Origin of the sequence: Enterobacter sp. 241F3 (genome assembly GCF_034106785.1) — a bacterium.
GTDB classification, from domain to species: Bacteria; Pseudomonadota; Gammaproteobacteria; order Enterobacterales; family Enterobacteriaceae; genus Enterobacter; species Enterobacter vonholyi.
Map to the genome: position 1 here is coordinate 1 of NZ_JAWNDD010000014.1, position 41,290 is coordinate 41,290.

General features: G+C 55.4%; 39 protein-coding genes and 3 tRNA genes. 33 read left to right on the forward strand and 9 right to left on the reverse strand.

Annotated elements, in window-relative coordinates:
• Positions 1–140: 140 nt before the first annotated feature.
• Positions 141–217 (forward strand) — tRNA-Asp (locus tag UR504_RS20845).
• Between the two features lie 160 nt (positions 218–377).
• Positions 378–1,181 carry a 2,5-didehydrogluconate reductase DkgB gene (dkgB, locus tag UR504_RS20850; RefSeq protein ID WP_115874283.1) on the forward strand — a complete coding sequence of 268 codons (804 nt, stop codon included), beginning with the start codon at positions 378–380 and terminating at the stop codon, positions 1,179–1,181.
• Between the two features lie 29 nt (positions 1,182–1,210).
• On the opposite strand, the gene yafC is transcribed toward dkgB, so the two are convergent.
• Positions 1,211–2,116 (reverse strand): DNA-binding transcriptional regulator YafC, encoded by a 906-nt coding sequence (gene yafC / locus UR504_RS20855; RefSeq protein WP_045909864.1) that lies wholly within the window; start codon positions 2,114–2,116, stop codon positions 1,211–1,213.
• Between the two features lie 104 nt (positions 2,117–2,220).
• On the opposite strand from yafC, the gene UR504_RS20860 reads away from it, so the two are divergent.
• The 3 genes from UR504_RS20860 to UR504_RS20870 all read left to right on the forward strand — a co-directional run bounded on the left by UR504_RS20860 (position 2,221) and on the right by UR504_RS20870 (position 5,182).
• Positions 2,221–3,396: an MFS transporter gene (locus UR504_RS20860; protein WP_271366804.1), complete on the forward strand. Its 1,176-nt coding sequence runs from the start codon at positions 2,221–2,223 to the stop codon at positions 3,394–3,396.
• Between the two features lie 136 nt (positions 3,397–3,532).
• Positions 3,533–4,333 (forward strand): endonuclease/exonuclease/phosphatase family protein, encoded by an 801-nt coding sequence (locus UR504_RS20865; RefSeq protein ID WP_024909448.1) that lies wholly within the window; start codon positions 3,533–3,535, stop codon positions 4,331–4,333.
• Between the two features lie 75 nt (positions 4,334–4,408).
• A complete protein-coding gene (locus UR504_RS20870; protein WP_274242139.1) occupies positions 4,409–5,182 on the forward strand; it encodes a class I SAM-dependent methyltransferase in 774 nt (257 codons plus the stop codon).
• 52 nt (positions 5,183–5,234) lie between these two features.
• Here the strand turns inward: UR504_RS20870 and mltD are convergent, their stop codons facing one another.
• Both mltD and gloB read right to left on the reverse strand, forming a co-directional pair.
• Positions 5,235–6,599: a murein transglycosylase D gene (gene mltD, locus UR504_RS20875; RefSeq protein WP_115874287.1), complete on the reverse strand. Its 1,365-nt coding sequence runs from the start codon at positions 6,597–6,599 to the stop codon at positions 5,235–5,237.
• 68 nt (positions 6,600–6,667) lie between these two features.
• On the reverse strand, positions 6,668–7,426 hold the full coding sequence (gene gloB, locus UR504_RS20880; protein ID WP_115874288.1) for a hydroxyacylglutathione hydrolase: 759 nt from the start codon (positions 7,424–7,426) through the stop codon (positions 6,668–6,670).
• A gap of 32 nt (positions 7,427–7,458) precedes the next feature.
• Between gloB and UR504_RS20885 the strand changes: the two genes are divergently transcribed.
• The gene (locus UR504_RS20885; RefSeq protein WP_115874289.1) at positions 7,459–8,175 is read left to right on the forward strand and encodes a class I SAM-dependent methyltransferase; all 717 of its coding nucleotides are present in this window, start codon (positions 7,459–7,461) and stop codon (positions 8,173–8,175) included.
• Here UR504_RS20885 and rnhA read toward each other — a convergent pair whose 3' ends face one another.
• Positions 8,176–8,643, reverse strand: coding sequence for a ribonuclease HI (gene rnhA, locus UR504_RS20890; protein ID WP_008500276.1), 468 nt, complete (start codon positions 8,641–8,643; stop codon positions 8,176–8,178).
• Between the two features lie 64 nt (positions 8,644–8,707).
• Between rnhA and dnaQ the strand changes: the two genes are divergently transcribed.
• The 9 genes from dnaQ (at position 8,708) to UR504_RS20935 (ending at position 17,800) form a co-directional block, all read left to right on the forward strand.
• Positions 8,708–9,439 (forward strand): DNA polymerase III subunit epsilon, encoded by a 732-nt coding sequence (dnaQ, locus tag UR504_RS20895; RefSeq protein WP_025912581.1) that lies wholly within the window; start codon positions 8,708–8,710, stop codon positions 9,437–9,439.
• 132 nt (positions 9,440–9,571) lie between these two features.
• Positions 9,572–9,648, forward strand: a tRNA-Asp gene (locus UR504_RS20900).
• Between the two features lie 377 nt (positions 9,649–10,025).
• Positions 10,026–10,745 (forward strand): FadR/GntR family transcriptional regulator, encoded by a 720-nt coding sequence (locus tag UR504_RS20905; RefSeq protein WP_023334601.1) that lies wholly within the window; start codon positions 10,026–10,028, stop codon positions 10,743–10,745.
• The gene (locus UR504_RS20910; protein WP_302234115.1) at positions 10,742–11,755 is read left to right on the forward strand and encodes an ABC transporter ATP-binding protein; all 1,014 of its coding nucleotides are present in this window, start codon (positions 10,742–10,744) and stop codon (positions 11,753–11,755) included. The genes UR504_RS20905 and UR504_RS20910 overlap by 4 nt, the downstream gene beginning before the upstream one ends.
• Positions 11,752–12,834, forward strand: coding sequence for an ABC transporter ATP-binding protein (locus UR504_RS20915; RefSeq protein WP_302234118.1), 1,083 nt, complete (start codon positions 11,752–11,754; stop codon positions 12,832–12,834). Before UR504_RS20910 ends, UR504_RS20915 begins: the two co-directional genes overlap by 4 nt.
• A gap of 2 nt (positions 12,835–12,836) precedes the next feature.
• Positions 12,837–14,351, forward strand: a complete 1,515-nt coding sequence (locus UR504_RS20920; RefSeq protein ID WP_302234120.1) for an ABC transporter substrate-binding protein — start codon at positions 12,837–12,839, stop codon at positions 14,349–14,351.
• A gap of 18 nt (positions 14,352–14,369) precedes the next feature.
• Complete coding sequence (locus UR504_RS20925) at positions 14,370–15,311, forward strand: ABC transporter permease (RefSeq protein WP_302234121.1); 942 nt, start codon at positions 14,370–14,372, stop codon at positions 15,309–15,311.
• Between the two features lie 2 nt (positions 15,312–15,313).
• Positions 15,314–16,189 carry an ABC transporter permease gene (locus UR504_RS20930; RefSeq protein ID WP_028012069.1) on the forward strand — a complete coding sequence of 292 codons (876 nt, stop codon included), beginning with the start codon at positions 15,314–15,316 and terminating at the stop codon, positions 16,187–16,189.
• Positions 16,190–16,198: 9 nt separating this feature from the next.
• On the forward strand, positions 16,199–17,800 hold the full coding sequence (locus UR504_RS20935; protein ID WP_320740109.1) for a gamma-glutamyltransferase family protein: 1,602 nt from the start codon (positions 16,199–16,201) through the stop codon (positions 17,798–17,800).
• A 51-nt stretch (positions 17,801–17,851) separates the two neighbouring features.
• Here UR504_RS20935 and UR504_RS20940 read toward each other — a convergent pair whose 3' ends face one another.
• Positions 17,852–18,622 carry an amidohydrolase gene (locus UR504_RS20940; protein ID WP_302234123.1) on the reverse strand — a complete coding sequence of 257 codons (771 nt, stop codon included), beginning with the start codon at positions 18,620–18,622 and terminating at the stop codon, positions 17,852–17,854.
• A gap of 108 nt (positions 18,623–18,730) precedes the next feature.
• Positions 18,731–21,175 carry an acyl-CoA dehydrogenase FadE gene (gene fadE, locus UR504_RS20945; RefSeq protein ID WP_302234124.1) on the reverse strand — a complete coding sequence of 815 codons (2,445 nt, stop codon included), beginning with the start codon at positions 21,173–21,175 and terminating at the stop codon, positions 18,731–18,733.
• A gap of 239 nt (positions 21,176–21,414) precedes the next feature.
• Here fadE and lpcA point away from each other — a divergent pair, with 239 nt between their 5' ends.
• Together lpcA and UR504_RS20955 are read left to right on the forward strand one after the other, a co-directional pair.
• A complete protein-coding gene (lpcA, locus tag UR504_RS20950) occupies positions 21,415–21,993 on the forward strand; it encodes a D-sedoheptulose 7-phosphate isomerase (protein WP_021242877.1) in 579 nt (192 codons plus the stop codon).
• 46 nt (positions 21,994–22,039) lie between these two features.
• The gene (locus tag UR504_RS20955; protein ID WP_008500262.1) at positions 22,040–22,807 is read left to right on the forward strand and encodes a class II glutamine amidotransferase; all 768 of its coding nucleotides are present in this window, start codon (positions 22,040–22,042) and stop codon (positions 22,805–22,807) included.
• Here the strand turns inward: UR504_RS20955 and dpaA are convergent.
• Entirely contained in the window at positions 22,778–23,518 is a 741-nt protein-coding gene (gene dpaA / locus UR504_RS20960; RefSeq protein WP_111965861.1) for a peptidoglycan meso-diaminopimelic acid protein amidase, read from the reverse strand. The two genes, UR504_RS20955 and dpaA, sit on opposite strands and share 30 nt — an antisense overlap.
• Before the next feature lie 298 nt (positions 23,519–23,816).
• Here dpaA and UR504_RS20965 point away from each other — a divergent pair, with 298 nt between their 5' ends.
• The 8 genes from UR504_RS20965 to dinB all read left to right on the forward strand — a co-directional run bounded on the left by UR504_RS20965 (position 23,817) and on the right by dinB (position 31,023).
• Entirely contained in the window at positions 23,817–25,160 is a 1,344-nt protein-coding gene (locus UR504_RS20965) for a Na(+)-translocating NADH-quinone reductase subunit A (RefSeq protein WP_302234125.1), read from the forward strand.
• A gap of 3 nt (positions 25,161–25,163) precedes the next feature.
• On the forward strand, positions 25,164–26,399 hold the full coding sequence (locus tag UR504_RS20970; RefSeq protein WP_302234126.1) for an NADH:ubiquinone reductase (Na(+)-transporting) subunit B: 1,236 nt from the start codon (positions 25,164–25,166) through the stop codon (positions 26,397–26,399).
• The gene (locus UR504_RS20975) at positions 26,392–27,186 is read left to right on the forward strand and encodes a Na(+)-translocating NADH-quinone reductase subunit C (RefSeq protein ID WP_115874296.1); all 795 of its coding nucleotides are present in this window, start codon (positions 26,392–26,394) and stop codon (positions 27,184–27,186) included. The genes UR504_RS20970 and UR504_RS20975 overlap by 8 nt, the downstream gene beginning before the upstream one ends.
• Positions 27,179–27,817, forward strand: coding sequence for an NADH:ubiquinone reductase (Na(+)-transporting) subunit D (locus UR504_RS20980; protein WP_008500256.1), 639 nt, complete (start codon positions 27,179–27,181; stop codon positions 27,815–27,817). The genes UR504_RS20975 and UR504_RS20980 overlap by 8 nt, the downstream gene beginning before the upstream one ends.
• Before the next feature lie 6 nt (positions 27,818–27,823).
• Complete coding sequence (gene nqrE / locus UR504_RS20985) at positions 27,824–28,420, forward strand: NADH:ubiquinone reductase (Na(+)-transporting) subunit E (protein ID WP_023334613.1); 597 nt, start codon at positions 27,824–27,826, stop codon at positions 28,418–28,420.
• A 10-nt stretch (positions 28,421–28,430) separates the two neighbouring features.
• The gene (gene nqrF / locus UR504_RS20990) at positions 28,431–29,654 is read left to right on the forward strand and encodes an NADH:ubiquinone reductase (Na(+)-transporting) subunit F (RefSeq protein WP_302234129.1); all 1,224 of its coding nucleotides are present in this window, start codon (positions 28,431–28,433) and stop codon (positions 29,652–29,654) included.
• Positions 29,654–29,857 (forward strand): (Na+)-NQR maturation NqrM, encoded by a 204-nt coding sequence (gene nqrM, locus UR504_RS20995; protein ID WP_023615899.1) that lies wholly within the window; start codon positions 29,654–29,656, stop codon positions 29,855–29,857. Before nqrF ends, nqrM begins: the two co-directional genes overlap by 1 nt.
• A gap of 107 nt (positions 29,858–29,964) precedes the next feature.
• Positions 29,965–31,023 (forward strand): DNA polymerase IV, encoded by a 1,059-nt coding sequence (dinB, locus tag UR504_RS21000; RefSeq protein WP_111965857.1) that lies wholly within the window; start codon positions 29,965–29,967, stop codon positions 31,021–31,023.
• A gap of 77 nt (positions 31,024–31,100) precedes the next feature.
• Here dinB and pepD read toward each other — a convergent pair whose 3' ends face one another.
• On the reverse strand, positions 31,101–32,558 hold the full coding sequence (pepD, locus tag UR504_RS21005; protein WP_115874299.1) for a cytosol nonspecific dipeptidase: 1,458 nt from the start codon (positions 32,556–32,558) through the stop codon (positions 31,101–31,103).
• 260 nt (positions 32,559–32,818) lie between these two features.
• On the opposite strand from pepD, the gene gpt reads away from it, so the two are divergent.
• The 3 genes from gpt to crl all read left to right on the forward strand — a co-directional run bounded on the left by gpt (position 32,819) and on the right by crl (position 35,085).
• Positions 32,819–33,277: a xanthine phosphoribosyltransferase gene (gene gpt, locus UR504_RS21010; RefSeq protein ID WP_010427903.1), complete on the forward strand. Its 459-nt coding sequence runs from the start codon at positions 32,819–32,821 to the stop codon at positions 33,275–33,277.
• Positions 33,278–33,381: 104 nt separating this feature from the next.
• A complete protein-coding gene (frsA, locus tag UR504_RS21015) occupies positions 33,382–34,626 on the forward strand; it encodes an esterase FrsA (protein WP_149366156.1) in 1,245 nt (414 codons plus the stop codon).
• Positions 34,627–34,683: 57 nt separating this feature from the next.
• Positions 34,684–35,085, forward strand: a complete 402-nt coding sequence (gene crl, locus UR504_RS21020; RefSeq protein ID WP_008500249.1) for a sigma factor-binding protein Crl — start codon at positions 34,684–34,686, stop codon at positions 35,083–35,085.
• Between the two features lie 135 nt (positions 35,086–35,220).
• Here crl and phoE read toward each other — a convergent pair whose 3' ends face one another.
• Positions 35,221–36,273, reverse strand: a complete 1,053-nt coding sequence (gene phoE, locus UR504_RS21025) for a phosphoporin PhoE (protein ID WP_302234135.1) — start codon at positions 36,271–36,273, stop codon at positions 35,221–35,223.
• Between the two features lie 304 nt (positions 36,274–36,577).
• On the opposite strand from phoE, the gene proB reads away from it, so the two are divergent.
• The 5 genes from proB (at position 36,578) to UR504_RS21050 (ending at position 41,050) form a co-directional block, all read left to right on the forward strand.
• Positions 36,578–37,681: a glutamate 5-kinase gene (proB, locus tag UR504_RS21030; protein ID WP_021242883.1), complete on the forward strand. Its 1,104-nt coding sequence runs from the start codon at positions 36,578–36,580 to the stop codon at positions 37,679–37,681.
• 11 nt (positions 37,682–37,692) lie between these two features.
• Complete coding sequence (proA, locus tag UR504_RS21035; protein ID WP_032646979.1) at positions 37,693–38,946, forward strand: glutamate-5-semialdehyde dehydrogenase; 1,254 nt, start codon at positions 37,693–37,695, stop codon at positions 38,944–38,946.
• 111 nt (positions 38,947–39,057) lie between these two features.
• Positions 39,058–39,133 (forward strand) — tRNA-Thr (locus UR504_RS21040).
• Between the two features lie 175 nt (positions 39,134–39,308).
• Positions 39,309–40,523: a tyrosine-type recombinase/integrase gene (locus UR504_RS21045; protein WP_320740106.1), complete on the forward strand. Its 1,215-nt coding sequence runs from the start codon at positions 39,309–39,311 to the stop codon at positions 40,521–40,523.
• 326 nt (positions 40,524–40,849) lie between these two features.
• Complete coding sequence (locus UR504_RS21050) at positions 40,850–41,050, forward strand: helix-turn-helix transcriptional regulator (protein ID WP_049594956.1); 201 nt, start codon at positions 40,850–40,852, stop codon at positions 41,048–41,050.
• The last annotated feature ends 240 nt before the right edge of the window (positions 41,051–41,290 follow it).

Genomic DNA, 41,290 nt, shown 5'->3' on the forward strand with positions numbered 1-41,290 from the left:
CCCCATGCCGAACTCAGAAGTGAAACGCCGTAGCGCCGATGGTAGTGTGGGGTCTCCCCATGTGAGAGTAGGGAACTGCCAGGCATCAAATTAAGTAGTAAGCCGGTGCATTAATCCGGTGGTTACAAGCAGTCTTCGGTGGAGCGGTAGTTCAGTCGGTTAGAATACCTGCCTGTCACGCAGGGGGTCGCGGGTTCGAGTCCCGTCCGTTCCGCCACTTATTAAAAGCCCTGAGCGTTAGCTCAGGGCTTTTTTCTTATCTGACGCTTAATTATTGCGAAATCAGCAAAAATCCTCTGCGTTTTGCGATCTTTTTCTCTATAACAACGCCAGCGATAATCGTCCTCAGTTTACGAACATAACGATTGAGGAATAGTATGACTCTCCCTGCATTTGGTCTGGGCACTTTCCGCCTTAAAGACGACGTTGTTATTGCATCAGTTAAAACCGCACTCGAACTGGGCTATCGCGCGGTTGATACGGCGCAGATCTATGAAAACGAAGCTGCCGTAGGACAAGCTCTCGAAGAGAGTGGTGTACCGCGTAATGAGCTGTTCATCACCACGAAAATCTGGATTGAGAATCTCAGCAAAGACAAGCTGATCCCAAGCCTGAAAGAAAGCCTGAAAAAACTGCGTACAGACTATGTAGATTTGACGCTGATCCACTGGCCATCACCGAACGATGCCGTCTCCGTGGAAGAATTCATGCAGGCATTGCTGGAAGCGAAAAAGCAGGGATTAACCCGCGAAATTGGGATCTCCAACTTCACGATCCCGCTGATGGAAAAAGCTATTGCTGCTGTTGGCGCAGAAAATATTGCGACCAACCAGATTGAGCTGTCTCCGTACCTGCAAAATCGTAAAGTCGTGGACTGGGCAAAACAGCACGGGATCCACATCACCTCATACATGACGCTGGCCTATGGTAAGGCGCTGAAAGATGAAGTGATTACGCGTATCGCTGAGAAACATAGCGCGACTGCCGCGCAGGTCATTCTGGCATGGGCAATGGGTGAAGGTTATGCCGTGATCCCATCTTCAACTAAACGTGAAAACCTGGCGAGCAACCTATTAGCAACGGATCTTCATCTGGATGCTGACGATAAAAAAGCGATCGCAGCCCTGGAATGCAACGATCGCCTGGTCAGCCCGGAAGGTTTAGCTCCTGACTGGGATTAAGTTTGACCCGCCCTCTGTAACCTGAACCCTCACACAGCTCCTCCGGGAGCTGTTTTTATATGTTCACTCAGAAAATCAATAAAGGCACGAATGCGCGTACTCACCGCTCTGTCACTGTAATACACCGCGCTAAAAGGCATTTCGACCGGCAGGCGTTTATCGGCCATCAATTCCACCAGCTCACCCCGGGCAATCTCCTTATCAATCATATAGTCTGACAAGCAGGCGATACCATTTCCTTCAAGGCACAGCTGCTTCAGCGTTTCCCCGCTGTTAGATGACAATCCGCTCGTAATTTCATGAAGTTGACCATCATGACAGGCGACAGGCCAGGTGTTCAGCGATACCGGCTCCGTAAAGCCCAGGCACAGATGCTGCTTCAGTTCTTCAACCGTCTCCGGTTTACCATGTTCAGCAATATACTGTGGCGACGCGATAATTTTACGGTAGCTGGCAAACAGAGGGCGGGCACGCAAGCTTGAATCGGTCAGCGTTCCCGCCCGAATAGCCACATCCACTTTACGCTCGATGAGGTTAATAAACGTCTCTGAGGAGACGAGAGAAAGCGTCATCTCCGGATAGCGTTCGCGGAAAGGTTTAATCAGCGGCATCAGAAAGTGAAGCACAACCGGCGTGGCTGCATCAATGCGCAGTAATCCGCGCGGCGTGCTGCGGGTCTCCATTATCTCGGTCTCCGCTGCGGCCATCTCCTGCAGTACCGACTGCACGCGGCGAAAATAACGCTCTCCTTCTTCCGTCAGGCTCAGCTGTCGCGTCGTTCGGTTGAGCAGACTCACTCCAAGCTTCATCTCCAGTTTTTTTACCGAACGGCTGATGGCTGAGTTAGCCTGTCCCAGCTGTTCGGCCGCGCGGCTAAAGCTGCCGCTTTCAACGACGGCGACAAAGATTGTCAGCTCTTCCGATGTAGCTTTCATTGTTGCACCACCTGCAAAATTCTATTGAGATTTTGACCATTTTTGTTATTTAAGCACTGGCGCATACTGCCTGTCATCTTAATCCTGATGATACGGAGTATTTTATGCCACTGGCGCTACTTGCCCTGACGATCAGTGCCTTTGCAATTGGCACGACTGAATTTGTTATCGTGGGGCTGGTTCCCACTATTGCTAACCAGCTTGCGATCTCGTTACCCTCTGCCGGGCTGTTGGTGTCTATCTACGCCCTGGGCGTCGCCGTCGGGGCGCCAGTGCTGACGGCACTGACCGGGCGTTTTCCGCGTAAGCAGCTGTTAGTCGCGCTGATGGTGCTATTCACCGCCGGCAACATTCTGGCCTGGCAGGCACCGGACTACACCACGCTGGTGATTGCCCGTCTGTTGACCGGCCTTGCGCACGGGGTGTTCTTTTCGATTGGTTCCACTATTGCAACCAGCCTGGTACCCAAAGAGAAAGCGGCCTCCGCTATTGCGATCATGTTTGGTGGACTGACCGTTGCACTCGTTACGGGCGTACCGCTGGGAACGTTCATCGGACAACACTTCGGCTGGCGTGAAACGTTCCTGGCCGTCTCCTTACTGGGCGTCATTGCCCTGGTGACCAGCCTGCTGCTGGTGCCGTCGAATATTCCAGGCCGGGCGAGCGCCAGCCTGCGCGATCAGCTGAAGGTGCTTACGCATCCGCGTTTGCTGATCATCTACGCGGTAACTGCATTGGGTTATGGCGGCGTATTCACCGCTTTCACCTTCCTGGCGCCGATGATGCAGGATCTGGCTGGCTTCTCCCCCAATGCCGTAAGCTGGATTTTGCTGGGATACGGTATTTCCGTTGCCATTGGCAATATCTGGGGCGGCAAGCTTGCAGATAAGCATGGCGCGGTACCAGCGCTGAAATTTATCTTCGCCGCGCTGGTTGTTCTGCTGATGATTTTCCAGTTCACCGCTTCGATACACTACGCCGCGCTGGTCACGGTACTGGTCATGGGGATCTTCGCCTTTGGCAATGTGCCCGGGCTTCAGGTCTACGTTGTACAGAAAGCCGAGCTTTATACGCCTAATGCAGTGGATGTGGCTTCCGGCCTGAATATTGCCGCTTTTAATATCGGTATCGCGCTGGGCTCCATCGTTGGTGGGCAAACCGTCGAACACTTCGGATTAACCCAGACCCCGTGGATTGGAGCGGTGATTGTCCTGGTGGCCTTCCTGCTGATTGGCCTGAGCGGGCGCCTTGATAAACCTGCTCGGATCGCGCTGGGTTAATATAAGTAAGCGCTTGCTGACAAAACTGGAAAGCGGTTTCTCAGAAATTGCGTTGAAAGTATGACCTAAAGTCCCTATAACATTAGAACCAGTCCGTTTTCCGGGCTGGTTCATGTTACAGAGGCTGTTTCCAAAAGTGCGAAAAAATACCTATGCCATGCGTTATGTAGCCGGAATGCCCGCGGAGAGGATCTTGCCTCCGGGGTCATTTGCGAGCATAAGCCAGGCATTACCCGCCGGCACGCCGTTAAGCAGCGATGAAAAAATCCGCGTACTGGTGTGGAATATCTTTAAGCAGCAGCGTGCCGAATGGTTATCGGTACTCAAGAATTTTGGAAAAGATGCCCACCTGGTTCTGCTCCAGGAGGCGCAAACCACCCCGGAGCTGGTACGGTTTGCCACCACGAACTATCTTGCCGCCGACCAGGTGCCTGCATTTGTCCTGCCGCAACATCCCTCAGGCGTGATGACGCTTTCTGCAGCACATCCCGTCTATTGCTGTCCGCTGCGCGAACGCGAGCCTATCCTGCGTCTGGCGAAATCGGCGCTGGTGACGGTCTATCCGCTGCCGGATACCCGAATGCTGATGGTTGTGAATATCCATGCGGTAAATTTCAGCCTGGGCGTGGATGTCTACAGTAAGCAGTTACTTCCCATTGGCGATCAGATAGCGCATCACAGCGGGCCCATCATTATGGCCGGCGATTTCAATGCCTGGAGCCGTCCGCGCATGAATGCGCTCTATCGCTTCGCGCGCGAAATGTCGCTGCGTGAAGTTCGTTTTAGCGACGACCAGCGCAAAAAAGCCTTTGGTCGTCCTCTCGATTTCGTCTTCTATCGTGGTTTGAGCGTGCACGATGCCTCTGTTCTGGTGACGCGCGCCTCGGATCATAACCCTCTACTAGTCGAATTCAGTCCCGGCAAACCTGATAAATAATGGTGTGTCAGGTCTGCCGTGGGGCAGGCCTGCGCGGGTGCTGCCCTTTATTTTTCACTCACAAAGGACAGTACGATGACAACAACACACTCCCATCATGACAACGTAGAAAGACAGTTTGGTTCTCAGGCAAGTGCCTATCTGAGCAGCGCCGTGCACGCTTCCGGTCGCGATCTGGTGCGTCTCGGTGAACGTCTGTCTGCGTTCCCGCAGGCGCACGTTCTGGATTTAGGCTGCGGGGCTGGGCATGCCAGCTTTACGGCTGCGCAGCAGGTGGCGCAGGTTACCGCATATGACTTATCCAGCCAGATGCTGGACGTCGTTGCCGAGGCGGCGAAAGCGAAGGGGCTGAACAACATCAATACGCGCCAGGGCTATGCCGAATCCTTACCGTTTGATGATGCGTCGTTTGAGGTGGTTATCAGCCGTTATTCCGCGCACCACTGGCATGATGTCGGCCAGGCATTACGAGAGGTCAAACGCGTTCTGAAGCCGGGCGGCACATTCATCATTATGGATGTGATGTCACCTGGGCATCCGGTGCGCAATATCTGGCTGCAAACGGTGGAAGCGCTGCGCGACACCTCGCATGTGCAAAACTACGCCAGCGGAGAGTGGTTATCGCTTATCACGGAAGCGGGACTGATTACACGCTCGTTAATCACAGACCGTTTGCCGCTGGAGTTTAGCTCGTGGATAGCGCGTATGCGCACCCCGGAAGCATTAAGTCAGGCGATCAGGCTGTATCAGGAGAGTGCATCCGCGGAGGTAAAGGCGTACTTTGAACTGCAAAACGATGGTTCATTCACCAGCGATACCATCATGGCTGAAGCGCAAAAAGCGGGATAAACAAAAAAGGCACCGAGGGGAATCGGTGCCTTTTTATCTTTCGATCGTGCTATCAGGAGTCTGGCGTAGCACTGTTCTTCACAAACAGCGTCAGCTGGTCGCCAGGTTTCAGATTGTCAGTATCATTGTTCCAGCGCATCACATCCTTGATGTTTACGCCGTGTCGTTTTGCGATACTGGACAGTGAATCGCCCTTGCGCACGCGATAGGTAATGCTATCGCTGTTGCTGGCGAGACGCTGTGCGCTGCTACCTGCACCTACCGTCAGAGTCTGACCCACTTTCAGGCCGGAGCTGCGCAGATTATTCCACTGCTGCAGATCTTTCGCATTCACGCCAAGACGTGACGCAATGCCCGAAAGCGTATCACCTGAACGAACCTTATAGCTGCGGCTGTTGACTGATGATGCATCCGCGATCAGCGTTGACTGAACGGCGGCGATTTCACCAGAAGCTAAAGACTCACGTAACTGGTCAGCATGTTTCTGCGGAACCATTACATACTGCGGGCCACTTGCCCCCAGGGTTGAGCCTTTAACGCCAGCATTAAAGGTTTTCAATTTACTTACCGACATACCCGTCATATCAGCAACCTGTTGAATATCAACTGGATTGCTGAGGCGAACACGCGCCAGTGCACGACTTTCGTCTGGTGTTGGCAGTTGTACACCGTAACGCTTGCTGTTCTTGAGAATATCGCTCAAAGCCAGCATTTTCGGTACGTAAATCTTTGTTTCCTGTGGCAGTGAGAGCGACCAAAAATCGGTGGATTTACCCCGTGCTTTATTCGCTTTCATTGCCTTCAGTACACGACCTTCGCCACTATTATACGCTGCGACCGTTAACAGCCAGTCGCCGTCAAACATCTTGTTCAGACGTTGCATCATGTCGAGAGCGGCTGTCGTTGAAGCGACAACATCGCGACGCGCATCATAGTTGCGGGTCTGTTTCAGACCATAGTTTCGCCCTGTGCTCGGAATGATCTGCCAAATGCCTGCGGCATTGGCGCCAGACGTCGCGTGTGGGTCAAAAGCGCTCTCCACTATGGGTAGGAGTACCAGCTCCATAGGCATGTTACGTTTCTTAACTTGCCCGGCTATCCAGTACATATACGGCTCTGCCCGTAACGTTACATCGTGGAGATAGCTCTTATTTCTTAAATACTTCTGTTTCTGTTCGCGAATCCGGGTATTTTCCGGAATTCCCATCTTTAGCTCGTCGCCAATAGAGGTCCACAAGTCTTGATCCTGCGCGAAAGATGTTCCATCGTCCATCCAGCGCGCCGAACTTGCAAACTTCCCTGCTTCCCCTTGACCAGCTGCAGAAAGGCTCTGTGCGTGCTGTTGTACGTTGCTGCCATTCTGTGACTGGCAACCTACAAGCAGGACAGAGGCGAGTAATATCGCTTTTGCCTTCATGTGTGTGTCAATAGTTGCTTAAAAGACGAGCGATGATAACGGCGAAATTTTGAAAAGGCAACCCGCAATTATCTGAAGTTATCTTTCTTTGACCTTAACCATGCAAATCGCTGTTCTGGTTGTTGCAAATTTGTTTCTTGGTTAATTTTATTAATTAAATCAGTATCATCTGTTCGTAAAAATAAATTAATTTGGCGCTCGTTTTTCAGAATTACGGGGAGTGTTTTTTGGTTTTTTGCACGTAACTCCTTCACTTTGTGATAATAATCCTGAATCGCCCGATCCTCAGGCAACAGGCTGACGGCAAACTTCATATTTCCTAATGTATACTCATGAGCGCAACAAATAACGGTGTCATCGGGCAATGCGTTAATCTTCTGTAAAGACTGGTACATTTGCGCTGGCGTACCTTCAAACAGTCTTCCGCAGCCTCCGGAGAACAAGGTATCGCCGCAAAAAAGATAAGGCTTACTGTAGAAACACAGATGTCCCAAAGTGTGACCCGGTGTAGCAAATACGGAAAACTCCCACTCACGTATGAGGATATTTTCGCCTTCTTCGACTACATGCGTGATTCCCTTATCTTGTGCTTCTGCCGGTCCGTAAACCACAAGATGCGGAAAATGAGCGTGCAGTTCAGGCACGCCGCCAGTGTGATCGTTATGATGATGCGTCAACAGAATGGCTTCTGGCTGCCAGTCGTTCTCTTTTATTGCGCGTAGAACAGGGGCCGATTCTCCGGGATCGACAATGACGCATCGACGATCGTCGTCAACCAAAACCCAGATGTAATTGTCCTGAAACGCTGGAATACTGATAAGATTCATACATTACCTCTTATAGCGTGGCGGGTGTTTTGATGAAACCGGCAAGGATACCTCAGACTGTCGCAGCACCGGAACGTTGGGCGGAATTGCCCTGGGGTGAATATTATCGCGAAGCGTTAGAACAACAGCTGAAGCCCTGGCTCGCGAAAATGTATGGCTTTCACCTGCTTAAGATTGGCAATCTCAGCGCGGAAATCAATACCGAAAGCTGCGCTATCTCGCATCAGGTCAACGTCTCTCTCGGCGGATCGCCGGTTCAGGTAAAAGCAGATCCGTTGCATCTGCCGTTTGCGGAAAAATCCGTTGATGCGTGTTTACTCGCTCACACGCTGCCCTGGTGCAGCGATCCGCATCGTCTGCTTCGTGAAGCCGATCGCGTGCTTATTGATGACGGCTGGCTGGTACTTAGCGGATTCAATCCGTTAAGCCTGATGGGGCTGCGTAAGCTGGTGCCGGTGCTACGCAGGAATCCACCTTACAACAGCCGGATGTTCACCATGATGCGCCAGCTCGACTGGCTTTCACTGCTGAACTTTGAAGTGCTCTGCTACGGTGGTTTTCAGGTGCTGCCCTGGGCGCGTCAGGGTGGCGTGGTGCTGAGCACCCATCTCCCCGCCCTGGGCTGTTTGCAGTTTATCGTCGCGCGTAAGCGAACCATTCCCCTTACGCTTAACCCCATGAAGCAGAGCAAATCGAAAACGCCAATCCGCCAGACCGTTGGCGCCACGCGGCAATACAAAAAGCCGTGATCAGGATTCGGGCTGATAGCCCGCGTCCTCATGCGCAGGGTTAGCGGCCGCCGCACGCGCCAGTTCGTCGCAGCGTTCGTTTTCCGGGTGGCCTGCGTGCCCTTTAACCCACTCCCATTTAATCTGGTGCTGACCCAGCGCAGCATCAAGACGTTTCCAGAGATCGACGTTCTTGACCGGTTTCTTATCGGCGGTTTTCCAGCCGCGTTTTTTCCAGTTATGGATCCACTGGGTGATCCCCTGACGCACGTACTGACTGTCGGTACTTAACACCACGTCACAATGTTCTTTTAATGCCTCCAGCGCCACGATGGCCGCCATCAACTCCATCCGGTTGTTGGTGGTCAGAAAATAGCCTTCACTAAAGGTTTTTTCGTGCTGGCGATAGCGCATAATCGCGCCGTAGCCGCCGGGCCCTGGGTTACCGAGACAAGATCCATCGGTGAAAATTTCTACCTGTTTACGCATCTCTGGTAGACTTCCTGTATTCGAAACGTTCAGTTAAACGATAAGTCTGACATAAATGACCGCTATGAGCACTGCAATTACTCGCCAGATCGTCCTCGATACCGAAACCACCGGTATGAACCAGATCGGCGCGCACTACGAAGGGCATAAGATCATCGAGATCGGCGCCGTTGAAGTGGTGAACCGTCGTCTTACGGGGAACAACTTCCACGTTTACCTCAAGCCCGATCGGCTGGTGGACCCCGAAGCGTTCGGCGTTCACGGGATTGCCGATGAGTTCTTGCTGGATAAGCCGACGTTTGCGGATGTGGCTGACGAGTTCCTGGAATATATCAGGGGCGCCGAGCTTGTCATCCATAACGCCTCGTTCGATATCGGCTTTATGGACTATGAATTCAGCAAGCTTAATCGTGATATCCCGAAGACGAACACCTTCTGTAAGGTAACAGACAGTCTGGCGCTGGCAAGGAAGATGTTCCCCGGCAAGCGTAACAGCCTGGATGCACTCTGCTCGCGCTACGAGATAGACAATACCAAGCGAACGCTCCACGGGGCGTTGCTCGATGCCCAGATCCTGGCCGATGTCTATCTGACGATGACCGGCGGGCAGACGTCAATGAAGTTCAGTATGGAAAATGAGTCTCAGCAGACGCAGGGCGAAGCGGGCATTCAGCGTGTTGTTCGTCAGGCCAGTCGGCTACGGGTTGTTTTAGCCAGTGACGAAGAGCTGCTTAACCACGAATCCCGTCTTGATCTGGTGCAGAAGAAGGGCGGCAGCTGTCTCTGGCGTGCCTGAAAAAACGCCGGAATGCCTGTAAAATCATCGTTTGGGCGATTTTTGCAGCAAACGATTCAAAACGCGAGAAAAAGCGTTGACGAGATCGGAGGCGCACCGTAATATGCGCCTCGTTCCCCAAACGGGAACAGTGGAGCGGTAGTTCAGTCGGTTAGAATACCTGCCTGTCACGCAGGGGGTCGCGGGTTCGAGTCCCGTCCGTTCCGCCACTATTCAGAAGGCCTGAATCAGAAATGATTCAGGCCTTCGTCGTTTCAGCATTCTGTAATCTCATCCTCTCTCTTATCGTTAACAAAAAGTTAATGTCTATAGTGCAATTAATTAACAATTGCACAGGTGTAGTGCGTTATTTGCACTGTTGTTGTGCATTGCCACCGCGCCTCTCTTCAGACCTCATTCAGAATGTGTCTTTCTGTAAAAATAATTCACGCAGAATCATTTGGTTATCTCCCGCTTGCCAAAAAAATACCGAACCAATTACGTATTGGTTTGGTTATTGCTTAATCATTAGCACGATAAGCTTCATTCCATATCAATAACTTATCGTTAATAAAAATAAAGCAATGATGAAAGCGAGCGAACCAATATGGAAAAACCGTCACGGTTTCTGGCCAATTCCAGCACCGCGCTTGAGCAGTTGCGCGGGCTAATCAACCAGCATGAGTCAACACCAGGCATACCGCTGCCCACGGAACGTGAGCTGTCGGACACACTCGGCGTAGGACGACGTGAAGTGCGTCGTGCGCTCGACGTGCTGGAAGAAGAGGGGCGCATCTGGCGTAAGCAGGGCAAAGGGACCTTTATTGGCCCGGCGGCACCCGTTGAACCGCTGGCCCTTCAGGGATTGGTTCAACAGACCAACCTTCTGGAAGTGATGGAAGCTCGTCTACAGCTCGAACCCGGCTTAGCCCGGCTTGCGGCACTGCGTGCCACCAGGGAAAACCTCGCGCTTATGCAGCGCATGCTGGAACGCATCGACAAGGTCAGCCCGGACGACCGCGATCTCAACGAACTCTGGGATAGCGCCTTTCACCGGGCTATTGCCGAGGCTGCGGGCAACCGCCTGATGCTCGGCCTGTTTGATGCCATTGATGCCGTTCGGCGCGAACCGGGCTGGCAGCATCTTCGTGAATTAGCCCGCACGCCCGAACGTGTCGACAGCTATAACGACCACCACCATAAGATCATGTCTGCGATTATCCATCGCCAGCCTAATGAAGCCGCGGCCGCCATGCGCGAACACCTGCTCAGCCTGCAAACCGCCCTGATTCAGGCGATCCACCTTGAGGACGACTTCACGCCATGACGACAATCCCCTTTAAGGACGCCACGCCCGTACTGCAAGTCCAAAACCTCAACGTTACGTTCGCGGGCTCGCCGGTTAGCGTGCTTGACGGTATCTCATTGACCGTCAGGGCGGGCGAAACGCTGGCGCTGGTGGGAGAGTCCGGCTGCGGGAAAAGTATTACCTCACTGGCGCTGATGGGGTTATTGCCCGCCAGCGCACGGATCGTCAGCGGGGAGATGCTGTTTCGCCGCCACGATCTGCGCAAGCTCTCGCCGCGGGAATATGCCGACCTGCGCGGCAGCGAGCTGGCGATGGTTTTTCAGGAGCCGATGACCTCGCTCAATCCGGCATTTACGCTGGGGGATCAGCTGAGCGAAGCGGTTATGCGACACCAGAACGTCTCGCGCGCAGAGGCGATGAAGGTCGCGCTGCAGATCCTCGAGAAAGTGCAGATCCCGGCGGCAGAGATGCGCCTCAAGGCTTATCCTCACCAGCTTTCCGGCGGCATGCGCCAGCGGGTGATGATTGCAATGGCGCTGATTAACCACCCCAAACTGCTGATTGCCGACGAACCGACCACTGCGCTCGACGTCACCATCCAGGCGCAAATCCTCGCCTTGCTCAATACCTTGAAAGAGGAAACCGGCACGGCGGTGATGATGATCACCCACGATTTAGGCGTGGTGGCCGAAGTGGCACAGCAGGTGGCGGTGATGTATGCCGGACAGGTAGTGGAGCAGGGGAGCGTGGAGGCGATATTTGCCGATCCGCAGCACCCTTACACCATCGGCCTGATGGGCTCGATTCCCTCTCTTGGCGCACGCAAGGGCCAGCTCTCCACCATTCCCGGCGCGGTCCCGCTCCCGGAATCCATGCCGCAAGGCTGCCGTTTTGCGACGCGCTGCCCGTTTGCGCAGTCGCGCTGCCATGATGAAAAACCGCAGCTCACCACGCTCGGCGCGGGCCATCGGGTCGCCTGCTTCCGCGTGCCGCTCGAACATCACATTGCCCTGGGAGAGACCGCATGACCACGCCCATACTTGAAGCCCGTGACCTCAGCAAGCTTTTCCCAGGCCCCAAAAAGCTCTTTACTCCGGCACGGTTTGTCACGGCGGTCGATCGCGTGTCGCTTGCCGTCATGCCGGGCGAAACGCTGGCGATTGTCGGCGAGTCCGGTTCCGGAAAATCCACGCTTGGCCGTCTGCTGCTGCGCCTGCTGGCCGCCAGCGAAGGGCGCGTATTTTATCAGGGGGAAGAGATCACCCACGCCTCGGGCGCGCGCCTCAATCAGCTCCGCCGCGAGCTGCAGATCATCTTTCAGGATCCCTTCGCGTCCCTGAACCCACGCATAACGGTGGAGCAGATCGTCGGCGAGCCGCTGTGGCTGCACCAGAACATGAAGAAAGCGGACCGCCAGTACCGCGTTGCCGAGCTGCTTAAAACCGTGGGCTTGCCTGCCGCCTGGGCTGGGCGCTATCCGCACGAGTTTTCCGGCGGACAACGCCAGCGTATCGGCATTGCGCGCGCGCTGGCCTCGGGACCGAAGCTGCTGCTGGGGGATGAGCCGGTTTCCGCGCTGGACGTCTCCGTCCAGGCGCAGGTGGTTAACCTGCTGGAGAGCCTGAAGAACCAGCTGGGGCTGACGATGGTGATTGTCGCCCACGGTCTGGCGGTGATCCGCCACATGAGCGATCGCGTGGCGGTCATGTATCTCGGGCAAATCGTCGAGCTTGCCACCGTTGACGAGATTTTTGACGCGCCGCTGCACCCCTATACTCAGGCGCTGATCGCCTCGGCGCCGCAGATGCAGCCGGGCACTGAACGCGACGCGCCGCTGCTGCAGGGGGATCTGCCCAACCCGGCCAGCCCGCCGTCCGGCTGCCGTTTCCACACCCGCTGCCCGTACGTCACCGACGAATGCCGCCAGGTCGAGCCGATCAATCAGGTGCTCGACGGTGGACGTCAGGTTGCCTGCCACCGCTGGCAGGAGATCAACCGCGATCGCAGCGTTATTCAGATCGCACCGCCATCCGCCGCATTTCTGCGCCGCCGCGCGCTGTTTGAACACGCGGTTACCCACTCGTCCCTTCCTTCAAGGAACTCATGATAATGACAATCCGTAATTCTCTTTTGACCGTACTGGGAAGTGTTATGTTGCTTGGCGCGGCGCTGCCCGCTCATTCTGAAAGCGTGCTGCGAATCGGCCTGGGAGCAGACCCGGACATGCTCGACCCGCACCTGGCGCGCACCTACTATGGCCGCTTCGTGTTTGCCTCCCTGTGCGACAGGCTGGTGGACGTCGACGAGCATCTGAAGGTCGTGCCAGGTCTCGCGAAATCGTGGGCCTGGAGCGCCGACGGCAAAACGCTGACCATGGATCTGCGCGAAGGCGTCACCTTCCATGACGGAGAGAAATTCGATGCCGCCGCCGCGAAATACAACCTCGACCGCGCCCTGACCCTCAAAGGCTCCCTGCGTAAAAGCGAGATCTCCTCCGTTGAATCGGTAGAGGTCACCGGCCCGATGCAGATTGCGCTGCACCTGAAAACGCCTGATGCCGCGCTGCTGATGCAACTCACCGACCGTGCGGGCGCCATGATGGCCCCTGAGGCGGCGAAAAAGCCTGACTTTGCCGCCCATCCGGTCTGCTCCGGCCCGTATAAATTCGACAGCCGCGTGTCCCAGGACCGCATCGTTTTGAGCCGCTTCGATAACTACTGGAACAAAGACGCCTACCACTTCGACAAAATTATCTATCTGCCGATCCCTGATGCCTCCGTGCGTCTGGCGAACCTGCGCGCGGGGGATCTCGACCTGACCGAAGGCATCGCCGCCAGCGACGTGAAAACCGTCGAAGCCGACAGCAAGCTGGCGCTGGCGAAGGTAACTGGCCTGGGCTATCAGGGCATTACCTTCAACATCAACAACGGCCAGGTGCCGGCCAACGACCCGTTCAAAGATGCCCGCGTGCGCGAGGCCTTCTCGCAGGCTATCGACCGCGATGCGTTAAACCAGGTGGTCTTTGAAGGACTGTATACGCCAGCCAACCAGGCGTTTTCACCGGTCAGCCCGTATCACGTGAATCTGCCGGTTCCGCCGCGTGACGTCGACAAGGCCAAAGCGCTGCTGAAAGCGGCAGGCATTACCGCGCCGCTAAACGTCAACCTGCTGGTGCCGAACAACCCCACCTCACAGCAGGTGGGGCAGGTGCTGCAGGCGATGGTCGCCGAGGCGGGCTTTAACCTGAACCTGCAGATGACCGAATTCGCCACGCTGCTCGACCGCCAGCAGAGCGGGGATTATCAGCTGAGCTTCTCCGGCTGGTCGGGGCGCCCGGACCCGGACGGCAGCATTTACGGCTTTATCAACAGCAAAGGCACGCTTAACGACGGCCGCTACAGCAACGCGCAGGTCGATGAGTGGCTGATCCAGGCGCGCCAGAGCACCGACCAGGCCGCACGCCAGCCGCTGTACGACAAGGTGGTGAAGCAGCTGCAAACGGATATGCCGATTGCCTACCTCTACTTCGAGCCGCGCATTTTTGGCCTGAACAAAAGCGTGCAGGGCTTTAAGCCATACCCGGACGGCATCGTGCGTCTGGCGGGTTTGACGCTGGCGAAATAAACGTCCTGAGGAGAACCCATGCTGGAACTGATTTGCAAACGTCTGCTGCTGGCTATTCCGACGCTACTGCTGGTGAGCATGATGGTATTCGGGCTGCACAAGCTGCTGCCCGGTGATCCGCTGATTGCCATGGCCGGCGAGGAGCGCGATCCGGCGGTCATCGCCCAGCTGCGTGCGGAGCTGAATCTCGATGCGCCGATCCCCGTGCAGTATTTCCACTGGCTGACGCGGGCGCTGCAGGGCGATCTGGGCGTCTCCTTACGTACGCATGAACCGGTGACGCAGCTGATCGCCAGCAAGCTGCCGGTCACGCTGGAGCTGTCGCTGCTGGCGATGATTATCGCGCTGGTGTTTGGCATCAGCATGGGGATCCTCGCGGCGGTGAACAAAAACAGCTGGGTCGATCACGGGGCGAACTTCGTGGCGATCTCGGGGATCTCGATCCCGCACTTCTGGCTGGGGATCCTGCTGATTCTGGTCTTTTCGGTAAACCTGCAGTGGCTCCCCGCGTCCGGCTATGTGCCGTTCAGTGAAGATCCGCTCCAGAACCTGCGCACGCTGCTGCTCCCCGCATCCGTGCTCGGAACGGGTCTCGCGGCAACGCTGATGCGCCACACCCGCGCCTCGATGATTGCCGTGCTGAAGGCGGACTATATCCGCACCGCGCGGGCGAAAGGGCTACTACCGAAAGCGGTGATCCTGAAGCACGCCTTTCGCAACGCGCTGGTGCCGGTAATCACCCTCACCACGCTGCTGTTCGGCGAGCTGCTGGGCGGTGCGGTGCTGACCGAGCAGGTTTTCACCATTCCGGGCTTTGGCAAGATGATCGTCGACTCGGTGTTCAACCGTGACTACGCGGTGGTGCAGGGCGTTGTGCTGATCGTGGCGATCGGCTTCCTGCTGCTCAACCTGCTGGCCGACGTACTTTACGTCCTTATCAACCCGAAAATGCGAGGTTAACGATGGCGGAACTGACGACGCAAACCGTAGCCCCCGCGCTGCCGCGCGCGCAGAACCGGGTGCTGAAGAAATTCCTCGCCAATAAAAGCGCGGTGATTGGCGCGCTTGTGGTGGGTTTCTTTGTGCTGGTGGCGCTGCTGGCGCCGTGGATCGCCCCGTTTGACCCGGTTAAAGCCAACTTCCTCGCGGTGCGCAAAGCGCCTTCAGCGATGTACTGGTTCGGCACCGACGAGCTGGGGCGCGACATTCTATCCCGCATTATCTGGGGGGCGCGCACCTCGCTGATGGCGGGCTGTATGTCGGTGGTTATCGCGGTGGTCATCGGCGTGCCGCTGGGGCTGGTGGCGGGCTACTTCCAGAAGATGTGGGACGGCGTGATCTCGCGGTTTATCGAGGCGCTGCTGGCGTGTCCGTTCCTGATCATGGCGATCGCGCTGGGGGCGTTTTTGGGCCCGAGCCTGACGAACGCCATGATCGCCATCGGTCTTTCGGCGATGCCGATCTTCGCCCGCCTGACGCGCGGTCAGGTGATCGCTATTCGCAACGAAGAGTATATCGACGGCGCGCGGGCGATTGGCCTGCCGGATCGCTGGATCATCATCAAATACGTCCTGCCCAACGTGATGTCGCCGATCCTGGTGCAGGCCACGCTGGCGATTGCCTCAGCGATTATCGCCGAAGCCAGCCTGTCGTTTTTAGGGCTGGGGCAGCAGCCACCCAATCCGTCCTGGGGCTCAATGCTCAACACCGCGAAAGGGTTTCTTGAGCAGGCGCCGTGGATGTCTGTTTTCCCCGGCGTGGCGATTTTCCTTGCCGTGCAGGGCTTTAATTTACTTGGCGACGGGCTGCGCGATGCGCTCGATCCGCGCCACGACTAAGGAGTCATGATGACTAAAGCGCTTGATTTTACGTCCGGTTACGCTTCACGACGCCCGCCAATGATGGGCCATAATGCTGTTGCCACGTCGCAACCCCTGGCGGCGCAGGCGGGGATGAAGATGCTGCAGCTGGGCGGCAACGCCGTTGATGCGGCCATTGCCACCGCGATGGCGCTGACGGTGGTAGAGCCGACCGGTAACGGGATCGGCAGCGACGCCTTTGCCATCGTCTGGGACGGCGAAAAGCTGCACGGCCTGAACGCCTCCGGTCGTTCGCCTGCGAGCTGGCATGCGGATCTGTTTGCCGGTAAAACCGCGGTGCCGGAAATTGGCTGGGACGCGGTGACCGTGCCGGGTGCGGTATCCGGCTGGGTCGCGCTGGCGGAACGCTTCGGCACGCTGCCGCTGACCACGCTGGCGCAGCCTGCCATTGACTACGCGCGCAACGGTTTCCCGGTCTCCCCGCTGATTGGGCATCTCTGGCAGCGCGGCTATAGCAAGCTGAAAGATCAGCCGGGCTTCAGCGCCTGCTTCGCGCCGGAAGGCCGCGCCCCGCGCGTGGGGGAAATCTTCCGTAACCCGGCGCAGGTGAACTCGCTGGAGCTGATCGCCCGCACCAACGGCGAAGCCTTTTACCGCGGCGAGCTGGCGCAGAAAATTGCTGCCTTCGCCAAAGAGCATGGCGCGCACCTGACGGCCGAGGATCTGGCGAGCCATCGCGTGGACTGGGTAGAGCTGCTGTCGCGCGACTTCGCGGGCGGTTCGGTGCAGGAGCTGCCGCCAAACGGCCAGGGGATCGCCACGCTGATTGCGCTCGGCATTCTTGAGCAGTGCGGCATTGAGAAGCATCATCCGGATTCCGTGCAGTCCCTGCACCTGTCCATTGAGGCGATGAAGCTGGCGCTGGCGGATCTCGACCGCTACGTGGCGGATGAAGACCATATGGCGTTCGCGGCGAAAGAGCTGCTGAGCGACCATTATCTGAAGTCACGCGCGGCGCTTATCGATCATGACAAGGCGTCCGATTTTGTCTACGGTTCCCCGACCCAGAGCGGCACGGTCTACATCAGCAGCGCGGACGCCAGCGGAATGATGGTCTCGTTTATTCAGTCCAACTATATGGGCTTTGGATCAGGCATCGTGGTGCCTGACACCGGCATCAGCCTGCAAAACCGGGGCTGTGGTTTTTCGCTTGATCCCAGTCATCCGAACGCGCTGGCGGGCAGCAAGCGCCCGTTCCACACCATCATTCCGGGCTTTGCGATGGACGGCAACGGCCAGCCGCTGATGACCTTCGGCGTGATGGGCGGCCCGATGCAGGCGCAGGGGCACATGCAGATGGCGCTGCGCATTATGCTGCACGGGCAAAACCCGCAGGCGGCAATCGACGCCCCGCGCTGGCGCGTGGTGCAGGGCAGGGAGGTGATCGTTGAATCGACGTTCGATCGCAACACGATTTCCGCCCTGCGCGAGCGCGGACATCAGATTGTGGTGGAAGATCCGCTTCAGGATTACAACTTCGGTGGCGCGCAGGTAATTTACCGCCTGCCGGAAGGACACTACGTGGCCGCGACGGAAAGCCGCAAGGACGGGCAGGCGCTGGTGAGTTAATATTTTATCCTCCCTCTCCCTTTGGGAGAGGGGCTGGGTGAGGGGATAATTTCACTCAATGCTAAACGGATCCGCATCCTGCCACGCCGGGAAATTCTCCCGGTACTCCTTCAGCGCCGTCAACGACAGTTCGGCATCAATGCGCGTTGCCTGGTGCGGCTCGGCGGTGGCGATGATCTCGCCCTGCGGATTCACCACCCGGCTGTCGCCGCGATAGTGATGCCCGTTACCGTCCGTCCCCACGCGGTTGCAGCCCACCACGTACGCCTGGTTCTCTATCGCGCGCGCCACCAGCAGCGACTGCCAGTGCAGGGAGCGCGGTGCAGGCCAGTTGGCAACATACAGCGCCAGGTCGTAATCGTTGCGGTTACGCGACCACACCGGGAAACGCAGGTCGTAGCAGACCAGCGGCAAAATACGCCAGCCGCGCCATTCAAACACCACGCGCTCGTTACCGGCTTCATAGTGATGATGCTCATCCGCCATGCGGAACAGGTGGCGTTTATCGTAGAAATGCACTTTCCCTTCCGGCTCCACCAGCAGGAAGCGGTTCACCGGCCCGCGTTCGGTCTGCAGAGCGGCGCTTCCGGCAATCAGCGCGTTGGTCTGCTGCGCTTTGGCGTGCATCCAGGCGACCACCTCATCCTGAGGCATTGACTGTTTTGCCGCTTCCATGGCGAAGCCGGTGGTGAACATTTCCGGCAGGACAATCACATCACGCCCGGTAATGTCTTCCAGTTGACGATCAAAGTGGCGCAGGTTGGCGGGGCCATCCATCCACACTAAAGGTTGCTGCAAAATAGAAATCTTCAGACCAGGCACAATTCAGACTCCTCACACGACCACTTTTTGACACTGTAGCACGACATAACGAGAAAATGTGGCAATAAAAAACCCCGCGCGAGGCGGGGTTTGTATAAGCGAAACGCGTTATGCCGCTTCAGGTTTGCGGTGCTTCTCCGGCAGCTTTACCGGCTGCGTCGCCAGCTCGTCCGGTTCGAAATCATCCACGTTAATGCTGCGCAGACGGCTCTCTTCGGCTTTCACCAGCAGAGCGGCTTCATCTTTATTGATAATACCGCCTGCGAGCGCCTGTTTTGCCAGTTCGTCCAGACGGGTAAACGGCAGGTTTTTGCCCAGCTGTTTACAGATCTTCTGATGAATCGGGTCGGCAGCCATCACGTCCAGCAGCGCCTCTTCCAGCAGACCCACCGGGTTATGCTGCGTCGGTGCCAGATACTGACCGCGACCGATGCGGGAGCGGGTTGCGCTCGGAACCTGCAGGATCTTCGCCACCTTGTGGTCCAGCTTGTCGGACGGCGCCAGATGGTGACGACCGGTCGGGAAGATCACCGCGCGCAGGGCACCCGCCACGAAGCGGTTCGGGAAGTTTGCCAGCAGATCGTCAATCGCCTGTTCAGCCTGATACATCGCATCCTGAACGCCCCAGTGTACCAGCGGCAGATCCGCTTCCTGACGGCCTTCATCGTCGTAGCGTTTCAGGACCGCAGAGGCCAGGAAGATCTGGCTCAACACATCGCCCAGACGGGCAGAGATACGCTCGCGACGCTTCAAGCTGCCGCCCAGCACCGCCATGGAGACGTCAGACAGCAGGGCCAGGTTTGCGCTCAGACGGTTCAGATGCTGGTAATAACGTTTGGTTGCATCGCCGGTCGGCGTGGCGCTGGTAAGACCGCGCGTCAGGCCCAGCCAGAAGCTACGTACCTTGTTGCTGCCCACGTGACCGATATGTTTGAACAGCAGCTTATCGAAGGCATCCACGTCGTTGTTCTGCGCAGCGGCCATCTCTTCCAGCACGTACGGATGGCAGCGAATTGCGCCCTGACCGAAGATCATCATGCTGCGGGTCAGGATGTTTGCCCCTTCCACGGTGATGGCAATCGGTGCGCCCTGATAGCCGCGCGCCAGGAAGTTGCCTTCGCCGAGCATAATGCCTTTACCGCCCGCGATATCCATCGCGTCAATAATTGACTGCTGCGCGCGGTGGGTACAGTGGTACTTCACAATGGCCGACAGTACGGCTGGTTTTTCGCCCAGCATAATGCCGTAGGTAATCAGCGTGGCGGCAGCGTCCATCACGTAGGCGTTGCCCGCGATACGCGCCAGCGGCTCTTCGATACCTTCCATCTTTCCGATGGAGATTTTGAACTGACGACGGATGTGCGCGTAGGCACCAATCCCCATCGCCACAGACTTCAGACCGCCGGTTGAGTTCGACGGCAGTGTAATGCCGCGGCCCACAGACAGACATTCCACCAGCATACGCCAGCCCTGACCGGCCATTTTCGGACCACCGATGATGTAGTCAATCGGTACAAAGATATCCTGGCCGCGGGTCGGACCGTTCTGGAACGGTACGTTCAGCGGGAAGTGACGACGACCAATTTCAACGCCTGGGGTAGAGGTTGGGATCAGCGCACAGGTAATGCCCAGATCTTCTTCGCCGCCCAGCAGTCTTTCCGGATCAGAGAGCTTAAAGGCCAGACCCAGCACGGTGGCGATAGGCGCCAGGGTGATATAACGCTTGTTCCAGGTCAGGCGCATGCCCAGTACCTGCTCGCCCTGCCACTCGCCCATGCAGACCACGCCGGTATCCGGGATCGCGCCCGCATCGGAGCCCGCTTCCGGGCTGGTCAGCGCGAAGCAAGGGATTTCCTGACCGCGTGCCAGACGCGGCAGGTAGTGATCTTTCTGCTCTTCAGTACCGTAATGCTGCAGCAGTTCGCCCGGGCCTAAGGAGTTAGGCACGCCAACGGTAATCGCCAGGATCCCGGAGACGCCCGCCAGCTTTTGCAGGACACGGGCCTGAGCGTAGGCGGAGAACTCCAGGCCGCCGTACTCTTTCTTGATGATCATCGCGAAGAAGCGATGCTCTTTCAGGTACGCCCACAGTTCCGGCGGCAGGTCGGCCATTTCATGGGTGATGGCAAAGTCGTTCGCCATACGGCACGCTTCTTCCACCGGGCCGTCAATAAAGGCCTGTTCTTCAGCGGTCAGGCGCGGCTGCGGATAGTTATGCAGCTTTTTCCAGTCCGGGTTGCCCTGGAACAGATCGCCTTCCCACCAGGTGGTGCCTGCGTCAATCGCTTCTTTCTCGGTACGCGACATTGGCGGCATCACTTTGCGAAAGCCCTTGAACACCGGTGCAGAGATCATTGATTTACGCATCGGGGCAAAGTTAAACGGCAGAAGAATGATGGCAAGAGGGACTAAAAGCCAGATATTCCAGAGGCCTGCGACGCCAAGCCCAGCCGTCCAGGCCAGAAGAATCAGGCTGCTCAGGAATAAACTCACGCGGTGATAGAACAACACACCGAGCAGAACAACGGTTGCGAGAATGCTCAAAATCATCATAAAGAAAAGCTCCCTTGCTTGTAGGAGGTCTGACCACTTGTGATGATATGGTTGTAGTTGATGTGAATTCCTTTAGCAATGTGTTTACAAAATAATTACAACCTGGTTCACATTGTTCGTGTTTTAGCCGGCACAAAAAATCAAAACGCCGGACGATTCGCATGGCTTTAGCTTCTCGCTTTTCCCGCTATCCGGTACACTCCACTGTGTTATTTCATCAATACTGAAGGATTATCCTCATGTACCAGGATCTTATTCGTAACGAACTGAACGAAGCGGCGGAAACGCTGGCTAACTTTCTGAAAGATGATGCCAATATTCACGCTATTCAGCGCGCAGCGGTCCTGCTGGCCGACAGCTTCAAAGCGGGTGGCAAAGTGCTCTCCTGCGGTAACGGCGGCTCTCACTGTGACGCGATGCACTTCGCAGAAGAGCTGACCGGACGCTATCGCGAAAACCGTCCTGGCTACCCGGCGATTGCGATTTCCGACGTGAGTCATATCTCCTGCGTGGGCAACGACTTCGGTTACGACCACATCTTTTCCCGCTATGTTGAAGCGGTAGGCCGTGAAGGCGACGTGCTGCTGGGGATTTCTACCTCCGGTAACTCCGGCAACGTGATCAAAGCGATCGCCGCCGCGCGTGAAAAAGGGATGAAAGTCATCACCCTGACGGGTAAAGATGGCGGTAAGATGGACGGTACGGCGGATGTCGAAATTCGCGTTCCGCACTTCGGTTATGCTGACCGCATTCAGGAAATTCACATCAAAGTGATCCACATCCTGATCCAGCTGATCGAAAAAGAGATGGCTAAGTAAGACTTCGCTGGGGGCATTCTTGCCCCCGCAGTTGTGGAGGTGATGTATGTGCGAACTGCTCGGGATGAGCGCGAATGTGCCAACCGATATCTGCTTTAGTTTCACCGGGCTGGTGCAGCGCGGTGGAGGAACCGGGCCGCATAAAGACGGCTGGGGCATCACCTTCTACGAAGGAAAAGGGTGTCGCACGTTCAAAGATCCACAGCCCAGCTTTAATTCACCGATTGCCAAACTGGTGCAGGACTACCCCATCAAGTCCCGCTCGGTGATCGCCCACATCCGCCAGGCTAACCGCGGCGAAGTGGCGCTGGAAAATACCCATCCGTTTACCCGCGAGCTGTGGGGCCGTAACTGGACCTATGCGCACAACGGGCAACTCACGGGCTATAAATCTCTGGAGACGGGCAATTTCCGCCCGGTCGGCGAGACGGACAGCGAAAAAGCCTTCTGCTGGCTGCTGCACAAGCTGACGGAGCGCTATCCCCGCACGCCCGGCAACATGGCCGCCGTGTTCAAATACATCGCGACGCTGGCAACTGAACTGCGCGAAAAAGGCGTGTTCAACATGCTGCTCTCTGACGGGCGCTATGTGATGGCGTTCTGCTCGACGAATCTGTTCTGGATCACCCGCCGTGCGCCGTTTGGCGTTGCGACGCTTCTCGATCAGGATGTGGAGATAGATTTTCAGAAGGAGACCACACCGAACGATGTGGTCACTGTTATCGCAACGCAGCCGCTGACGGGCAACGAAACCTGGCAAAAGATTATGCCAGGCGAGTGGGTGCTATTTTGTCTCGGGGACCGTGTAATTTGACGCCAGCTGTGGATGGACGACTTCGTGGCTCAGCGGTTTGCTGACCACGTAACGGCCATCTACGATAGAGACCACCGGCGGCTTGTGGGTCTGCTCAAAATAGTCGTACCCTGGCTTCAGCTGTTTCCAGAAATCCGCGTAGTAAGAATATTTGTGACGCGCCATGTTGGCGTCCGTCATGCGGAACGGATAGATGCTGACCTGAACGTTAGGCTGCCCAAAGACCAGCGCGCCCGTCACGAACTGGAAAATCTCATCAATGCCGGAGTCGGTCATCGCATAACAGCCGATAGACACGCAGGCACCGTGGATCATCAGATATTTACCTTCATAACCGTGTGCACGGTCATAGGCATTCGGGAAGCCGATGTTAATGGCTTTATAGAAGCGGCTGTCAGGCTTGAGCTGGCTGCGCTGAACGTTGTAGAACCCTTCCGGACTTTTGAAATCGCCCTGACGCTGTTTTGGCCCCAGTCCGCCGGAGTAGTTACAAATTTTGTAACTATCAAGCAGCTGATATGTCTCGCCCATCTTCACAAACAGATCGAGAGTGCGCTCTTCCTTGAAGATCTGAATATAAACCGGCGATCCCATTAACTGCTGTTTATATTCCTTGCTGACCGGCGTCGTTGAGCTATTACTGCTGAGCAGTCCGGCAAACGACATGCACGGAATCAGAAGCATCGCAATGAACAATGCGATTTTACGCATACTACTAGTTCCTTGATAAAACCATGACCAACTTGCCAGGACGGCAAAAGAGACCCGAAATCAGATTATTCTGTTAGGAGCGCTCACATTAGCACCGCTATAGATTTTCGCAAGAGCCGGGCGGTGAGTTTACAAATTAGTTTTACTTAATAAACCATCAAAACTGCGATGGCTCCAGAAACTTTGCGCATTAGCTCGCAATTTGGCACGCGCAATGGCGGATACCCTGCCCGCGGAAAGGGGAAAATGTTACACTTTGCGCCCACTGGATTGTTGTTCATGGAAACCTGCTAACCACATGTTTAAAATAAAAAAAGGACTTGATCTGCCGATTGCAGGCGTGCCCGCGCAGCACGTTTCGACAGGCGCAAGCGTCCGTCATGTCGCCATTTTGGGCGACGACTATCTGGGAATGCGCCCTTCAATGCTTGTACAGGAGGGCGATCGCGTGATCAAAGGACAGGCGCTCTTCGAGGACAAAAAAAATCCCGGCGTGATGTTCACGGCCCCCACGAGCGGCACCGTTGTGGCCATCAACCGTGGCGAACGGCGCGTTCTGCAGTCGGTGGTTATCCGCATTGAAGGCGATGAAAAGCGTGAGTTTGCCCATTATGACGCCGCAGAACTCGCTGCGCTGAACCGTGACGCCGTTCAGGCTCAGCTTCTGGCGTCCGGTTTATGGACCGCGCTTCGTACGCGTCCCTTCAGCAAATCCCCTGTTCCGGGCACGGAACCGGCCGCGATTTTCGTCACGGCAATCGACACCAACCCGCTCAGCGTGGACCCGCAGCCGGTTATTCTGGCGCAGCGCAAAGCCTTTGATGCCGGACTGACCGTTTTAACCCGCCTGACTTCGGGGAAAGTCCACGTTTGCCAGGCCGGCGGCGGCAAGCTTGGTGGGCATCCGCAAGGGCAGGTCACGTTTAATGAGTTTGCTGGCCCGCATCCGGCGGGGCTGGTCGGGACGCACATCCATTTCCTTGAGCCAGTAAGCCTGACGAAACAGGTCTGGCACCTTAATTATCAGGACGTCATCGCCATCGGTAAGCTTTTCACCACTGGTGAACTCTGCGCTGAACGGATAATCGCCATCGGTGGACCGCAGGCTGCAAACCCGCGCCTCGTGAAGACTTTGCTGGGGGCAGACATCAACGAACTGCTGGTGGGGGAAATGAAAGAGGGTGAAAACCGCCTGATTTCCGGTTCGGTCCTCAGTGGCCGCCATGCTGTCAATGCGCACGCGTATCTGGGACGTTTCCATCTGCAGGTCAGCATTGTGCAGGAAGGGCGCGAAAAAGAGCTGTTCGGCTGGGTGCTGCCCGGTGCGGAAAAATACTCCGTCACCCGGACTACGCTGGGCCACTTCCTGCGTAATAAGCTGTTTAGCTTCTCGACCAGCACGCACGGCGGCGAGCGCGCCATGGTCCCGATTGGCAACTACGAGCGCGTCATGCCGCTGGATATTCTGCCTACCATGCTGCTGCGCGATCTGCTCGCTGGGGATACCGATAGCGCGCAGGCGCTGGGCTGTATGGAACTGGACGAAGAAGATCTGGCGCTCTGTACTTATGTCTGTCCGGGCAAATACGAATATGGACCGGTATTGCGCGAGGTGTTAACCCGCATTGAGCAGGAAGGATAACCGATGGGCTTAAAACACCTCTTTGAAAAAATTGAGCCGCACTTTACCGAAGGGAAGCTCAAAAAGTACTACCCGTTGTATGAAGCCACGACGACTATTTTCTACACGCCGGGGCTGGTGACGAAAGGGGCGGCGCACGTTCGCGATGCCATCGACCTTAAGCGCATGATGATTCTGGTATGGTTTGCGGTCTTCCCGGCGATGTTCTGGGGCATGTACAACGTTGGCTTGCAGACCATTCCGGCGCTGCACCACATGTACGATGCGCAGCAGCTGGCGCAGGTGATCCAGTCTGACTGGCACTACCGCCTGGCCCAGTCGTTAGGGGTGAACTTCGCGCCAGACGCGGGCTGGATGAGCATGATGACGCTGGGCGCGGTGTTCTTCCTGCCGATTTACATCACGGTATTTATCGTGGGTGGCTTCTGGGAAGTGCTGTTCGCCATCATCCGTAAACATGAGATCAACGAAGGCTTCTTCGTGACCTCGATTCTGTTTGCCCTGATTGTCCCGCCAACCTTACCGCTCTGGCAGGCGGCGCTGGGCATCAGTTTCGGCGTGGTGATTGCCAAAGAGATCTTCGGCGGCACCGGGCGGAACTTCCTCAACCCGGCGCTGGCGGGACGTGCGTTCCTCTTCTTTGCCTATCCGGCGCAAATCTCAGGCGATCTGGTCTGGACGGCGGCAGACGGCTTTTCCGGCGCGACGCCGCTTTCACAGTGGGCCGCACACGGCGGCGAAACGCTGGTGAACAACGCGACGGGTCAGCCCGTGACCTGGTTTGATGCCTTTATTGGCAACATTCCGGGCTCCATCGGAGAAGTCTCTACGCTGATGATTTTGCTCGGCGGCGCGATCATTCTTTTTGGCCGCGTGGCCTCCTGGCGAATTGTTGCGGGCGTGATGATCGGCATGGTGCTGACCGCCACCCTGTTCAACGTTATCGGTTCGACCACCAATCCGATGTTCTCCATGCCGTGGTACTGGCATCTGGTGCTGGGTGGCTTCGCGTTCGGCATGATGTTCATGGCAACCGACCCGGTCTCGGCCTCCTTCACTGACAAAGGTAAATGGAGCTATGGCGTGCTCATTGGCGCAATATGTGTCCTGATCCGCGTGGTCAACCCGGCGTACCCGGAGGGGATGATGCTGGCCATTCTGTTTGCCAATCTGTTTGCGCCACTCTTCGATTACCTGGTGGTGCGGGCCAACATCAAGCGGAGGAAGGCGCGTGGCTGAAGTAAAAAATAACGACAGCATCAGCAAAACGCTGCTGGTGGTACTGGTGCTCTGCCTGGTCTGCTCCATTGTCGTAGCCGGCTCTGCCGTGGGGTTAAAACCCCTGCAGCAGGAGCAACGTGCGCTGGATAAACAGCGCAACATTCTGGCCGTCGCCGGGCTGATGCAGGAAGGAATGAGCGCAGACGACGTTTCTGCCGTCTTTGCTGAACGTATTTCGGCGCGTCTGGTGGATTTAAAAACGGGTGAACTGCTCGATAAAGACCCGGCAAAATTCAACCAGGCGCTGGCGCTTAAAGATCCGCAGATGAGCCTGACGCTGGAGGCATCCCAGGATCCCGCGGGGATTAAGCGTCGCAGCAACCTTGCCGAAGTTTATCTGGTTCGCGATCCCCAAAAACGCATTCAGGAAGTGGTACTTCCTATTTACGGTAATGGTCTGTGGTCAATGATGTATGCCTTTGTCGCTCTTGATACCGATGGCCGCACGGTCAAAGGCATTACGTATTACGACCAGGGCGAAACCCCGGGGCTGGGTGGTGAAGTTGAGAACCCTAACTGGCGGGCACAGTTTGTCGGCAAGAAAGTGCTCGACGATAACGGCCTGCCTGCGCTGAAGGTGATGAAAGGGGCGGCTCGTTCCGGTGATGACTACGCCGTTGACGGGCTTTCCGGCGCCACGCTCACATCAAAAGGCGTGCAGCACAGTTTTGATTTCTGGATGGGCGAGCTGGGCTTTGGTCCTTTCCTGAAAAACGTACGTGAAGGAGCGCTGAACAATGGCTGATACCGGTGAACTGAAAGAAGTCAAAAAAGTACTCATTGGCCCACTGCTCGCCAATAACCCGATCACGCTGCAGGTGCTGGGCGTCTGTTCTGCTCTGGCGGTAACGACGAAGCTGGAAACGGCGGTAGTGATGACGCTGGCGGTTACGCTGGTCACGGCGTTCTCCAGCATGTTTATCTCAATGATCCGCCACCACATCCCCAACAGCGTGAGGATCATCGTCCAGATGGCGATCATCGCCTCGCTGGTGATCGTGGTCGATCAGCTGCTGCGCGCCTTTGCCTATGAAACCTCCAAACAGCTCTCGGTGTTTGTCGGGCTGATTATCACTAACTGTATCGTCATGGGGCGTGCGGAAGCCTACGCCATGAAAATGCCGCCGCTGGCGAGCTTTATGGACGGCATCGGCAACGGCCTCGGCTACGGCGTGATCCTGCTTACGGTTGGGTTTCTGCGCGAGCTGATTGGCAGCGGCAAGCTGTTTGGCATCACGGTGCTGGACACGGTGCAGAACGGCGGCTGGTATCTGCCAAACGGCCTGTTCCTGCTGGCCCCTAGCGCATTTTTCATTATCGGTTTGTTGATCTGGCTGATTCGTACGTTGAGACCAGAACAGCAGGAAAAGGAGTAACCGACGATGGCTCATTACCTGAGTTTGTTTGTGCGGGCTGTGTTTGTTGAAAACATGGCGCTCGCGTTTTTCCTGGGCATGTGTACGTTCCTTGCCGTGTCTAAAAAGGTCTCCACGGCATTTGGGCTGGGCGTGGCGGTCACCGTTGTGTTGGGGCTTTCGGTTCCGATTAACAATCTGGTCTACAACTTTGTGCTGCGTGACGGCGCACTGGTGGAGGGGGTTGATCTCAGCTTCCTGAATTTCATCACCTTTATCGGGGTGATCGCGGCGCTGGTGCAAATCCTCGAGATGATCCTCGATAAGTACTTCCCGTCGCTGTACAACGCGCTGGGGATCTTCCTCCCGCTGATCGCGGTGAACTGCGCCATCTTTGGTGGCGTCTCGTTTATGGTTCAGCGTGATTACAACTTCAGTGAATCCGTGGTGTACGGTTTTGGTTCCGGCATCGGCTGGATGCTGGCGATTGTCACCATGGCGGGGATCCGCGAGAAAATGAAATATGCCAACGTGCCTGCGGGTCTGCGTGGCTTAGGGATCACCTTTATCACCACCGGGCTGATGGCGCTGGGCTTTATGTCCTTCTCCGGTGTGCAGCTATAAGGGCTAACAGATGGAAATTATCCTTGGCGTGGTGATGTTCACGCTGATCGTACTGGTGCTGTCAGGGTTAATTCTGGCGGCGCGCGCGAAGCTGGTGAATTCCGGTGACGTGGTGATTGATATTAACGACGACCCGCAGAGTCAGATCCGCACGCCAGCGGGTGACAAACTGCTCAATACGCTCTCGGGCAATGGGATCTTTGTCTCGTCAGCCTGCGGCGGTGGCGGCTCCTGCGGGCAGTGCCGCGTGACGGTAAAAGAGGGCGGTGGCGATATTCTGCCAACCGAGCTGGCGCATATCACAAAGCGTGAAGCGAAAGAGGGCTGCCGTCTGGCCTGCCAGGTCGCGGTGCGTCAGAACATGAAGATTGAGCTGCCGGAAGAGATCTTCGGCGTCAAAAAATGGGAGTGCGAGGTTATTTCTAATGATAACAAAGCCACCTTTATTAAAGAGCTGAAGCTGCGGGTACCGGAAGGGGAAGATGTTCCGTTTCGCGCCGGAGGATACATTCAGATTGAGTGTCCTGAACATACCGTGGCGTATGCGGACTTCGACGTGCCGGATGAGTACCGCGCCGACTGGGACAAATTCAATCTCTTCCGTTTTGTATCGGAGGTAAAAGAGCCGACGCTGCGCGCCTACTCGATGGCTAACTACCCGGAAGAGAAAGGCATCATCATGCTCAACGTGCGTATCGCCACGCCGCCACCGAATGTGCCGGATGCACCGCCGGGCGTGATGTCGTCATACATCTGGTCCCTGAAGCCTGGCGATAAGGTGACGATCTCCGGTCCGTTCGGGGAGTTCTTCGCGAAAGATACCGACGCGGAAATGGTCTTTATCGGCGGCGGTGCCGGTATGGCCCCGATGCGCTCGCACATTTTTGACCAGCTCAAGCGGCTCGGCAGCAAGCGTAAAATCAGCTTCTGGTACGGTGCGCGCTCCCTGCGCGAGATGTTCTACGACGACGAGTTTGAACAGCTGGCGCGTGAAAACCCGAACTTTACCTTCCACGTTGCGCTTTCCGATCCGCAGCCGGAAGATAACTGGACGGGCTATACGGGGTTCATCCACAACGTGCTGTATGAAAACTACCTCAAACAGCACCCGGCACCCGAGGACTGCGAGTTCTATATGTGTGGCCCGCCGATGATGAACGCCGCCGTGATTAAGATGCTGAAAGATCTCGGTGTCGAAGATGAGAGCATCTTGCTCGACGACTTTGGAGGCTGATGATGCTGACGTTTCTGGCAACCTTTGTGGTTTTTGTGCTTGTCATCTTCGGCATGTCGTTAGGCTGGATCGTTAAGCGGAAAAGCATTCAGGGCAGCTGCGGCGGTATTTCCTCCATTGGTATGGAGAAGGTCTGCGACTGCCCGGAACCGTGCGATGCGCGGAAGAAAAGGATGGCGCGCGAGCAGCAGCGCATTATCTAGTCTTGTCTGTCGGGTATGGCAAAGCCGTCACCCGACAATTTCCACGCACGCTTCTCAATCCTCATTTGTTTACTGTATACTTATCCAGTGATAAGTGAGGGCATACTATGCGCAAAATAATCCATGTTGATATGGACTGCTTTTTTGCTGCAGTGGAGATGCGAGACAACCCGGCGCTGCGGGATATTCCCATCGCCATTGGCGGCAGCCGCGTTCAGCGTGGCGTCATCAGCACCGCCAACTATCCTGCGCGCAAATTTGGCGTGCGCAGCGCCATGCCGACGGCGATGGCCTTAAAGCTTTGTCCTCATCTCACGCTTCTGCCCGGCCGGTTTGAAGCCTATAAAGAGGCTTCCCTTCACATCCGGGAAATCTTCTCCCGCTATACCTCTCTCATAGAGCCGCTGTCGCTCGACGAAGCCTATCTGGACGTGACCGACAGCGTTCACTGCCACGGCTCCGCCACGCTGATGGCGAAGGAGATCCGCCAGACGATTTTCAACGAGCTGAATCTGACGGCGTCGGCGGGCGTCGCGCCCGTTAAATTCCTTGCCAAAATCGCCTCCGATTTAAATAAGCCCAACGGTCAGTACGTCATCACACCGGAAGAGGTGCCTGCATTTTTAAAAACGCTGCCGCTCGGCAAAATCCCCGGGGTAGGAAAAGTTTCTGCCGCAAAGCTGGAAAGCATGGGGCTACGGACCTGTGAAGACGTGCAGCAAAGCGATCTAGCCATGCTGCTCAAGCGTTTCGGGAAGTTTGGCCGCGTGCTGTGGGAGCGCAGCCAGGGAATTGACGATCGCGATGTGAACAGCGAGCGGCTCCGTAAATCCGTCGGCGTTGAGCGCACCCTCATTGAAGATATACATGACTGGTCTGAATGCGAAATGATCATCACGGAACAGCTTTATCCGGAGCTGGAACGGCGTTTAATCAAGGTGAAGCCGGACCTGCTGATTGCCCGTCAGGGTATCAAATTAAAATTCAACGACTTCCAGCAGACCACGCAGGAACACGTCTGGCCGCGACTGAATAAAGACGATCTTATCGCGACGGCAAAAAAGGCATGGGAAGAGCGCCGGGGCGGGCGAGGGGTAAGGCTGGTGGGATTGCACGTCACGCTGCTGGATCCGCAGCTAGAGCGACAGCTGGTTCTGGGATTGTAAAAAAGCCCGGTGGCGCTACGCTTACCGGGCCTGGATTTTTCACCCTCTTCCACAGGAAGAGGGCTGGGATGAAGATGTTATTTCGCAGGGATCGCTTTCAGCAGTTCAGTCAGCAGCGTCCAGTAGTGACCGACGCTTTCGATATGAACCTGCTCATCCGGCGAGTGCGGACCGGTAATGGTTGGCCCGATGGACACCATATCCATATCCGGATACGGTTTCTTGAACAGACCACATTCCAGACCCGCGTGGATCACCTGAATGTTTGGCGTGCTGTTGAACAGACGCTGGTAAGTTTCACGCACCAGCGCCATCACCGGAGAGCTTGCATCCGGCTGCCAGCCCGGGTAGCTGCCTTTTGCAGACGTTTTCGCGCCCGCCAGCGTGCCCAGAGATTCCAGCATGCTCACCACGTACTCTTTACCGCTGTCGATCAGCGAGCGGATCAGGCAGATGATTTCCGCGCTGTCGTCGCTCATGGTCACCACGCCCACGTTCAGTGAGGTTTCCACCACGCCTTTCGCCACGTCAGAGTTGCGGATCACGCCGTTTGGCGTCGCGTTCAGCAGCTGAACGAAGGAGTCACGAGACTGTACGGTCAGCGCGGCTTTATCTGTAGAAACAGATTCCAGCACTACGGTCAGGTTCTTCTCTTTCGCCGACAGTTCGTTTTTCAGGATATCCAGGTATACGGTGGAGAGTTTTTTCAGCTCGTCCGCTTTTGCTGCTGGAACCGCTACGGTGGCGAACGCTTCGCGTGGGATCGCGTTACGCAGGGTACCGCCGTTGAAATCCACCAGACGCAGATCCAGCTCGGCCGCATGGCCTGCCAGGAAGCGTGCCAGCAGCTTGTTGGCGTTGCCCAGACCCAGGTGAATATCGCCGCCGGAGTGGCCGCCTTTCAGACCTTTCAGCGTCAGCTTGAAGGTCTGGAAGCCTGCAGGGATCGCTTCGCGCGACAGCGGCAGGGTAGAGATAAAATCAATCCCGCCCGCGCATCCCATGTAGATCTCGCCTTCTTCTTCTGAGTCGGTGTTGATCAGGATATCCGCCTGCAGCCAGTTCGCCTGCAGACCGAAAGCGCCGTCCATGCCCGCTTCTTCGGTCATGGTCAGCAGCACTTCCAGTGGACCGTGCTCAACGCTGTCGTCAGCCAGCACCGCCAGCGCAGACGCCATACCGATGCCGTTATCCGCGCCCAGCGTGGTGCCGCGTGCTTTCACCCAGTCGCCGTCGATGTACGGTTGAATCGGATCTTTGGTGAAGTCGTGAACGGTGTCGTTGTTCTTCTGTGGCACCATGTCCAGGTGCGCCTGCAGCACAACCGGTTTGCGGTTTTCCATGCCTGCGGTTGCAGGTTTGCGGATCAGAATATTGCCAACCTGGTCGCGTTCAGCATGCAGACCTTTTTCCTTCGCCCAGCCCATAATATGTTCGGCAAGCTGTTCTTCATGGTAGGAAGGGTGTGGAATGGAGCAGATTTTGGCAAAAATATCCCACAGCGGCTGCGGAGATAGTTGAGACAGTTCAGACACGATAAGTCTCCTTGTCGAGGCGCTGCAAACAGGGTTGCAGGTCACAGGGTTAGCAGGTTAATAGTTACCACAAGTCAGGCTTGCGAGATGAAACTGAGAATACCACTTTCTCTGCTGGCTGGTAGCATAAAGCATGTAAAAACTCAGGCAGAGGGCGCTAAACACTGGTTTTTAGTGCGTCAGATCTCTATAATCTCGCGCAACCTATTTCCCCCTCGAACACTTTTTAAGCCGTATAAAAACAGGCTGGGACACTTCACATGAGCGAAAAATACGTCGTCACCTGGGACATGTTGCAGATTCACGCACGCAAACTGGCTGCGCGTCTGATGCCTTCCGAACAGTGGAAAGGCATTATTGCCGTCAGCCGTGGCGGTCTGGTACCGGGGGCGCTGCTGGCACGTGAGCTGGGTATTCGTCATGTCGATACCGTTTGCATCTCCAGCTATGACCATGACAACCAGCGCGAGCTGACCGTGCTGAAACGTGCGGAAGGTGACGGTGAAGGCTTCATCGTTATTGATGACCTGGTGGATACCGGCGGTACTGCGGTCGCTATCCGCGAAATGTATCCTAAAGCGCACTTCGTCACTATCTTCGCTAAACCGGCTGGCCGCCCGCTGGTTGACGATTACGTGATTGATATCCCGCAGGATACCTGGATTGAACAGCCATGGGATATGGGCGTGGTCTTTGTACCGCCGATTTCAGGCCGTTAATACCAGTACGTAACTTTACACGCCCGGCTATGTCGGGCGTTGTTCTTTTTGGCCTGCCACGCGTTACAATAGTCTTCATATGACGTATTCATGGAGGCAACGCAATGACGCAGGCGAATCTCACCGAGACACTCTTCAAACCCCGTTTCAAACATCCTGAAACGTCGACGCTGGTGCGTCGCTTTAATCCGGGTACCCAGCCTGCCGTCCAGTCCGCGTTAGACGGTAAAAACGTGCCTCACTGGTATCGCATGATTAACCGCCTGATGTGGATCTGGCGCGGTATCGACCCCCGTGAAATCCTCGATGTGCAGGCACGTATCGTAATGAGTGAAGCCGAGCGTACCGACAGCGAACTCTATGATACCGTGGTGGGCTACCGTGGCGGAAACTGGATCTATGAGTGGTCTAAACAGGCGATGGTCTGGCAGCAAAAAGCCAGCCAGGAAGAGGATGCCACGCGCAGCGGCAAGCACTGGCTGCATGCGGCCAATCTCTACGCCATCGCCGCGTATCCACATCTGAAAGGTGATGAGCTGGCTGAGCAGGCACAGGCGCTGGCGAATCGCGCTTACGAAGAGGCGGCTCAACGCCTGCCGGGCCAGATGCGCGAACTCGAGTTTACCATTCCGGGTGGGTCATCCATCACCGGGTTCCTGCATATGCCTGAAGGTGAAGGTCCGTTCCCGACTGTCCTCATGTGCGGGGGGCTGGATTCGCTGCAAATCGACTATTACAGCCTGTATGAGCGCTACTTCGCACCAAAAGGGATCGCGATGCTGACGCTTGATATGCCTTCAATTGGTTTCTCATCCAAATGGAAACTGACTCAGGATTCCAGCCTGCTGCACCAGCATGCGCTAAAAGCGCTGGAAAACATTCCGTGGGTTGATCACACCCGCGTGGCGGCATTCGGCTTCCGTTTCGGCGCTAACGTCGCGGTGCGTCTGGCTTACCTTGAATCTTCTCGCCTTAAAGCCGTCGCCTGCCTCGGCCCGGTCGTACACGCCCTGCTCAGCGATCCCGCACGTCAGGGCAACGTACCTGAAATGTACCTTGATGTGCTGGCCAGCCGTCTTGGCATGCATGATGCATCAGACGAAGCGCTGCGCGTTGAGCTCAATCGCTACTCGTTAAAAACGCAAGGCTTGCTGGGACGTCGCTGCCCAACGCCGATGCTGTCGGGGTTCTGGAAAAACGATCCGTTTAGCCCGGAAGAAGAGTCACGCTTAATCACTTCGTCATCTGCGGATGGCAAATTGCTTGAGGTGCCGTTCAGCCCGGTCTATCAGAATTTCGACAAAGCACTGAAAGAGATTACGCGCTGGATCGCTCAGAGATTGTGTTAATAGATTGCTAAATTTCGCTGGTTTGGTAAAACAGTGGCTTCACAAAAGGAGATCGCAATGACGTTACCGAGTGGACACCCGAAAAGTAGATTGATTAAGAAGTTCATGGCTCTTGGCCCGTATATTCGAGAAGAGCAGTGTGAAGAGAATCGCTTTTTTTTCGACTGCCTGGCTGTATGCGTCAACGTGAAGCCTGCACCCGAAAAACGTGAATTCTGGGGCTGGTGGATGGAAATGGAAGCAGAGGAAAAACGCTTTACGTATAGCTACCAGTTTGGCCTGTTTAATAAAGACGGCAACTGGCAGGCGACCACCATTAAAGATCAGGAAGTCATTGACCGCCTGGAATACACCCTGAAAGAGTTTCACGACAAAGCGAGCGCACTGCTGGCGACTCTGGATCTCAAGTTCGAACCCGCAGATGACTTTTCCAGCGAAGCGGTGAAGCTGACTGCCTGATAGCGTCACAGCGCCGGGTGGCGGCTTCGCCTTACCCGGCCTACAAAATGCACTATCCCGTAGGCCCGGTAAGCGCAGCGCCACCGGGCAAAAAAATCCCGGCTCAACTGCCGGGATTTTCTTATTCGGATAATCTTAGAACTGGTAGGTCATACCCAGTGCAACGATGTCATCACTGCTCACGCCCAGTTTATTTTTGTCGTCAATCTGGTTGATTTTATAATCAACAAAGGCGGACATATTTTTGTTGAAGTAATAGGTCGCGCCAACGTCAATATATTTGACCAGATCTTCGTCGCCAATACCTTCGATATCTTTGCCTTTAGACTGGACATAACCCAGGGACGGGCGCAGACCGAAGTCGAACTGATATTGTGCGACCACTTCAAAGTTCTGCGCTTTATTTGCAAACCCACCGGAAATTGGCGTCATATTGCGGGTTTCTGAATACATTGCAGCCAGATAAATATCGTTCGCGTCATATTTCAGACCGGTAGCCCAGGCTTCTGCTTTCTGACCCTGGCCACGTGCCAGCAGGTTCTGAGCGTTGGTGCGGTCAGAGTTGGTGTAGGCGCCGCTGACGGCGAAATCGCTGCCGCCGAAGTCATAGGTCAGAGAGGTACCAAAACCGTCACCGTTCTGTTTCTTGGCGTCACGGTTTTCGTTTTTACCCTGGTACTGCAGGGTCATGTCCAGGCCGTCAACCGCGCCGAAGAAGTCGGTATTGCGGTAAGTGGCAAGACCGGTCGCACGCTTGGTCATGAAGTTATCGGTCTGCGCGGAAGAGTCGCCACCGAACTCAGGGAACATGTCGGTCCATGCTTCGACATCATACAGGGCACCCAGGTTACGACCGTAATCCAGAGAACCAAAGTTTTTCAGCTTCAGGCCCGCGAACGCCAGACGCGTCTTCTGAGTAGAGTCGCTCTCGGCTTTGTTACCTGCAAATTCAGATTCCCAACGGCCATAGCCCGTCAGCTGATCGTTAATCTGCGTTTCGCCTTTAAAACCGAAACGAACGTAAGTCTGATCGCCATCTTTGGTAGTATCATCGCTGATGTAGTGCATGGCTTTCACTTTGCCGTACACGTCCAGCTTATTACCATTTTTATTATAAACTTCAGCTGCGTGAACGGATGCAGAAGCCACTACGCCCATAACCATTAATGCCAGAGTGCTCTTTTTCATTTTCGATCCTGTCTTATAAACGCGCTAAAAAATTCGCTGGACGATAAGCTCATGCTTAAGTCCCGTGAAAAAACAGGAAGGGTTTTATCGTTCTGGAATGAAACTTTTATGACAAACTAAGAATAATTTTAAAAAACTGTGATTTATTATTTCGGTAATAAAACTGTCAAATTCTCCCGCTACGCTTCCTGATCCCGCGCAACAAAGTGTTTCGCGATGTGCTAAGGCAGTTGGCAACGGGGCTGACTCCTGTTAAAACGTTCGTTTGACATTACTTTCCCTTATCGTTGAACGGCAGAGAATCATGAGTGACAGCCAGACGCTGGTGGTAAAACTCGGTACCAGTGTTTTAACAGGCGGATCGCGCCGCCTAAATCGCGCCCACATTGTTGAGCTTGTACGTCAGTGCGCTCAGTTACATGCCGCAGGGCATCGTATTGTGATTGTGACCTCCGGGGCGATTGCCGCCGGGCGTGAACACCTGGGTTACCCCGAACTCCCCGCGACGATCGCCTCCAAACAGCTGCTGGCCGCCGTGGGACAAAGCCGACTCATTCAACTCTGGGAACAGCTGTTCTCTATCTATGGCATTCATGTCGGGCAGATGCTGCTGACGCGTGCGGATATGGAAGACAGAGAGCGCTTCCTGAACGCCCGCGATACCCTGCGCGCGCTGCTGGACAACAATATTGTTCCGGTCATTAACGAAAACGATGCCGTTGCTACCGCTGAAATCAAAGTGGGTGATAACGATAACCTTTCGGCTCTGGCCGCCATTCTGGCCGGAGCCGATAAATTACTGTTGTTGACCGATCAGCAGGGGTTGTTCACTGCCGATCCGCGCGCTAACCCGGAAGCCGAGCTGATTACCGACGTTCATGGTATCGACGATGCGCTGCGCGCCATCGCCGGTGACAGCGTGTCCGGCCTCGGAACGGGCGGGATGGGGACCAAGCTGCAGGCCGCCGACGTGGCGTGCCGCGCCGGTATCGACACCATCATTGCGGCGGGCAGCCGCCCTGGCGTGATTGGCGACGTGATGGAAGGCATCTCCGTCGGCACCCGCTTCCACGCTCAGGAATCCCCGCTGGAAAACCGTAAGCGCTGGATATTTGGCGCGCCGCCTGCGGGCGAACTCGTCGTCGATGAAGGGGCAACCGCCGCGATTCTGGAACGAGGAAGTTCATTACTTCCTAAAGGAATTAAAAGCGTGACAGGCAACTTCTCCCGTGGTGAAGTGATCCGTATCCGTAACCTCGAAGGTCGCGACATCGCCCACGGCGTAAGCCGCTATAACAGCGATGCCCTGCGCCGCATCGCGGGTCACCATTCGCAGCAGATCGACGCCATTCTGGGCTATGAATATGGCCCGGTTGCCGTGCATCGCGATGACATGATTATTCGTTAAGGAGCCAGAACATGCTGGAACAAATGGGCGCCGCCGCGAAGGCCGCCTCTTATAAACTGGCGCTCCTTTCCAGCCGCGAGAAAAACCGCGTGCTGGAAAAAATCGCTGATTATCTCGAATCACAGTCTCAGGAGATTTTGCTCGCCAACGAGCAGGATTTACTGGAAGCGCGCCGCAACGGTCTGAGCGAAGCGATGCTCGACCGTCTGGCGTTGACCCCGGCCCGCCTGAAAGGCATCGCCGACGATGTTCGTCAGGTATGCAATCTGGCCGACCCGGTAGGGCAGGTGATTGACGGTGGGCTGCTGGACAGCGGTTTACGCCTGGAGCGCCGTCGCGTGCCGCTCGGCGTTATCGGCGTTATTTATGAAGCCCGACCAAACGTGACGGTGGATGTCGCCTCCCTGTGCCTGAAAACCGGCAACGCCGCCATTCTGCGCGGTGGGAAAGAGACCTGGCGCACCAATGCCGCGACGGTGAAAGTCATTCAGCAGGCGCTGGAAGAGTGTGGCTTGCCGGCGGGTGCCGTACAGGCGATCGAGAGCCCGGACCGCGCGCTGGTCAACGAAATGCTGCGCATGGACAAATACATCGACATGCTGATCCCACGCGGTGGCGCGGGCCTGCACAAGCTGTGCCGCGAGCAGTCGACGATTCCGGTTATCACCGGCGGTATTGGCGTGTGTCATATCGTGGTAGACGACAGCGCTGAGATTGCACCGGCGCTGAAGATTATCGTGAACGCGAAGACCCAGCGTCCAAGCACCTGTAACACCGTGGAAACGCTGCTGGTGCATCAGGACATAGCGAACACCTTCCTGCCGGCCCTGAGCAAACAGATGGCAGAGAGCGGCGTGACGCTGCATGCTGACGCCAGTGCGCTCGCACTGCTGCAGGATGGCCCGGCTAACGTCGTTCCCGTCAACGCGGAGCAGTACGACGACGAGTTCCTGTCACTGGATCTGAACGTGAAAATCGTGAGCGATCTTGACGACGCGATTGCGCACATCCGTGAGCATGGCACGCAGCATTCTGACGCCATCCTGACGCGTACGCTGCGCAATGCCGATCGCTTCGTGAACGAAGTGGATTCATCTGCGGTGTATGTGAATGCCTCCACCCGCTTCACCGACGGCGGTCAGTTCGGCCTCGGCGCTGAGGTGGCGGTCAGTACGCAGAAACTGCACGCGCGCGGTCCGATGGGGCTGGAAGCACTAACCACGTATAAGTGGATCGGCTTCGGTGACGATACGATTCGTGCGTAAATAATCGCGGGTGATGCAAAAGTAGCCGTTTGATTCAAAAGGGCATTGACGCATCACCCGGATAGATCTAACCTTTTGCCCCGTGGTTACGCTCGTAACCGGCCTCTCAGGGCCGATATAGCTCAGTTGGTAGAGCAGCGCATTCGTAATGCGAAGGTCGTAGGTTCGACTCCTATTATCGGCACCATCCTACCTATTTTAACGTCTCCTTAAGTCTACTCAAACACCCTTTAAACCCTTATAATACGTGGTTTTACGGCCCTTATTGTCTCTGCTCGTCTACTCACGTTCACGGAAATCTACGGTGAGTTGGGGGTATCAATGGGGGTATTCGCTGTTCGGTCTAAAGGAGATACCCCCAGATGAAGCTCAATGCCAGACAGGTCGAGACTGCCAAGCCCAAAGAGAAACCCTACAAGATGGCTGATGGTGGTGGCCTCTACTTATTGGTGAAAACCAACGGGTCACGCTACTGGCGTTTAAAGTATCGTATCGATGGAAAGGAAAAGTTATTGGCGCTGGGGGTATATCCCGATGTGTCCTTGGCTGATGCCAGAGCAAAACGTGATGAAGCTCGAAAGGGTATCGCTGGGGGTATCGATCCTTTGGAGGCTAAAAAAGAACAAAAAGTTGAGCGTGAAGCGCAGGTCAAAAACACCTTTCAAGAAATTGCGCTCGAATGGCACAGCATGAAAGTGAAGAAATGGTCTGCGGGATATGCCTCTGACATTCTTGAAGCCTTCAACAAAGACGTCTTCCCGTTCATTGGTCAACGCCCAATCGCAGACATTAAGCCGCTGGAATTGCTGAACGTGCTGAAAAAGATGGAAGACAGGGGAGCGACCGAGAAAGCCAAGAAAGTACGTCAACGCTGCGGCGAAGTGTTTCGCTATGCCATTGTGACAGGCAGGGCTGAGTATAATCCCGCGCCAGATCTCACCAGTGCCATGCAGGGGCATGAATCTACACATTACCCATTCCTGACCACCGAAGAGCTTCCTGCCTTCTTTAAAGCCCTTACGGGCTACTCTGGTAGTGAATTGATGGTGCTGGCAGCAAGATTGCTCATCATTACCGGCCTGAGAACAGGGGAATTGCGCGGTGCGTTATGGTCAGAAATCGATACCAAGAAAGCGCTATGGGAAATTTCTGCTGAACGCATGAAAATGCGTCATCCCCATATCATCCCGCTCTCTACCCAAGCGTTAACCATTATCGAACAGATCAGAGCAATGACGGGGCAATTTCCTTTACTGTTTCCGGGACGCAATGATCCAAGTAAGACCATGAGTGAAGCCAGTATCAATCAGGTGTTTAAGCGAATTGGCTATACAGGCCGGGTTACGGGTCATGGTTTCCGTCATACCATGAGCACCGTTCTTCATGAACAGGGCTATAACACCGCATGGATTGAAACCCAACTGGCGCATGTGGATAAGAATGCTATCCGTGGCACCTACAACCATGCGCAATATCTCGATGGCAGACGTGAGATGCTGCAATGGTATGCCGACTACATGGCAAGCCTTGAGAAAGGCGGCAATGTGGTGCAGGGAGCGTTTAATCGACGTGGGTAAGGATAACTGCTGATGAAAGAATGGCTATGTCTTAACGGGCATAGCCCTTTTTTTTGGCTAAAGCAGATAAGAATTAAGTCAGAATTTAAACTGATATTGATTAACTAATTGATTATTATGTAAATTATAAAATACCTTAAAACAGCAAAATAAATAGCACTTATTGCTAAATCGCTCTACACCCCGCCCAGTGACAGCTCTCCCGCCATTTCATCTGTTATTGTATGAAAAACACTCAATTCAAGTTCAATTCTGATTTTCCGAGGCTTGAACGTCATAAGCGATCTGCAGATACTACATTCATCAAAACAACAACGGAGAAATATATGACAACAAGAAGACTTATTCGCCTGCCGGAAGTGATGAATAAAACAGGATATAGCAAAGCATGGATTTATCGACTTATTAGCAGAGGCGTATTCCCAGAACCGATAAAGATTGGAATAAGAGCCAGAGCTTTTGTTGAAAGTGAAATCGATGAATGGATTGAAAATATTATTCAGTTTTCACGTAAACACGCTGATTAATGAACAATACACTATTAATGCGATGAGGAGGTTTTATGTAAAACGTTAAACGCTGTGTTTTTTACAATATTAAAAAATAAGAAACTAAAATATTTTATGCATTAATAATGCAGGGTATTTTACACTATAAACAAAGAAAAGGAAAAATAAATGAATAAGAAAAATAATGGTTTTGATAGGATCGCTACTGAGATGTTTCTACTATCAGCTATGAAAGAGTATTACCGTATCTATTGGGAT

Excerpts from the sequence above, each read along its gene's own strand:
- UR504_RS20910 (WP_302234115.1), top strand. The coding sequence starts at position 10,742 with ATGACGACAATCCCCTTTAAGGACGCCACGCCCGTACTGCAAGTCCAA.
- fadE (WP_302234124.1), bottom strand. The coding sequence starts at position 21,175 with ATGATGATTTTGAGCATTCTCGCAACCGTTGTTCTGCTCGGTGTGTTG.
- UR504_RS20925 (WP_302234121.1), top strand. The coding sequence starts at position 14,370 with ATGCTGGAACTGATTTGCAAACGTCTGCTGCTGGCTATTCCGACGCTA.
- proA (WP_032646979.1), top strand. The coding sequence starts at position 37,693 with ATGCTGGAACAAATGGGCGCCGCCGCGAAGGCCGCCTCTTATAAACTG.
- frsA (WP_149366156.1), top strand. The coding sequence starts at position 33,382 with ATGACGCAGGCGAATCTCACCGAGACACTCTTCAAACCCCGTTTCAAA.
- phoE (WP_302234135.1), bottom strand. The coding sequence starts at position 36,273 with ATGAAAAAGAGCACTCTGGCATTAATGGTTATGGGCGTAGTGGCTTCT.
- rnhA (WP_008500276.1), bottom strand. The coding sequence starts at position 8,643 with ATGCGTAAACAGGTAGAAATTTTCACCGATGGATCTTGTCTCGGTAAC.
- dinB (WP_111965857.1), top strand. The coding sequence starts at position 29,965 with ATGCGCAAAATAATCCATGTTGATATGGACTGCTTTTTTGCTGCAGTG.
- nqrE (WP_023334613.1), top strand. The coding sequence starts at position 27,824 with ATGGCTCATTACCTGAGTTTGTTTGTGCGGGCTGTGTTTGTTGAAAAC.
- gloB (WP_115874288.1), bottom strand. The coding sequence starts at position 7,426 with ATGAATCTTATCAGTATTCCAGCGTTTCAGGACAATTACATCTGGGTT.
- UR504_RS20955 (WP_008500262.1), top strand. The coding sequence starts at position 22,040 with ATGTGCGAACTGCTCGGGATGAGCGCGAATGTGCCAACCGATATCTGC.
- UR504_RS21045 (WP_320740106.1), top strand. The coding sequence starts at position 39,309 with ATGAAGCTCAATGCCAGACAGGTCGAGACTGCCAAGCCCAAAGAGAAA.
- UR504_RS20915 (WP_302234118.1), top strand. The coding sequence starts at position 11,752 with ATGACCACGCCCATACTTGAAGCCCGTGACCTCAGCAAGCTTTTCCCA.
- UR504_RS20930 (WP_028012069.1), top strand. The coding sequence starts at position 15,314 with ATGGCGGAACTGACGACGCAAACCGTAGCCCCCGCGCTGCCGCGCGCG.
- proB (WP_021242883.1), top strand. The coding sequence starts at position 36,578 with ATGAGTGACAGCCAGACGCTGGTGGTAAAACTCGGTACCAGTGTTTTA.
- UR504_RS20870 (WP_274242139.1), top strand. The coding sequence starts at position 4,409 with ATGACAACAACACACTCCCATCATGACAACGTAGAAAGACAGTTTGGT.
- UR504_RS20860 (WP_271366804.1), top strand. The coding sequence starts at position 2,221 with ATGCCACTGGCGCTACTTGCCCTGACGATCAGTGCCTTTGCAATTGGC.
- dpaA (WP_111965861.1), bottom strand. The coding sequence starts at position 23,518 with ATGCGTAAAATCGCATTGTTCATTGCGATGCTTCTGATTCCGTGCATG.
- dnaQ (WP_025912581.1), top strand. The coding sequence starts at position 8,708 with ATGAGCACTGCAATTACTCGCCAGATCGTCCTCGATACCGAAACCACC.
- dkgB (WP_115874283.1), top strand. The coding sequence starts at position 378 with ATGACTCTCCCTGCATTTGGTCTGGGCACTTTCCGCCTTAAAGACGAC.
- UR504_RS20920 (WP_302234120.1), top strand. The coding sequence starts at position 12,837 with ATGACAATCCGTAATTCTCTTTTGACCGTACTGGGAAGTGTTATGTTG.
- nqrM (WP_023615899.1), top strand. The coding sequence starts at position 29,654 with ATGATGCTGACGTTTCTGGCAACCTTTGTGGTTTTTGTGCTTGTCATC.
- UR504_RS20965 (WP_302234125.1), top strand. The coding sequence starts at position 23,817 with ATGTTTAAAATAAAAAAAGGACTTGATCTGCCGATTGCAGGCGTGCCC.
- UR504_RS20885 (WP_115874289.1), top strand. The coding sequence starts at position 7,459 with ATGAAACCGGCAAGGATACCTCAGACTGTCGCAGCACCGGAACGTTGG.
- lpcA (WP_021242877.1), top strand. The coding sequence starts at position 21,415 with ATGTACCAGGATCTTATTCGTAACGAACTGAACGAAGCGGCGGAAACG.
- UR504_RS20935 (WP_320740109.1), top strand. The coding sequence starts at position 16,199 with ATGACTAAAGCGCTTGATTTTACGTCCGGTTACGCTTCACGACGCCCG.
- UR504_RS20905 (WP_023334601.1), top strand. The coding sequence starts at position 10,026 with ATGGAAAAACCGTCACGGTTTCTGGCCAATTCCAGCACCGCGCTTGAG.
- crl (WP_008500249.1), top strand. The coding sequence starts at position 34,684 with ATGACGTTACCGAGTGGACACCCGAAAAGTAGATTGATTAAGAAGTTC.
- mltD (WP_115874287.1), bottom strand. The coding sequence starts at position 6,599 with ATGAAGGCAAAAGCGATATTACTCGCCTCTGTCCTGCTTGTAGGTTGC.
- nqrF (WP_302234129.1), top strand. The coding sequence starts at position 28,431 with ATGGAAATTATCCTTGGCGTGGTGATGTTCACGCTGATCGTACTGGTG.
- gpt (WP_010427903.1), top strand. The coding sequence starts at position 32,819 with ATGAGCGAAAAATACGTCGTCACCTGGGACATGTTGCAGATTCACGCA.
- UR504_RS20970 (WP_302234126.1), top strand. The coding sequence starts at position 25,164 with ATGGGCTTAAAACACCTCTTTGAAAAAATTGAGCCGCACTTTACCGAA.
- UR504_RS20980 (WP_008500256.1), top strand. The coding sequence starts at position 27,179 with ATGGCTGATACCGGTGAACTGAAAGAAGTCAAAAAAGTACTCATTGGC.
- UR504_RS21050 (WP_049594956.1), top strand. The coding sequence starts at position 40,850 with ATGACAACAAGAAGACTTATTCGCCTGCCGGAAGTGATGAATAAAACA.
- yafC (WP_045909864.1), bottom strand. The coding sequence starts at position 2,116 with ATGAAAGCTACATCGGAAGAGCTGACAATCTTTGTCGCCGTCGTTGAA.